The organism is Algoriphagus halophilus (genome assembly GCF_900129785.1).
GTDB lineage: Bacteria > Bacteroidota > Bacteroidia > Cytophagales > Cyclobacteriaceae > Algoriphagus > Algoriphagus halophilus.
On sequence record NZ_FSRC01000001.1, the window covers coordinates 173,015 to 230,685 of the forward strand.

52 protein-coding genes and 1 riboswitch (2 of these 53 running past the window's edge) are annotated in these 57,671 nt (G+C 39.9%); of the genes, 25 read left to right on the top strand and 27 right to left on the bottom strand.

What is annotated here, in order from left to right; all coding sequences use genetic code 11:
* Positions 1-47 carry the beginning of a UxaA family hydrolase gene (locus BUR11_RS00815; protein ID WP_074222953.1) on the bottom strand. It extends 1,597 nt beyond the left edge of the window, so 47 of the gene's 1,644 nt are visible here — the first part of the coding sequence; its start codon is at positions 45-47; its stop codon lies beyond the left edge, outside the window.
* Between the two features lie 285 nt (positions 48-332).
* On the opposite strand from BUR11_RS00815, the gene BUR11_RS00820 reads away from it, so the two are divergent.
* From BUR11_RS00820 to BUR11_RS00830, 3 genes are read left to right on the top strand one after another with little or no spacing between them, the layout of a single operon-like run.
* Positions 333-1,319, top strand: a complete 987-nt coding sequence (locus tag BUR11_RS00820) for a TRAP transporter substrate-binding protein (RefSeq protein ID WP_074222954.1) — start codon at positions 333-335, stop codon at positions 1,317-1,319.
* A 21-nt stretch (positions 1,320-1,340) separates the two neighbouring features.
* Entirely contained in the window at positions 1,341-1,832 is a 492-nt protein-coding gene (locus BUR11_RS00825; RefSeq protein ID WP_074222955.1) for a TRAP transporter small permease, read from the top strand.
* Complete coding sequence (locus BUR11_RS00830) at positions 1,832-3,127, top strand: TRAP transporter large permease (protein ID WP_074222956.1); 1,296 nt, start codon at positions 1,832-1,834, stop codon at positions 3,125-3,127. The genes BUR11_RS00825 and BUR11_RS00830 overlap by 1 nt, the downstream gene beginning before the upstream one ends.
* A gap of 122 nt (positions 3,128-3,249) precedes the next feature.
* Here the strand turns inward: BUR11_RS00830 and BUR11_RS00835 are convergent, their stop codons facing one another.
* Positions 3,250-4,881: an ABC-F family ATP-binding cassette domain-containing protein gene (locus BUR11_RS00835; RefSeq protein ID WP_074222957.1), complete on the bottom strand. Its 1,632-nt coding sequence runs from the start codon at positions 4,879-4,881 to the stop codon at positions 3,250-3,252.
* A gap of 157 nt (positions 4,882-5,038) precedes the next feature.
* Here BUR11_RS00835 and BUR11_RS00840 point away from each other — a divergent pair, with 157 nt between their 5' ends.
* Positions 5,039-7,483, top strand: a complete 2,445-nt coding sequence (locus BUR11_RS00840; RefSeq protein ID WP_074222958.1) for a zinc-dependent metalloprotease — start codon at positions 5,039-5,041, stop codon at positions 7,481-7,483.
* An 81-nt stretch (positions 7,484-7,564) separates the two neighbouring features.
* Here the strand turns inward: BUR11_RS00840 and BUR11_RS00845 are convergent, their stop codons facing one another.
* A complete protein-coding gene (locus BUR11_RS00845) occupies positions 7,565-7,984 on the bottom strand; it encodes a hypothetical protein (RefSeq protein WP_143185786.1) in 420 nt (139 codons plus the stop codon).
* A 177-nt stretch (positions 7,985-8,161) separates the two neighbouring features.
* Positions 8,162-9,043 (bottom strand): succinate--CoA ligase subunit alpha, encoded by an 882-nt coding sequence (gene sucD, locus BUR11_RS00850; protein ID WP_074222960.1) that lies wholly within the window; start codon positions 9,041-9,043, stop codon positions 8,162-8,164.
* Between the two features lie 131 nt (positions 9,044-9,174).
* Between sucD and BUR11_RS00855 the strand changes: the two genes are divergently transcribed.
* Genes BUR11_RS00855 through BUR11_RS00875 form a run of 5 tightly spaced genes read left to right on the top strand, consistent with a single transcriptional unit; the run spans position 9,175 to position 16,179 of the window.
* Positions 9,175-12,609: a sensor histidine kinase gene (locus BUR11_RS00855; RefSeq protein ID WP_074222961.1), complete on the top strand. Its 3,435-nt coding sequence runs from the start codon at positions 9,175-9,177 to the stop codon at positions 12,607-12,609.
* A gap of 51 nt (positions 12,610-12,660) precedes the next feature.
* Positions 12,661-13,836, top strand: a complete 1,176-nt coding sequence (locus BUR11_RS00860) for a hybrid sensor histidine kinase/response regulator (protein ID WP_074222962.1) — start codon at positions 12,661-12,663, stop codon at positions 13,834-13,836.
* 1 nt (position 13,837) lies between these two features.
* The gene (locus BUR11_RS00865) at positions 13,838-14,470 is read left to right on the top strand and encodes an ABC transporter ATP-binding protein (protein ID WP_074222963.1); all 633 of its coding nucleotides are present in this window, start codon (positions 13,838-13,840) and stop codon (positions 14,468-14,470) included.
* Positions 14,467-15,708 carry an ABC transporter permease gene (locus BUR11_RS00870; RefSeq protein WP_074222964.1) on the top strand — a complete coding sequence of 414 codons (1,242 nt, stop codon included), beginning with the start codon at positions 14,467-14,469 and terminating at the stop codon, positions 15,706-15,708. Before BUR11_RS00865 ends, BUR11_RS00870 begins: the two co-directional genes overlap by 4 nt.
* A gap of 33 nt (positions 15,709-15,741) precedes the next feature.
* Positions 15,742-16,179, top strand: coding sequence for a hypothetical protein (locus BUR11_RS00875; protein ID WP_074225040.1), 438 nt, complete (start codon positions 15,742-15,744; stop codon positions 16,177-16,179).
* Positions 16,180-16,192: 13 nt separating this feature from the next.
* Here the strand turns inward: BUR11_RS00875 and BUR11_RS00880 are convergent, their stop codons facing one another.
* Positions 16,193-17,014 carry an aminotransferase class IV gene (locus BUR11_RS00880; protein WP_074222965.1) on the bottom strand — a complete coding sequence of 274 codons (822 nt, stop codon included), beginning with the start codon at positions 17,012-17,014 and terminating at the stop codon, positions 16,193-16,195.
* Between the two features lie 128 nt (positions 17,015-17,142).
* Between BUR11_RS00880 and BUR11_RS00885 the strand changes: the two genes are divergently transcribed.
* Entirely contained in the window at positions 17,143-17,562 is a 420-nt protein-coding gene (locus tag BUR11_RS00885; protein ID WP_074222966.1) for a hypothetical protein, read from the top strand.
* On the opposite strand, the gene BUR11_RS00890 is transcribed toward BUR11_RS00885, so the two are convergent.
* The 3 genes from BUR11_RS00890 to BUR11_RS00900 are packed head-to-tail and all read right to left on the bottom strand — an operon-like array spanning position 17,559 to position 19,199.
* Positions 17,559-18,005 (bottom strand): c-type cytochrome, encoded by a 447-nt coding sequence (locus tag BUR11_RS00890; RefSeq protein WP_074222967.1) that lies wholly within the window; start codon positions 18,003-18,005, stop codon positions 17,559-17,561. The two genes, BUR11_RS00885 and BUR11_RS00890, sit on opposite strands and share 4 nt — an antisense overlap.
* On the bottom strand, positions 18,002-18,655 hold the full coding sequence (locus BUR11_RS00895) for an SCO family protein (protein ID WP_074222968.1): 654 nt from the start codon (positions 18,653-18,655) through the stop codon (positions 18,002-18,004). Before BUR11_RS00895 ends, BUR11_RS00890 begins: the two co-directional genes overlap by 4 nt.
* A 4-nt stretch (positions 18,656-18,659) precedes the next feature.
* A complete protein-coding gene (locus BUR11_RS00900) occupies positions 18,660-19,199 on the bottom strand; it encodes a CopD family protein (protein ID WP_074222969.1) in 540 nt (179 codons plus the stop codon).
* Between the two features lie 54 nt (positions 19,200-19,253).
* Between BUR11_RS00900 and BUR11_RS00905 the strand changes: the two genes are divergently transcribed.
* From BUR11_RS00905 to BUR11_RS00915, 3 genes are read left to right on the top strand one after another with little or no spacing between them, the layout of a single operon-like run.
* Entirely contained in the window at positions 19,254-19,661 is a 408-nt protein-coding gene (locus tag BUR11_RS00905) for a hypothetical protein (RefSeq protein ID WP_074222970.1), read from the top strand.
* On the top strand, positions 19,658-20,644 hold the full coding sequence (gene meaB, locus BUR11_RS00910; protein ID WP_074222971.1) for a methylmalonyl Co-A mutase-associated GTPase MeaB: 987 nt from the start codon (positions 19,658-19,660) through the stop codon (positions 20,642-20,644). The genes BUR11_RS00905 and meaB overlap by 4 nt, the downstream gene beginning before the upstream one ends.
* Before the next feature lie 11 nt (positions 20,645-20,655).
* Entirely contained in the window at positions 20,656-21,393 is a 738-nt protein-coding gene (locus BUR11_RS00915; RefSeq protein ID WP_159439194.1) for a PdaC/SigV domain-containing protein, read from the top strand.
* Between the two features lie 11 nt (positions 21,394-21,404).
* Here the strand turns inward: BUR11_RS00915 and dnaA are convergent, their stop codons facing one another.
* Positions 21,405-22,823 (bottom strand): chromosomal replication initiator protein DnaA, encoded by a 1,419-nt coding sequence (gene dnaA, locus BUR11_RS00920; RefSeq protein WP_074225041.1) that lies wholly within the window; start codon positions 22,821-22,823, stop codon positions 21,405-21,407.
* A gap of 349 nt (positions 22,824-23,172) precedes the next feature.
* Here dnaA and BUR11_RS00925 point away from each other — a divergent pair, with 349 nt between their 5' ends.
* The 3 genes from BUR11_RS00925 to BUR11_RS00935 are packed head-to-tail and all read left to right on the top strand — an operon-like array spanning position 23,173 to position 28,098.
* Positions 23,173-24,579, top strand: a complete 1,407-nt coding sequence (locus BUR11_RS00925; protein ID WP_074222973.1) for a methylmalonyl-CoA mutase family protein — start codon at positions 23,173-23,175, stop codon at positions 24,577-24,579.
* Positions 24,576-26,699, top strand: coding sequence for a methylmalonyl-CoA mutase (gene scpA, locus BUR11_RS00930; protein WP_074222974.1), 2,124 nt, complete (start codon positions 24,576-24,578; stop codon positions 26,697-26,699). The genes BUR11_RS00925 and scpA overlap by 4 nt, the downstream gene beginning before the upstream one ends.
* A 28-nt stretch (positions 26,700-26,727) precedes the next feature.
* Complete coding sequence (locus BUR11_RS00935) at positions 26,728-28,098, top strand: AGE family epimerase/isomerase (protein ID WP_074222975.1); 1,371 nt, start codon at positions 26,728-26,730, stop codon at positions 28,096-28,098.
* Here the strand turns inward: BUR11_RS00935 and BUR11_RS00940 are convergent.
* The 5 genes from BUR11_RS00940 to BUR11_RS00960 all read right to left on the bottom strand — a co-directional run bounded on the left by BUR11_RS00940 (position 28,091) and on the right by BUR11_RS00960 (position 33,688).
* Positions 28,091-28,405 (bottom strand): AtuA-related protein, encoded by a 315-nt coding sequence (locus BUR11_RS00940; RefSeq protein ID WP_074222976.1) that lies wholly within the window; start codon positions 28,403-28,405, stop codon positions 28,091-28,093. The genes BUR11_RS00935 and BUR11_RS00940 overlap by 8 nt on opposite strands.
* A 1-nt stretch (position 28,406) precedes the next feature.
* Positions 28,407-29,735 (bottom strand): acyclic terpene utilization AtuA family protein, encoded by a 1,329-nt coding sequence (locus BUR11_RS00945; protein ID WP_074222977.1) that lies wholly within the window; start codon positions 29,733-29,735, stop codon positions 28,407-28,409.
* 2 nt (positions 29,736-29,737) lie between these two features.
* Positions 29,738-31,021: a CitMHS family transporter gene (locus tag BUR11_RS00950; protein ID WP_074222978.1), complete on the bottom strand. Its 1,284-nt coding sequence runs from the start codon at positions 31,019-31,021 to the stop codon at positions 29,738-29,740.
* Between the two features lie 164 nt (positions 31,022-31,185).
* Complete coding sequence (locus tag BUR11_RS00955; protein WP_074222979.1) at positions 31,186-31,929, bottom strand: Dph6-related ATP pyrophosphatase; 744 nt, start codon at positions 31,927-31,929, stop codon at positions 31,186-31,188.
* 97 nt (positions 31,930-32,026) lie between these two features.
* Entirely contained in the window at positions 32,027-33,688 is a 1,662-nt protein-coding gene (locus BUR11_RS00960; RefSeq protein ID WP_317045200.1) for a M20/M25/M40 family metallo-hydrolase, read from the bottom strand.
* Between the two features lie 88 nt (positions 33,689-33,776).
* Here BUR11_RS00960 and BUR11_RS00965 point away from each other — a divergent pair, with 88 nt between their 5' ends.
* Positions 33,777-35,702, top strand: coding sequence for a TIGR00341 family protein (locus tag BUR11_RS00965; RefSeq protein WP_074222980.1), 1,926 nt, complete (start codon positions 33,777-33,779; stop codon positions 35,700-35,702).
* Here BUR11_RS00965 and BUR11_RS00970 read toward each other — a convergent pair.
* The 9 genes from BUR11_RS00970 to BUR11_RS01010 all read right to left on the bottom strand — a co-directional run bounded on the left by BUR11_RS00970 (position 35,699) and on the right by BUR11_RS01010 (position 42,655).
* Positions 35,699-36,076, bottom strand: a complete 378-nt coding sequence (locus BUR11_RS00970; protein ID WP_074222981.1) for a hypothetical protein — start codon at positions 36,074-36,076, stop codon at positions 35,699-35,701. The two genes, BUR11_RS00965 and BUR11_RS00970, sit on opposite strands and share 4 nt — an antisense overlap.
* Before the next feature lie 59 nt (positions 36,077-36,135).
* Complete coding sequence (locus BUR11_RS00975) at positions 36,136-36,585, bottom strand: YybH family protein (RefSeq protein WP_074222982.1); 450 nt, start codon at positions 36,583-36,585, stop codon at positions 36,136-36,138.
* Positions 36,586-36,727: 142 nt separating this feature from the next.
* On the bottom strand, positions 36,728-37,471 hold the full coding sequence (locus BUR11_RS00980) for a hypothetical protein (protein WP_074222983.1): 744 nt from the start codon (positions 37,469-37,471) through the stop codon (positions 36,728-36,730).
* Positions 37,472-37,534: 63 nt separating this feature from the next.
* A complete protein-coding gene (locus BUR11_RS00985; protein WP_074222984.1) occupies positions 37,535-37,855 on the bottom strand; it encodes a 2Fe-2S iron-sulfur cluster-binding protein in 321 nt (106 codons plus the stop codon).
* A gap of 14 nt (positions 37,856-37,869) precedes the next feature.
* Entirely contained in the window at positions 37,870-38,874 is a 1,005-nt protein-coding gene (locus BUR11_RS00990; RefSeq protein ID WP_074222985.1) for an NAD(P)/FAD-dependent oxidoreductase, read from the bottom strand.
* A 74-nt stretch (positions 38,875-38,948) separates the two neighbouring features.
* On the bottom strand, positions 38,949-39,398 hold the full coding sequence (locus BUR11_RS00995; protein WP_074222986.1) for a MarR family winged helix-turn-helix transcriptional regulator: 450 nt from the start codon (positions 39,396-39,398) through the stop codon (positions 38,949-38,951).
* Positions 39,399-39,520: 122 nt separating this feature from the next.
* On the bottom strand, positions 39,521-40,489 hold the full coding sequence (locus tag BUR11_RS01000; protein WP_074222987.1) for an ABC transporter ATP-binding protein: 969 nt from the start codon (positions 40,487-40,489) through the stop codon (positions 39,521-39,523).
* Positions 40,490-40,491: 2 nt separating this feature from the next.
* On the bottom strand, positions 40,492-41,520 hold the full coding sequence (locus BUR11_RS01005) for an iron ABC transporter permease (protein WP_074222988.1): 1,029 nt from the start codon (positions 41,518-41,520) through the stop codon (positions 40,492-40,494).
* Positions 41,510-42,655 (bottom strand): ABC transporter substrate-binding protein, encoded by a 1,146-nt coding sequence (locus BUR11_RS01010; RefSeq protein WP_074222989.1) that lies wholly within the window; start codon positions 42,653-42,655, stop codon positions 41,510-41,512. Before BUR11_RS01010 ends, BUR11_RS01005 begins: the two co-directional genes overlap by 11 nt.
* 98 nt (positions 42,656-42,753) lie before the next feature.
* Positions 42,754-42,971: riboswitch (cobalamin riboswitch) on the top strand.
* Positions 42,972-42,988: 17 nt separating this feature from the next.
* Here BUR11_RS01010 and BUR11_RS01015 point away from each other — a divergent pair.
* Together BUR11_RS01015 and BUR11_RS01020 are read left to right on the top strand one after the other, a co-directional pair.
* On the top strand, positions 42,989-44,959 hold the full coding sequence (locus BUR11_RS01015) for a TonB-dependent receptor (RefSeq protein ID WP_084560826.1): 1,971 nt from the start codon (positions 42,989-42,991) through the stop codon (positions 44,957-44,959).
* Entirely contained in the window at positions 44,956-46,008 is a 1,053-nt protein-coding gene (locus BUR11_RS01020; RefSeq protein WP_074222990.1) for a YncE family protein, read from the top strand. Before BUR11_RS01015 ends, BUR11_RS01020 begins: the two co-directional genes overlap by 4 nt.
* 54 nt (positions 46,009-46,062) lie before the next feature.
* Here BUR11_RS01020 and BUR11_RS01025 read toward each other — a convergent pair whose 3' ends face one another.
* A complete protein-coding gene (locus BUR11_RS01025) occupies positions 46,063-46,476 on the bottom strand; it encodes a nucleotidyltransferase substrate binding protein (protein ID WP_074222991.1) in 414 nt (137 codons plus the stop codon).
* Between the two features lie 96 nt (positions 46,477-46,572).
* Positions 46,573-48,015 (bottom strand): S1C family serine protease, encoded by a 1,443-nt coding sequence (locus BUR11_RS01030; RefSeq protein ID WP_074222992.1) that lies wholly within the window; start codon positions 48,013-48,015, stop codon positions 46,573-46,575.
* Between the two features lie 226 nt (positions 48,016-48,241).
* Between BUR11_RS01030 and BUR11_RS01035 the strand changes: the two genes are divergently transcribed.
* The 5 genes from BUR11_RS01035 to BUR11_RS01055 all read left to right on the top strand — a co-directional run bounded on the left by BUR11_RS01035 (position 48,242) and on the right by BUR11_RS01055 (position 55,812).
* Positions 48,242-49,408, top strand: a complete 1,167-nt coding sequence (locus BUR11_RS01035; RefSeq protein WP_074222993.1) for a 1-deoxy-D-xylulose-5-phosphate reductoisomerase — start codon at positions 48,242-48,244, stop codon at positions 49,406-49,408.
* On the top strand, positions 49,408-50,727 hold the full coding sequence (rseP, locus tag BUR11_RS01040; RefSeq protein WP_074222994.1) for an RIP metalloprotease RseP: 1,320 nt from the start codon (positions 49,408-49,410) through the stop codon (positions 50,725-50,727). The genes BUR11_RS01035 and rseP overlap by 1 nt, the downstream gene beginning before the upstream one ends.
* Before the next feature lie 343 nt (positions 50,728-51,070).
* The gene (gene lon, locus BUR11_RS01045; RefSeq protein ID WP_407640226.1) at positions 51,071-53,515 is read left to right on the top strand and encodes an endopeptidase La; all 2,445 of its coding nucleotides are present in this window, start codon (positions 51,071-51,073) and stop codon (positions 53,513-53,515) included.
* A gap of 131 nt (positions 53,516-53,646) precedes the next feature.
* Positions 53,647-55,041: an ATP-dependent protease ATPase subunit HslU gene (hslU, locus tag BUR11_RS01050; RefSeq protein WP_074222996.1), complete on the top strand. Its 1,395-nt coding sequence runs from the start codon at positions 53,647-53,649 to the stop codon at positions 55,039-55,041.
* Positions 55,042-55,077: 36 nt separating this feature from the next.
* Positions 55,078-55,812, top strand: a complete 735-nt coding sequence (locus BUR11_RS01055) for an SDR family NAD(P)-dependent oxidoreductase (RefSeq protein WP_074222997.1) — start codon at positions 55,078-55,080, stop codon at positions 55,810-55,812.
* Here the strand turns inward: BUR11_RS01055 and BUR11_RS01060 are convergent.
* Positions 55,805-56,299 (bottom strand): SixA phosphatase family protein, encoded by a 495-nt coding sequence (locus BUR11_RS01060; protein WP_074222998.1) that lies wholly within the window; start codon positions 56,297-56,299, stop codon positions 55,805-55,807. The two genes, BUR11_RS01055 and BUR11_RS01060, sit on opposite strands and share 8 nt — an antisense overlap.
* 88 nt (positions 56,300-56,387) lie before the next feature.
* On the opposite strand from BUR11_RS01060, the gene BUR11_RS01065 reads away from it, so the two are divergent.
* Entirely contained in the window at positions 56,388-56,579 is a 192-nt protein-coding gene (locus tag BUR11_RS01065) for a cold-shock protein (protein ID WP_074222999.1), read from the top strand.
* 61 nt (positions 56,580-56,640) lie between these two features.
* On the opposite strand, the gene BUR11_RS01070 is transcribed toward BUR11_RS01065, so the two are convergent.
* Positions 56,641-57,671, bottom strand: partial view of a mechanosensitive ion channel family protein gene (locus tag BUR11_RS01070; RefSeq protein WP_084560827.1) — the 3' end only. The gene runs 1,495 nt beyond the window's last position; 1,031 of the gene's 2,526 nt are visible here — the last part of the coding sequence; its start codon lies beyond the right edge, outside the window; the stop codon is at positions 56,641-56,643.

Consider the following 57,671-nt stretch of genomic DNA (forward strand, 5'->3'; position numbering starts at 1 on the left):
ACAAGGACATTGTCTTTGGGATGAATTCGTACTATTCGATGGTTCATGGGTTTAATAGCTTATATTGTGCAATCGATTGCGCAAAGATAGGGTTTCTTTGGTAAAAGAAAAGAATGAAAAATTATTGTATTGCTATCTCTGTGGTAGAGTATGCCGGGATTTTGAGAAAAGGGGCTAAAAAGAATAGAATTCAGTTTTCTTTTCAGGATATTTTTAAGCTTAGACAAGAAATTACCCTTGTATACCGGTTTTTAAATCGATTCCGTAAATCATCGGGCAACTGAGTCAGGAAAAAGTTATTATTGTTAAATGCCTATATTTCAAATAAACCCATGAAAAGAACCCTTTCAATTTTAGTGATCACCATTTTTTTAGGAGTTCTTCCGTTTTCTTGTTCCTCTCCGCTCAAATTTAAGATCATCAAACTAGGTCATGCCCAGGTGGTTAGTCATCCCGTACATGAGGCGATGCTGTTTATGGCCAAGCAAATTGAGAAAAAATCAAATGGAAAAATCAAGGTCAAAGTATACCCTAACCAGCAATTAGGCTCCGAAAGGGAATTGCTCGAACTGCTTCAAATTGGAAGTTTGGGTATGACCAAAGTATCTGCGGCTGCTTTGGAAGGCTTTGCTCCGACCATGCAAGTGTTTGGAATGCCCTATTTATTTAGAGATGACGAGCACCAGCGAAAAGTGTTGGAAGGTCCCATTGGTAAACAACTGCTCCTAGATGGAGAAGAGTTTTGGCTTCGGGGATTATGTTATTACGATGCAGGGAAAAGAAGTTTTTATACCAAAGATAAACCTGTAGAAACTCCTGAGGACTTAGCTGGTCTGAAAGTACGGGTAATGGAGAGTGTGACGGCATCCAATATGGTAAAAGCACTTGGTAGCTCACCTACTCCGGTTTCCTATGGAGAATTGTATACTGCTTTGCAACAAGGGATCGTGGATGCAGCGGAGAATAATCCTCCAAGCCTTTATACTTCCAAGCACTATGAAGTTTGTAAATATTATAGTCTGGATGAGCACACAGCATTACCAGATGTGGTCATTATCAGTACCAAGGTCTGGGAAGATTTGACTGAGGAAGAGCAACAATGGGTACAGGAGGCAGCGGACGAATCTGCGACCTATGAATATAAACTTTGGGAAGAATCCTCCGCAGAATCCATGCGTGAATTGGAAGCCGCCGGTGTGACTATTACCTATCCTGATAAAGAGCCTTTCCGAAAAGCGGTGGAAGGTGTTTATGACCAATTGAAAATAGATCAGCCTGAAATTTATGAAATCGTTCAGGCCATTAGAGATGTGAAATAATTAACCCAAGATTCTTTATACATGTTTTCATTAGAAACTAAATCCAAACTTGATAAACTGATCTCGCATCTGTTGGTCATCTTGATGGCCTTGATGGTGATCAATGTGACTTGGCAAGTTACTTCAAGGTATATTTTTAAAGACCCTAGCTCTTTTACAGATGAACTTTCTAGATACATGATGATCTGGGTAGGGATGCTTGGGGCAGCTTATGTGGCAGGTAAAAACGAGCATTTAGCCATCGATATACTTCTGACGAATTTAAAAGAGAAAGCTCAGGATAAATTAATGATCCTGATCAGTGTGTGTATTCTGGTATTTGCCATCGTAGTGATGGTTATTGGCGGATCTAATTTGGTGTACATCACTTTTATTCTTGGTCAAAAGTCCGCTACCCTTCAAATCCCCTTAGCCTATGTATATGGTATTATTCCATTTAGCGGGTTGTTAGTCACGTACTACCAGGTAGTATTTATTATTCAATTGTTCCACTCTATCCAAACAGCTGAATAATGGAAATTCTTAGCGTTTTAGTACTGGTATTATCATTTATTTTCTTTTTAGGAATTGGTGTTCCAGTGGCTTGGAGTCTGGGACTTTCGAGCATGTTTACTTTAATGGTGACGGTAGCTTCTATGCCTGCCATTACCACCGTGGCCCAACGAATGGGGACTGGACTGGATAGTTTCTCCTTGCTGGCGATTCCATTTTTTATTTTGGCAGGAGAGCTCATGAATCGAGGAGGGATTGCCAATCGCTTGATTAATTTTGCCAAAGCCCTTACAGGAAGACTCCCCGGAGGATTACTTCATGTGAATGTCATTGCAGCCATGTTGATGGGAGCCATTGCAGGTTCAGCCGTAGCGGCAGCATCGTCTATGGGAGGTATTTTGGGGAAAAGAATGGAAAAAGAAGGATATCCAAAAGAGTTAGGAGCTGCTGTAAACATCACCTCATCTACAACTGGATTGATTATACCTCCATCCAATGTGTTGATCGTCTATTCTTTGGCCTCAGGAGGGGTGTCCATTGCTGCTCTATTTGTGGCAGGATATCTTCCAGGCTTATTGGTGGGGTTGTTGTTAATGATCACTGCAGCGGTGATGGTTAAAATAAAGAAATTACCTGCAGGAGAGGCCAGTACTTTCAAACATTTATTGAGCACTTTCTGGAAAGCAATTCCAAGTTTATTCTTGTTGGTTGTGGTGATTGGAGGGATTATCGGAGGAGTATTTACAGCAACCGAGGCCTCTGCCATTGCAGTAGTATATAGCTTAGCTCTTTCCATGATTTATAGGGAAATAGGAGTAAAGGATCTACCTGCTGTATTGTTGAAATCCGCAGAAACTACCGCGGTAGTGATGTTGCTTATCGCCACATCCATGGCCATGTCTTGGGTGATGTCCAGTGAGGAAATTCCTCAAAGCATTTCCAATTCCCTGTTATCCTTGAGCGATAATATTTTTGTGATCTTGATCATGATCAATGTGTTGCTTCTATTTGTAGGGATTTTTATGGATATGACTCCTGCAGTACTGATTTTTACACCGATCTTTTTACCGGTTGTTACTTCTTTGGGGATCGATCCTGTTCATTTTGGTATTATGATGGTGCTAAACCTTTGTATTGGTCTTTGTACTCCACCGGTAGGCTCCGTATTATTTATTGGAGTAGGAATAGCCCAAACTACCATTCAGAAGGTAATCAAGCCCCTACTTCCGTTCTTCTTTGCGATGATCTTAGCCTTGGCCTTGATTATGATATTCCCTGAAATATCACTTTGGCTACCCAGGGTGTTTGGGCTTTAAACTTGAATTAGCGGAAAACAAAAAATGCGGAGGGTTTAAACCTCCGCATTTTTATTATAGGGAATAAAACTGATAGACATAGAATCAATTGCGCCTCACTGAAATCTAAAATCTAAGGACTTTTATCTCTCTACTTCTTTCAAGTTCTCCAACTTTTTGTTTCTTAAGAATCCATTGATGTCTTCAAAGTGTTCTTTTACGCGCTTATTTCCGAATTCAAAGACCTTCGTCACCAAACCATCCAAGAAATCACGGTCGTGAGAAACCACAATCAAAGTACCGTCAAATGCTTTTAAGGCATCTTTGATGATGTCCTTGGTTTTCATGTCCAAATGGTTAGTGGGTTCATCGAGAATCAGCAAGTTGACAGGTTCCAGCAATAGCTTCACCATGGCCAAACGTGTTTTTTCTCCTCCGGAAAGTACCTTCACTTTCTTGTTGATGTCATCTCCTTTGAACATGAAAGCACCCAGGATGTCCTTTACTTTCGTTCTGACTTCCCCTACAGCGATTTGATCAATCGTTTCGAAAATGCTAAGCGTTTCATCCAGCAAGGAAGCTTGATTCTGGGCAAAGTAGCCGATCATGGAGTTGTGGCCTAATTCACATTTTCCTTCAAAGTCTATTTCTCCCATGATCGCCTTGATCATGGTGGATTTCCCTTCTCCATTTTTACCGACAAAGGATACTTTTTGACCTCGTTCAATAGTCATAGAAGCATTTTTGAAAACGACATGGTCTCCATAGCTTTTACTCATTTCGTCCACGATTACCGGATAATTTCCAGATCTTGGAGAGGGAGGGAATCGAAGTTTCAAGGCGGAAGTATCCACTTCGTCCACTTCAATGATTTCCATTTTTTCCAGCATTTTTACCCTGGATTGAACCTGTAAAGTTTTGGAATAGGTGCCTTTGAAACGATCTATGAAAGCTTGGATATCGGCAATGGTTCTTTGCTGTTCTTCGTAATGCTTTTGCTGTTGTTCACGACGTTCTTTCCTTAACTCCAGGTAATGGCTGTATTTCGCCTTGTAATCGTAAATACGCCCCATGGTTACCTCAATGGTTCTTGTGGTGATGTTGTCTACAAAAGCCCGGTCGTGGGAAATTACCACTACCGCTTTTGCTTTATTCATCAAGAAATCCTCTAGCCATTGGATGGATTCAATATCCAAATGGTTGGTCGGCTCATCAAGTAGGATTAAGTCCGGGTTTTGTAAAAGGATTTTGGCCAATTCAATTCTCATTCTCCAGCCTCCAGAAAATTCAGAAGTTAGCCTAGTAAAATCTTCCCTAACAAACCCCAGTCCTAAAAGAACTTTCTCTACTTCTGCTTCATAATTGACTTCTTCGATCGCGTAGAATTTCTCACTCAATTCAGAAACTTGCTCGATCAGTTTGTAATATTCCTCAGATTCGTAATCGGTTCTCACTGTCAGTTCTTCATTGATCCGATCGATTTCAGTTTTCATATTCAGATAGCTTGCGAAAGCTTTGGAAGTTTCTTCCATCACCGTACAATCATCGGAAGTCAATAAATGCTGAGGTAAATAAGCCACCACAAAATCTTTTGGAGCTGAAACAGATCCTGATGTAGGTTTGGATTGACCGGCAATAATTTTGAGTAGGGTGGATTTCCCTGCTCCATTCTTCCCCATCAAGGCAATTTTGTCGGTCTCATTGATGGCAAAAGAAATATTACTAAAGAGTGTAGAACCGCTATGTTCAACGGCTACATTATCTACTGAAATCATAATTATCTGAATTGAAGCGGCAAAGGTAAGGAATAGAACAGTTAAAAATTGAGGTTAGCAACAAATGTCTTCAAAAATGGATTTACCGATCATAAAGGTCTCCTTGTTTTCTACTCATGTCTACTCTAATTTCCTCCTTGTTTTTATTTACCATCCCATGAAAAATAGTTCAAGATTATTAATCCTTTTGCTCATGGTCTGTTCGGTGACAGCCTATGGTCAGAAAAAGAACAAAAAGAAGGAGCAAGCGACTTCGGTTAAACAGACACCAGCTCCAAAACCTACCAAAAAGAGTCCATTTAAAAAATACAGTGAATTAGTTACCGAGGAGGCCATTACAGATGAAGGTTTGTTTCAGGTTCATTCTGTTGGGGGGAAGTATTATTATGAAATTCCCTTTGATCTATTGAACGCGGACATGTTGTTGGTCAGTAGGATTTCAAAAATTGCTGCAGGATTAGGTGGGGGTTATATGAATGCTGGCTCCAAAAGCAATGAACAAGTGGTAAGATGGTCCAGAGTTCAAAACAACATTCATTTAAGGTCGATTTCTTTTACAAATGTTGCCAGCGATTCTTTACCGATACAATTGTCTGTTCAGGCTAATAACTATGATCCGATTTTGGCTGCTTTTAAAATTGAAGGGTTTAATCCGGATTCAACTGCTGCCCTGATTGAAGTAAGTGACCTATTCCTTTCTGACAACCCTGCTTTGAGTGGTTTATCAGATAATATGAGGAAAACATATAAAGTTAGAAACCTGGATAGAAGCAGAAGTTTCATTAGCAGGATGGCAAGTTTCCCTCAGAATATTGAGGTAAGACATGATATGACTTATAATGCTACCGCCCCTCCTTCCAATTCCAGGACAGGTACCATCTCGATGGAGATGAGTCAATCCATGTACCTTCTTCCTGAAACTCCGATGCAGCCTAGGCTTTATGATGAGCGAGTGGGTTGGTTTACCATACGTCAAATTGATTATGGTTCTGAGGCGTTAAAGTCAGATGTAAAAAGTTATATCCGAAGATGGAGATTGGAACCAAAAGATCCTGAAGCCTATGCAAGAGGAGAGTTGGTGGAACCGGTAAAACCGATTGTTTATTACCTGGATCCTGCGACTCCAGAAAAGTGGAGACCTTATTTCCGACAAGGTATTGAAGATTGGCAAGTAGCCTTTGAGGCAGCAGGATTCAAAAATGCAATTGTAGCGAAAGATGCTCCCACCAAGGAAGAAGATCCTGATTGGAGTCCAGAGGACGCCAGGTATTCTACGGTCAGGTATGTGGCATCTACCACCAGAAATGCGGTAGGACCTAGTGTTTCTGATCCACGTTCCGGAGAAATCATTGAAAGTGATATTATTTGGTATCACAACCACCTGAGATCCTACCGTAACCGATATATGCTTGAAACAGGTGCGGCAAATCCTTCTGCCAGAACTTTGGATACTCCTGAAGAAGAGATTGGAGAAATGATGAGAAGAGTGATCTCTCACGAAGTGGGACATGCTTTGGGTTTACCACACAATATGAAAGCTTCTTATGCCTATCCTACGGATTCTTTGCGTTCAGCTACTTTTACTCAGAAATGGGGATTGGCAGCTACCATCATGGATTACACCCGGTACAATTATGTGGCTCAGCCTGGGGACGAGGGGGTAAGATGGGTTCGTATGCTAGGCCCTTATGATGAATATGCGATTAATTGGGGCTATAGATATTTACCAGATGCCAATTCAGCGGAAGAGGAAAAAGCAACACTGGATAGTTGGATCAGAGAAAAAGCAGGAGATCCTAAATACCTCTTTGGTGGAGGGAATTCATTTGATCCAAGCTCCCAAACAGAATCCGTAGGAGATGATCCCGTTAAAGCTAGCCGATATGGTTTAGCGAACCTGAAAATAGTAGCGCCAAACTTGGCTAAGTGGACCGCAACTCCCGGAGATAATTATGCAGATTTGGAAGAATTGTACGGGGAATTGATCGGGGTTTGGACTCGATTTGCAGGACATGTGATCACCAATGTAGGCGGAGTCTATGAAGAGCTGAAGACAACCGATCAAGCTGGGGCCACTTATACTCCCATTGCAAAATCAGAGCAGTTGGAATCGATGAAGTTCCTGAATGAAGATGTATTTACGACCCCTGATTGGCTGTTACAAAAGGAAATCCTGGATAACCTGGAGCCTACCAAGGCAATTCAAGCGATTGAAAATATGCAATCCAGATTATTAAGTAGTTTACTTCGCAAAGATCGATTGGAGCGAATGATAGAAAATGAAGCCTTAAATGGAGCGGAAGCTTATTCGATGACAGCGATGTTGAGTGATTTGAGAAAGGGGCTTTGGTCTGAACTTTCAGGAGCAAAGGACATTGATGCGTTTAGGAGAAATTTGCAAAGAGCCCATGTGGAGCGACTTGCTGCATTGATGAAACAGGATGAGAGAAGAAGGTCAGATGTAAGTGCTGCTGCTAGAGCGGAATTAAAGGCAATCCAGGCCTCTTCCAGAGCTGCTAGTTCCAGATACCGGGCAGGAATTGTTCAGTTCCACCTTCGTGATATTGATGCATTGATAGACACCTTGTTGAGTGCGGAATAGAAAAATTTAAATGATTTACTGATTTTACTAAAGCCTTTCCAGACTTCTGGAAAGGCTTTTTTGTTCTAAAGTGACGAGCACTTAAGGAGTAATTGAAACGTGGATTTTAAAGTCGGCAACCTCATTTCTTCTGGCAGCGCTCCGCATCAGATATACTCTGATTTTTTGATCCCCACTTTTTTCCAAAACACCCTCATAGTTGTTTTCTCCCATGGAAGAATTATAAAATGCTACATACTCTTCACCCGGAGCCATTAGGTTAAAGTAATTGGCAGAATTGGAGGTGGTAAGATGGACCGTTATTTTCTGACCCGCTTTGGCATTGAGGATGTAATCAATAATCTGGTCTCCTTTAATGAAATCTTCTATCGTAATTTCCGATTTTCCTTTTTCAAAATTGATTTTTTTGGTTTGGATTTCTGATTGGGAATAAGCCAATAGGGGCATGAAAATAGTAAATACAAAAAAGAGAATGTTCCGAGGCATTAGATGGTCTTTCATCAGTGTATAAAAGTTTGATAGTGGAGTTATTAGACAATAAAATTTAGTGAATTTGAGAATTATATAAAAAATAGATACCCAATTCAATTCTGATCGAGGGGGGCATAAAAAAACCGCTTCGAAATAATCGAAGCGGCTTCCTAAATCATATATCTTAAATCTGATATCTAATGGCATTTAAGCATCCACACCCAAAGCTTTCGCCATGGTAGCACCGATCTCTGCTGGAGACTCTGCTACGTGAATTCCATTTTCTTTCATGATTCTCATTTTTGCAGCAGCAGTATCATCTGCTCCACCGATGATGGCACCAGCGTGTCCCATTCTTCTCCCCGGAGGCGCTGTCTGACCAGCAATAAATCCTACTACAGGTTTTTTGTTTCCAGTTTCACGGATCCACTTTGCTGCTTCTGCTTCGTAGTTCCCACCGATTTCACCGATCATGACGATCGCATCAGTTTCAGGGTCTTCCATTAGTAACTGTACCGCCTGCTTGGTAGAAGTTCCAATGATAGGGTCACCACCGATACCAATAGCGGTAGAAACACCTAATCCTGCTTTGGCAACTTGATCAGCAGCTTCATAAGTTAAAGTACCTGACTTGGATACAATACCGATTCTACCTTTTTTGAATACAAAACCTGGCATGATACCCACTTTAGCTTCTCCTGGAGTAATCACTCCTGGGCAGTTTGGTCCAATTAGGGTAGCTCCTCTTTCTTTGATGTAAGGCTTAGCTTTCATCATATCTGCGACAGGAATGCCTTCCGTGATTGCAATGATTACTTTGATCCCCGCATCAGCAGCTTCCATGATCGCGTCAGCAGCAAAAGCTGGTGGCACGAAAATGATGGATGTATCAGCACCAGTCTTCTGAACGGCTTCTTCTACAGAGTTAAAAACAGGTTTGTCCAAATGGGTAGATCCACCTTTTCCCGGAGTTACACCACCGACTACGTTTGTTCCGTACTCGATCATTTGCTGTGCGTGAAAAGAGCCTTCCGACCCGGTGAACCCTTGTACGATCACCTTGGAATTTTTATTTACTAGTACACTCATGATGCGATTTCTAAAGTTTGGCACAAAAATAAAAGAATCGGCTCGCTGACAAAAGAAATGAAGAACATTATCTAGTGAATTTGACGACGCAATTCTTTTTTTATCTTAGTCTCCCAAATTACGCCTATTAAATGAGATTATTCCTCACTCTTCTTATTTGTTTTGGATTGACTGTTCTGGGAAGAGCTCAGAATTTCAAATACAACTCTCAACCAAAGGGCGTAGAGCTCCCTGTCCAAAATGTTCTGCAGATGGAACAGGACACGTTGGGTAGGATGTGGTTTTCTACTCCAATGGGAATTTATTATTCCGATGGGATTGAGACTTTTCCATTACCCGACTCGATTTTGAAGGAATTCAATTATAGAATTTCGATTCATAAAGACGAAAATGGGATCATATGGCTTTATAATTCCAATGGTTTACCCAAATTAGTAAAAGGAGGGTATGGGAGCTGGGAGTTTGTTGATCTTCCTGTGAAGTTTAATGAGAAATTCAGCTCTGGGATTAGTCTTTTTTCTATGGGGAAGGGGCATGAGACTCAGTATTTCTTAGATACCAAATACCAATTGATCGCATGGGATTCATCCAATAAAGTAATCTTTGAGTTAGATAGGAATTTTGAGAAGGAAGGGCAATTAGGTTCGATCCTGATTTTTAGGGGGGAGATTCTTTTGTTTTTTGAAAAAGGAGTTTTTGCTCTTTCGGGAGATGAGTTGATTTCAAAGGAATTGGAAGGCATTTCTTTACCATCTTCTCCATTTTTGGTCAAATGGAATGAGGCCCAGAAAATGTATTATTTTTTGGGAAGAGAATATTTGGCAGAAGGGAAGAATCCACTTATTCCTGAAAAAATACTGGACAAGAATTTTTCTGAACAAGAATATTCCTCCTTGGACTTTTATGATCTTTTTTTCGACCAAGATGCCATCTTTTATCATTTCAATTCCCAATTATTCAAGTTTTCTGAAAAATACAAATACCCCTTAATGATTGATCTGAGAGGTGAGCTGAGAGTATATGCAATCCATAAAGGCATGATTGATAGGGAAGGGATATTATGGGTAGGGACGAGTAGGGGACTGGTGAATTTCCATAGCCTGGTTTTTCAGAATTATGGAATAGGGCAAGGAGATTTATTGGCAGAGGAAGTAACAGCCATTGGAAATCTAGGAAACGGTGAATATTTGTATGGGTTCAATAATGGGATACAAAAGTATTCTCGGCTTGCCGTGGAAACGATCTATAGGGACCCTTTCCCTGATGGAAATCCGACCCAGCGCATCGTCAATTTTAATAATGATGGTCAGGGAACCGTTTGGTTTTCTTCCAATTGGGGAGGAGTAGGAAAATATAATATTCAGTCAGGCAAAATAAACTTAATACAACCACCTCCTGGGGTAAATATTTCCTTTGTGAAAGTAGAAGGAGATTCACTCATCATCACTGGTCCTGGTAATATTTACATTTCTTCCATCCATAGCCCATCTTCCAAAATTTATGATCATGATATCCGCGAGGAAGTAAGTGCCCTATTGAATAACAGGATTTTTTACATGAGAAAAGCTGGGAAGCTTTCAGATGGAAGAATTGTGGTGATGAAGGCTAGTCAAACTTCCAATGAAAAATCATTTCATGAAAATGATCGGATGTTGGTGAGTGATGGCTATGATTTTTTGGAACTAGAGCCCAATCGAATCCTTTTTGCTACTGAATCAGGTTTAAAGATTCTAGAAGATGGAGAAATGAAACCATTTAGAATTGATGGACAGAGTATTTCAAGGCCAGTATATGCCTTGTTGAAGGATAGCTACGAAAGACTATGGGCGGGGACAGATGATGGAGTGTTCTTAATAGAAAACAATACCCTGAATCATTTCAATGAAAAAAACGGGTTAATTGGAAATGAAATCAACCGAGGTGCTTTGCTGGAAGCTTCTCAAGGAAGAATTATGATAGGGACACTGAAAGGTATTTCATTGTTTTTTTCAGGTGAAAATTATAATTCAAATGGATCACCAAGTGTGATTTACCACTCAATAGTTTTGGATGGGGAACGCCTAAATCCGGATGAAGAGCTTGAGTTTCCCTATGAGAAAAATTCCTTTGAGGTAGATTACTCGGCGATTGGATTTAATCAAACCAAGGATCTATGGGTGTATTATCGTTTAAATCCAGAAAATGATTGGTCAATCATCAAAGATCCTAAATCCACCGCATTATATTTCACAAATTTACCTTATGGGAATTATCAGCTTGAATTGAAAGCATCCTATGAAGGAGAGAATTTTTCCAAAACCGTGACATCTGCTCCTTTTTCAATTCAAAAACCCATATATCTTCAGACTTGGTTTATTTTGCTTTGGGTCCTATTCCTGATTGCTTTAGGGATTTTGATCAGTACATTTTTTAGGCAGTTTCAAAGAGTAGGGGTGTTGAAATCCGCATTCGATCAGAAATCCAAGGAAAAACAAATTGCTGAGGTTCAGTTTAAGAATGTGTGGACAAGCTCTAAAGATGGCTTGATGCTGACGATTGATGGAAGGAAAATCGTGACGGTTAACCCAAGCTTTGCCCAAATTGTAAAAATGGAAGTATCCGAGCTTGAAAACACACAGGTAATTGATCTTTTCAGTTACCCTGAGTATTTCACGAAATACATCAGCTCATTTTTAAAACGTGTACTTAAAAGAAAGTATGAAGGCTTTACGTATGAAAGTACGGTTCCTTGGAAGTCGGGTGATCTGGAGATGGAAGTCTTTTCTATCTTGATTCAAGAGAACTTCGAAGGGAAAAATTTGATTTTGAGTGTATTTAGAGATGTCTCCTCCAAAAAGGCCATTGAGCAAAAATTACGTGATGCTAAAGATAAGGCGGAGCAGGCCAATCGATATAAAACCAGCATGCTCTCCAATATCAGTCATGAAATACGGACACCCCTGAATGGGATTTTGGGAGGGACAGAGCACATTATGATGATGAGAAAAGATGATGCTGAACTCATTTCTCAATTGGATATCATATTGCAGAGTGGTGAAAGGCTTTTGAACACTATTACATCCCTGTTGGACATTGCCAAGATAGAGGCTAATAAGATGAATGTGATGTATACCCAAGTAGATATTAATTCATACTTGGCCACCATCGTGACTCCTCTTAAAAATCTTGCCCTGAGAAAGGGATTGGTTTTGAAGACTTCTTTTCTAAAAAGTCCATTCATAGGTAAAATTGATAAGCGATTTATAGAGATGATTTTGAATAACTTGATCAGTAATGCCATTAAATATACGGATCAGGGAGAAATCAAATTGACGGTAGATAAGCGAAAAAATAATATGATTTTGTCCATTGAGGACTCAGGAGTTGGAATGTCTGAAGAGTTTCTAAGAAAAGCGTTTCAGCCATTTGAGCAGGAAAGTACGGGAAATCAGCGTTTATATGAGGGGACAGGGTTGGGTTTAAATATCACTAAAAACTTAGTAACCTTACTCAATGGTGAAATCTCCATTCAGAGTTCAAAAGACACTGGTACCACCGTCACTTTAGAAATCCCATTGCCAGATTAATAATTTTTGTATTTTCAGACTTGATTAGTTTTACGCCCCCTATTAATTCGAATGTTTAGTTTAAAAATCCTCATCGTTGAAGATGACTCAGTATCTGCTTTATTGCTAAAAAGAGCACTAGAGAAAAATAATCATGATATCATTGGAATTGCTGATTCTGGAGAAAAGGCCTTGGATATTTTAGAAGAAAATATCGCAGATATCGTGATGATGGACATCAATTTGGCTGGTGAGCTGGACGGTATTAAAACCACCGAGATTGTCAATGAAAAGTATGATATCCCGGTTGTTTATTTAAGTGCCAGCTCTGATGCAGAAACACTAAACAAGGTGGTAGGAACGAATCCCAGTGCTTATGTGATTAAGCCTTTTAATATCAGGGAATTGAATATGGTGATCGAACTGGCCATTTTCAAGGACCGAAAAGAAAAGGAACTTCAAAAACTCAACAATGAACTGGAGGAAAAAGTAAGGCAACGAACAGCGGATCTTCATGAGGCTAATAAGGAACTGACCAAAGCTTTAGAAAAAGAACGAGAAATCAATGAATTAAAATCCCGAATTGTGCTCAACGTTTCCCACGGATTCAAAACACCTCTTACCTCCATATTGAGTTCAGCTCAGCTACTTCAGATCTACGCGGAAAAAGATCATCCTTTCAAACTGAAAATAAGTAAGCATGCCTCCAAAATCGAAAACTCAGTAAGGGCATTGAATAATTTGCTGACAAGTGTCTTGTTCTTTGGGAAAGCAGATGCTGATAAGATGAAGTATAAACCAAAGAAGATGTTTTTAGGTGCTTTTGTCAAAGAAGTGCTGGATACCGTAAAAGCAGGGGTTGAAAATGGTGTTACTATTAAAACCACTCTTGGAGAATTGCCCAAAACCATTGTTTCCGATTATGATCTTTTATATCAGGTGTTTGAGAATTTATTGTCGAACTCTGTGAAGTATTCAAAAGATGGGCAAGTAGTGAATTTCTCCCTGAAATTTGAAGACAATCAATTGAAAGCATCCTTTACTGATCATGGTATTGGTATTCCTAAAAAGGAACAAGGTCAATTGTTTGACCGATTTTTCAGAGCACATAATGTAGGAATAATAGAAGGTTCAGGTCTTGGACTGTCCATTGTCAAAAAATGTGTGGAGGTTTTAAAAGGAGAGATTACCTTTGAGAGTGTTGAAAATAAGGGGACGACATTTTATGTGTCCATCCCCGTAGAATAATATGCTGCTAAGTTCAAAGAATTTATCCTTTACTTATTCAGGGCAAAAAACACTCTATTTTGAAGATATTCAGTTAAATGAAAAAGAGAGTTTATTGGTGCTGGGAAAATCGGGTAGTGGGAAGACTACCTTGCTCAATTTATTGGCCGGTTTAGCCAAGCCGGACCAAGGCCAGATTCAGATAGGGAATCAACCTTTTTCTGATTATACAGGCCAGAAACTGGATTTGTTTAGAGGGCAAAATATTGGAATCGTATTTCAAAAACCTCATTTATTAGCACCACTTTCAGTGTTGGATAACCTTCGAATGGCTAATTTTTTTGGAAAGAAAAAGAATGAGAGGCTGGAGCAACTTTTAGAGGATTTAGGGCTTTCGCATAGAAAAAATGCCTCGGTGTTAACACTTAGTGAAGGAGAGGCTCAGCGGGTTTCCATCGCAAGAGCATTGGCGAATGAACCAAAATTGATCCTGGCTGATGAGCCCACCTCCAGTTTGGATGATGAAAACACAGAAAAGGTCATTCAATTACTGAAAGAGCAATCCAGTAAAATTGGAGCTGCCATGATTATCGTGACCCATGATCAGCGGGTGAAAAATCATATTTCGAATTTTATGGAAGTAAAGGCCTCATGAATTTATTCAAGCTGAGTTGGAAATATTTGACTTTTAGACCTTTCTCCACCGGGTTGAATGTATTGTTGTTGGCCTTGGGGCTTGCCATTATTGCAGTTCTTTTACTGATGCAAGATCAGTTGGAAAAGAAAATGAATCAAGATGCTGAAGGGATTGATTTAGTCGTGGGAGCAAAGGGAAGCCCATTGCAGCTTATACTTTCAAGCGTTTATCATATCGACTTTCCTACAGGAAATATTTCTTTAAATGATGCTCAGTCTTTGACCAGAAACAGATTGGTGAAAAGTACCATTCCTTTGGCCCTGGGAGATAATTACCAGGGATTTAGAATTGTAGGGACTAATTTGGATTATCTGGAACTTTATCAAGTGGATTTTGAAAGCGGGACCTCATGGACCCAGCCTTTTGAAGTCGTAATTGGAGCAGAGGCAGCCTTGAAGCTTGGATTGGATACAGGGGATGAGTTTATGGGAAGTCATGGAATTAGCGAAGGAAGCCATGACCATGATGCTAATTATTTCAAAGTTGTAGGCATTTTAAAGCCCAAAGGGAATGTGATTGATCGATTGATCTTGACCAGTATTGAATCAGTTTGGTATACACATGAAGAGGAAGTTGAGGCTGAAGATCATGAACCTATGCTTGATTCAGAGGTTACTTTGCATGGTCTTCCTAAGGCAGCAGGGGATGAAGGGAAAGAAATCACCTCCCTTCTGGTTCAATATCGAAACCCGATGGCAGCCATTCAGCTTCCCAGATTTGTGAATTCACGAACCAAGATGCAGGCAGCTTCTCCTACTTTTGAAATATCCAGGCTTTTTGAATTATTGGGAGTGGGAATCAGCATGCTTAAGGGATTAGCTTTTGTATTAATTGGGATTTCTGGCCTTGGGATTTTCATCGCTTTGTACAATTCCCTCAAAGAAAGAAAGTATGATTTGGCGATCTTAAGGGCCATTGGAGCCACACGTTTACAATTATTGCTTTTGATCTTTCTGGAAGGGTTTATCCTTACTTTTTTAGGAGCGGTGTTGGGGATTTTAATGGGGCATGGCTTCTTGGCTCTCCTGATTTCTCAAAATCAATCAGGCGTAATGGTAAGTATTCAGCCATGGATTTTCTTAAAATCAGAACTTTGGATAGTAGCTTATGCGTTAATGGTGGGTATATTAGCCTCTGTCATTCCTGCAATTGCTGCTTATCAAACAAGTATTGCAAAGCAGCTTACAAAGGCTTAATTAGCATAATAATTATTAATGAAGGGTAAAATGATGAAGAAATTAGGGTTTGTTTTTGTAGGATTATTCTTGTGTTATTCTGCGACTTCTTTTGCGCAGGAGAAAAATGTGTGGCGAAGTCTTTCCGAAGTTTCTTATAAGATAAGCGAAGATCAATTTGGAGAGCTTTATGTCCCTGTCTTTTCAGACGAGTCAAAAAAACTAGAGGGTACTGTAGTAGAAGCAGACGGATATATTATTCCTTTTGAAGGGATGTTTAAGCCGGAGCATATAATTTTATCCAGTCTGCCATTGGCGGAATGTTTTTTCTGTGGCTCAGGAGGCCCTGAAACGGTGATGGAGGTGATGCTAACAGACCCAATTAAATACACTTCTAAACGAGTAAAAGTAAGGGGGAAATTGGTTTTAAATGGGAATGACCCAGAAAAACTAATGTATATCTTGAAGGATGCTAAATTGATTTCGGAATAAAAAATGTCCCTCTTTAAAGGGACATCTCTTTTTCCAATATTCTGAACTTTTTCAATATATCCATTGATACTGGCCCAGGTTTTCCATTTCCAATGGTATGTTGATCAATTTGGGTAACCGGTAATAAAACTTTGGTGGTACTCGTGATAAATGCTTCGTCCGCCTCAAGCGATTCAGCCAGTGTAACAGGTCTGATTTCTACCTTGTCTACTAACTGAAGGACATGTTTTCTGGTAATCCCGAGAAGAATATCCTTATCAGGTGTGATCACTGTGCCATTTTTGACAATGAAAAAATTACTTCTCGAGCTTTCACTCACATAGCCATTGTGATGGTACAAAACATCTTCTGCTCCTTCTTTTTTCCATCGCATACTATCCCAGACTGAAAGGGCATAGTTGGTGGTTTTGATGTCGGCAATAGGCCGGATGTAATTCAGGCTTAATAGTTTGATGCCTTTATTATATTTCTCTTCGCTTGGGAATATTAAGGATTCTGGGAAGATGAACAGTTTTCCTTCTGCCGGAGAGAAATGGTTTTCAGAGATGCCGCCCGTTAGAAGCATTCTGAAACCTCCTTGCTCCATGTCGTTTTTGTCAGTCAGTTCTTTGATGATCTGCTTGAGTTCTTCTCTGGAATAAGAAAGAGGTAAAAATGTTTTTTCTGCCGAGCCGATAAATCGATCAAGGTAATGCTCTAAAAAAAGGGGAGTATAATTTACTGACCTAAAGAAATCAAAAATCCCATAGCCTCTGATTAATCCCAGGTCCATGGGATGAATTTGCGCCTTTGAGGAATCGATGATATTGCCGTCAGCAAAGCAAAATGGTTTCATGTGGATAGATTTTAAGGGTCTTCAAAATTACAGGATACTTTGATATATTTTTAACTTTTTAAAACCTCTTAACTTTTTAGATTTAAAAAAGAATAAATAGTATCTTTGGTGTAGTAATTACCCTAATCATGATTCGATATATTTCAATTTTAACTTTTGTATTATTAATAGTGCTTACTTCCTGTGGACCTAGCATCCAGGAGCAAAATTTGATGATGCGTGAAAAAATTATTGAGATTCATGATGAAGTAATGCCGATGATGGGCAGGTTAAAAAGTCTTGAGAAAAAGGCTAATCAGGAAATTGATCGATTGGAAGAAGAAAATCCAGATACCGCCCGAATTGAAGAATTGAAGGTATTAGCAGTGGACTTGAATGCAGCATACGATGGAATGTTTGATTGGATGCATCAATATGAGGCAACTGATGGAGATAGAACGCCAGAAGAGGTGAAGGTGTTTTTAGATGAACAACTGATCAAGATTTCGGAAGTCAATGCTCAATTTAAAGAGGTGTTGACTAAAGCTGATGAAATGCTTCCCAGTTAAAATTCCGGCTTAGCTTTCAAATATTTTTCTACATCAGATGAAGTGATCTTCCCCTCTTCTAATCCCCAGATATTATAGAGATAGGTGCTGATCTGAGAAATTTCCAATGGGGTCAACCTAGGACTTGCTGGCATCTCTTGATTGTAAATTTTACCATTGACCGTAATTTCTCCTTTTTGTCCGTATTTCATGATCCATACACTTCTATGGATGCTTGCTTTGAAATAATCGGAATCCTTAAGAGGAGGAATTAAATTTCCTAATCCCTCTCCATTACTCTGATGGCAGTTTCCACAATGATTTTCATACAGTGTTTTTCCTGCAATCGCATATTTCATCACTTCTGGATCTGAAATTTTGGCTAGCGTATTTTCTTCATTGGATGATTTTGGAGCACAAGCAAAGAAGAAAACTGGAAGCATCAGGAAAATCAAACCTTTCATTCTCCTAGAATTTTTGGAATATCATTAATTAATTTGGTGACTTGGTCTTCTTTGGTTCCATCGTACACCCCTCTAATCCTACCTTTTTGGTCGATGAGTAAAAACGCACCACTGTGTAAAAAGCCACCTGCTTCATTTTGGTCCTCCATGGCTGTAGTCAAGTAGCTGGTTTGTCCTATTTCAAAGATCTTTTCGGAATCTCCTGTCAAGAAATTCCAAGTGCTTGCATCTGGAATTCCCAATTTGACAGAATAGTCTTTCAAAACTTCCTGAGTATCGTGTCTTGGGTCAATAGAATGACTCAAAATTTTGAAGTTTGAGTGGTCTTTGTATTGGTCATAGACCCTTAACATCTCTTTTTTCATGATAGGGCAAATCGTAGGGCAAGTAGTAAAGAAAAAATCAGCCACATATACTTTGCCGTTGACATCCGAATTGGTAATTGTGTCACCGTCCTGATTTACAAATGCAAAGTCGGCTATGGTATGATATACTGTGTCCTTCAGGATTTTTCCCTCGATTTCGATTTCATTGACATGGAAATTACCAAGGATTGGTAGTGGTCCTTCGTTTTCCACAGGTGCAGGATTGCATTGCCATAAACTGAAGGCAATGATGGTGAATAAAGGGATGCTAACTTTGAATTTCATGGGATCATGAATTTTTATTTCTGTATTTTTTATAAATCCTGATGGCAATCATTAAGGTGATTCCAAGGCCTATCAAACCTAATAAACCCCAAACCATGCTGAGCAGATTTTTAAGAACAATGAGGAATACTATTGCAAATAACAATAGGGTGGAGGCCTCATTCCATATCCTCAACTGAGTTGAGCTCCATCTAGTTCTACCAGCTTGTAATTCTTTGAATAATTTATGACAACCAAAATGATAGCCATAGAGCAGAAGAACAAAAGCTAATTTGGCATGCATGAATCCCATTTCTAAATAACCCACTCGGTAACTTAGAACCCATGTTCCAAAGATTAACGTAAGAATGGCAGATGGCCAGGTAATAATGTACCAAAGTCTGGAAGCCATCAAGTCAAGCTGAGGCTTTAGAATGGCACGTTCCTGTTCCGGTCGCTCCATTGCTTCCGTCTGATAAATAAATAATCGAACGATGTAGAAAAGCCCTGCAAACCAGGTGACTACGAAAATGATGTGTAAAGCCTTTATGTACTCGAATCCCATTGTCAGAATTTTCGGCTAAATTAAGGTCTAAACCTCGTAAACCCTCTTAAGTTCTTGAAAAGCTCAAAATTGATTTTCTATTTATTGACTTTATTGGTCCTTGTCCTTGTTTTTTGGATAGGGATGGAAAGTCTGACTCAACCTGGATTGGAACAGTTTGAAGGAAAATATACTCCAATCTCCAATTATCGAAATGAGAATAATACAGGGCCAGTTGTTCGGATTATTGCTGTGAAAGCCTTGGATACGGACCAGGAATGGATGAGGGCATTTGGGGATTTTCAACCGCACACCAAATATGGAAGGACCCTGGTGTTTTTTTTCTCTGAGGAAGTAAATCAGGAAATTAGTCTTTCTCCAACTCCTCCTTATTTTTCTTCAGGATTTATCCCCTACCTCATTGCCACCTATGAAAAAGGACCCATGGGAGATGTGAAATTTATTGAAGGATATCCGGAATGAAGAAAAGATTAAGCCTAGAAGCATTTAAATCTGGAATTCTAAAAGGAGATAGGGTGGTACTAAGCCGCGCCATCACTTTGGTGGAAAGTAGTCTGGAACAAGATGCAAGATTAGCTTCTCAGTTGGTCCAGGATATTTTACCGGCTACAGGAAAATCAATTCGTATTGGGATTACGGGGGTTCCAGGGGTAGGGAAAAGTACATTTATAGAATCCTTTGGAAATCTTTTATTGGAAAAAGGGAAGAAGCTTGCTGTTCTGGCTATTGACCCAAGTAGTCAAAAGAGTAAGGGAAGTATCCTTGGTGACAAAACCCGAATGAAAAAATTGTCTTTGAATAAAAATGCCTTTATTCGACCCAGCCCTGCTGGAGATACCTTAGGAGGAGTGGCAGCTAAGACTAGGGAAGCCATGCTTTTATGTGAAGCAGCTGGATATGATGTGATTTTGGTGGAAACTGTGGGCGTAGGACAGTCAGAAACTTCCGTCAAAAATATGGTGGATTTCTTCCTATTGCTTGTCCTGGCAGGTGCAGGTGACGAGCTGCAGGGAATCAAAAAAGGAATTATGGAAATGGCTGATGGAATCGTAATCAATAAAGCAGATGGGGATAATTTAGTGTTGGCAAAAAAAGCTAAATCCACGTATCAAAATGCCTTGCATTTATTTCCTCTCAGTGAAAGTGGTTGGACACCTCCTGTTTCTATCGCATCTTCCATTACCAATTTTGGATTGGATAAGATCTGGGACATGATTTCAAGTTATGAAGCGATTACTTTGGAATCTGGGTTTAAGGAGAAAAACAGGTCTGAACAACGGATGAAATGGCTGGAAGAGAACCTTCAGTTTTTATTGATTCACAGATTTCTGGAGAGTCCTCAAATTCAAGCCAAACTTGCCTCGGAAAAAGTGAAAGTGCAATCCGGTGAAGTGAGCCCGCTTTCTTTGGCCAGAGAATTGATGGATTTATTTTTTAAAGATTAATGAAGTTTCTCATGAAGGCGTTTTCAATAATCCTACTTCTCGCTTTGATAGGCTGTCATTCTTCCAAGGAGGAAAGGCAAAGTTTAAGTTTTTCAAAGAAAGAATTTGTCACAGAACCCTGTTCTGCTGAACCCTGTGCAAAAGTAAAAATTGGCTGGGAGGAAGCTGTTGGGGCCGATGCAGGAACTCACATCAATAAGGCTGTCCTTAGCCATTTGTTGGCTTATTTTAGGCAAGACACCGTCTTTGCAGATTTGGCAACAGCTGCTGAGGACTTTGTGACCTCCTATAATAGGTTCAAACAGGATTTTCCTGATTCTCCAGGGGGATGGACGATTGAAATTGACTCAGAGAAAACGTATGAGTCGGATAGTTTGGTCAGTATCAAATTTACTGAATTCAATTTTACAGGAGGAGCACATCCAAATTCCAGTGTCAATTTTTTAAATTTTGATAAGAACTCTGGATCCCTTCTGTCAGAGGAACAATTAATCCTTGATCAAGAAAAGTTTCTAGAATTAGCGGAACAAGCTTTTAGGGAATACCATCAAGTAGAAAAGGGTGTTGCTTTGAAGGATGATGGGCGCTTCTTTTTGCCTGATACTGGGTTCTTTATTCCAAATGCCTTTGGGTATGAAGGAGACAAGCTGAAGCTCATATATATCCCATATGAAATAGGCCCCTATTCCTTAGGGTACACAGAGTTAGAGTTTGGTTTAGATGAATTGGAAGGAATGGTAAAAAAGTGAAATCCTCTTTTTTAATAGGATCTCATTTTGAATTTTTTCTTTAATTCATTCACTGCATTTCGGAAAGAGCTATCCGTTTCCATTAAGTCATTTACTGTTTGTACAGCATGGATTACCGTGGAATGGTCTCTACCTCCAAAATGATATCCAATAGACTTTAAAGAGTGGTTGGTGAATTCTTTAGAAAAATACATGGCTACCTGTCTCGCCACCACAATTTCTTTTTTACGTGTTTTTGCTTTGAGGTCATCAAGCGCAATACCATAATATTCGGAAACTGTTTTTTGGATATAATCAATCCCAACCTCAGTTTCTATGTCTTTGATGATGTTTTTCATCACCGTCTTGGCAAGCTCTAGGCTGATTTCCACCCGACTCAAGGAAGCATGTGCAATCAATGAAATAAGAATACCTTCCAGCTCGCGTACGTTGGTGTCGACTGTATAAGCCAAGTATTCTACCACGTCATCTGGAATAGAAATTCCTTCAGACTGCATTTTTCTTCGAATAATTGCTACCCTGGTTTCAAAATCAGGCATTTGAAGATCTGCCGTCAGCCCCCATTTAAAACGAGAAAGCAATCGTTCCTCCAATCCTTTCAAATCCCTCGGAGGACAATCAGAGGTCATGATGATTTGCTTCTTGTTTTGGTGTAAGTGGTTAAAGATATGGAAGAACATTTCCTGTGTTCTGTCTTTACCTGCTAAGAATTGGATGTCATCAATAATCAGGACATCCACCTGCATGTAAAAGTTTGTGAAACTCTTCACATTTCCGTCCTTGATGGAATCCATGAATTGGTTCACAAATTTCTCAGAGGAAACATATAGCACAAACTTATCTTCAGGGCCATTTTTGATTTCGTTTCCGATAGCCTGTACAAGGTGGGTTTTACCCAGTCCAACTCCACCATATACCATTAAGGGGTTGAAAGAAGTAATGCCAGGTTTGGTAGCTACTGCAAACCCTGCTGATCTAGCTAACCTATTACAATCCCCTTCTATGTAAGCTGAGAAAGTGTAATTCGGATTTAAGTTGCTTTTTGTCAGGGCCTCCGCATCCAGAGATTTCATTTCAAATGGAGTGCGTTGTTCTTCAGGAGGATTTGGAGCACCTTTTTTGCCATTGTTTCCCTGCGGGTAAGAAACCACATAGGGTTGATTGGCAGAATTTCCACGGTCTACCACCACGGCATATTCCAGCCTTCCACCTTGGCCTAAAGTCGTTTTAATGGCAAGCTTTAAAACTTGAACATAATTATCTTCCAGCCACTCGTAAAAAAACTGACTAGGAACCTGAATCGTAAGATTTGTTCCTTCGAGTTTAACTGGGTTTATTGGCTTAAACCAAGTTGAAAAGCTCTGATCATTGACGTGTTGTTCGATAACACGTAAACATTCATTCCAAACGGCGCTAGCTTCTGAACTCATTAGAGAAGATTTCTGAAAATCTGATGGGCCCTGAGATAACAGGGGCATCAAATTTGGAGAAAATTCAGGTAAATAAAAAATTCGATTTGACTTGAAATAATGGATTTTTTATCCATTGAAATATTAATAACAAAATGAAATTTTGCCACTAAAATTGAACCAAACTCAATCTATTTTATAGGCAAAAATGAAATTATTATGAGTTTCTGTAATTTTGAGGGTTTATTTATAGCTGATAGTCAAATAATTAAACTTTTTAAGTAAGAGTTATTTTTTCATTTAAATTACAACTCATGGCTTTCGTCCACATTTGGTTATTTTTGGTAAGAATAAAAAATATAAACCCAATATGATAAAAGAATCTTTTTACAATTTTTTGGATGTTACAAAAGAGCAGTGGGTTGAGCAGGTAAAAAAAGACTTGAAAGGAAAGGATTTTAAACAGACCTTAATCCATAAAGTGTGGAATGAAGTGGAAGTTCTCCCGTTTTATTGTCCCGAGGATATCGCTAAACCTATTTCTGCAATCAGATTTCACGAAGAAGCTAAATTACCTGGCTTTTCTCCAAGAATCTGGAATAACGCCGTTTCTTTTTATCCAACTGATGATAAAGATTGTAATCAAGAAATCCTTTCTGTTTTACAGCAAGGGGCAGATGCTATCATCATTCACCTTCGAGGAACAGAAAACTTACATGAGATTTTGAAAGGGGTAATGACGGAGTTTATTCAACTTTATTTTGTACCTCTTTCTTCACCAAGAATCCTATTTAATCAAATTATGGATTGGATTGAATCCCTTCATGTGAAGCCCGGAATGCTACAAGGTGCAATCCTTTGGTCACCCACTTCGGATTTAATCAAACGGAATGGGGATTTTCAAGAAAATATAAAATTAGGTGCTGAAATGATCGGAAAGCTTTCGGCTTTCCGTGATTTTTACCCCATGACCTTGAATTTCTCCATGTATGAGGATTCCGGAGCAAATGGCATTCAGCAGAGTTTCTTAGGGTTGGCTGAGATGGTAGAAATGATGGACGCATTCATTAAAGAAGCGGTGTCTACAGCCATGCTTTTTGATAATATGGCAGTATACTGTAGTGTTGGAGAGTTGTTTTTTCCAGAAATCGCCAAGCTGAAAGCTATTAGAATTTTATTGCAAGAGCTTGCTTTTAACCTAGGGCAGGAAATATCTCCTGCTTCGCTTCATTTTATCATTTCCAGTAGTACTTGGAGTAAATCTTTGATGGATCAAAATTCAAACTTAATCAGACAAACCTATGAAGCCATGTCTGCCATCTTTGGGGGAGCAGATACTCTTTGGGTTCGTCCAGCATTAGGAGAAAAAGCCTCCGAATTAGAAAAAAGAATGGCCAGAAATGTTTCCAACATTCTGAAAGAAGAAAGCTATTTGGATAAAGTGATGGATCCCGCCGCAGGGTCTTATTATATAGATTCACTGGTAGAAAATCTAAGAAAAAAAATCTTGGAGGAATTAAGGAATCTTGAAGAGAAAGGAGGTTGGCTGAAGAATTTCAAATCTCGGCAAATCCAGGAGATAGTGAGAAAGGAGCGGAGTTTAATTCAAGAATCTTATGTAACCCAGGAGAAAATAAAAGTGGGGGCAAATAAATATGAGGAAAAAGATGATTCAGCTGGGAAAATATCCTTTGAGAAGATAGTTGAGGAATCGCATGAACTGAAGCCTTCTCGAGCTACTTATTTATTAGAAAAGAAAACCCTAAACCAATCATGAGACCTGATTTTAATAATTGGCAGAGAAAACCATCCATTGAGGGTAAAACGCAGGTAAAAGAAGAGGTGTGGGATTCTCCTGAACAAATCAAAGTCCCTTCAGAATTTGATCCTCAAGCGATTCAGAAACTTCCTCATATTCATTTTGCGGCGGGGATTCCTCCTTATTTAAGAGGACCTTATAGTACCATGTATGCGATCAGACCATGGACCATACGTCAATATGCAGGTTTTAGCACAGCAGAGGAATCCAATGCTTTTTACAGAAGAAATTTAGCTGCAGGGCAAAAAGGACTTTCAGTGGCATTTGATCTTGCAACCCATAGGGGATATGACTCAGATCACCCGAGGGTAGTGGGAGATGTGGGAAAAGCTGGAGTAGCGATAGATACTGTGGAGGATATGAAAATTCTTTTTGATCAAATTCCTTTGGATCATATGTCCGTATCCATGACGATGAATGGTGCGGTGATTCCGATTTTGGCATTTTATATCGTAGCTGCCGAGGAGCAAGGGGTGAAACCAGCCCAGTTAAGTGGGACGATCCAAAATGATATTTTAAAGGAGTTTATGGTTCGGAATACCTATATCTATCCTCCTCAACCTTCGATGAAAATCATAGCTGATATTTTTGAATATACAGCGGAAAACATGCCCAAGTTCAATTCCATTTCCATTTCTGGTTATCATATGCAAGAAGCGGGTGCAACCGCAGATTTAGAGTTGGCTTATACCCTGGCAGATGGTTGGGAATATTTGAAAACAGGGGTAAAAGCTGGTTTGGATATAGATGATTTTGCGCCAAGACTCTCATTTTTCTGGGCCATAGGAATGAATTATTTCATGGAGATTGCCAAGATGAGAGCAGGAAGACTATTGTGGGCCAAAATTGTCCAGAAGTTTAATCCAAAGTCTCCAAAATCCTTGGCTTTAAGAACTCATTGTCAAACCTCAGGTTGGTCCTTGACAGAGCAAGATCCTTTTAACAACGTGACCAGAACAGCGGTGGAGGCAATGGGTGCAGTCATGGGGCATACCCAATCTTTGCATACGAATTCTTTGGATGAAGCCATTGCTTTACCGACCGACTTTTCTGCAAGAATTGCACGTAATACCCAACTTGTCTTGCAGGAAGAATTAGGAATTGCGCATGTGGTGGATCCTTGGGGAGGTTCTTATTATGTGGAATATTTGACTGACCAATTGGTAAAGAGAGCTTGGGAATTGATCGAAGAGGTGGAGAAATTGGGGGGGATGGCAAAAGCGATTGAATCTGGACTTCCAAAATTGAGAATTGAAGAAGCTGCGGCAAAAAAGCAAGCAAGAATTGACAGTGGGAAGGACATCATTGTAGGGGTAAACCGGTTTCAAGTGGAGGATGAATCAGAGATTGAAGTGAGGGATGTAGATAACCAAGCAGTAAGAGAATCTCAGGTAGCGAGAATTAAGCGAGTAAAATCAGAAAGAGATCCAGAAGAGGTCGAAAAAAGTCTTCAGGCAATTACTGAATGTGCCAGATCAGGGAATGGAAATCTACTGGAGTTAGCTATTGATGCGGCTAGGAATAGAGCGACTTTGGGAGAAATTTCCATAGCTATGGAAGAGGTATATGGAAGACATCAGGCTCAAAATAAATCGATCACAGGAGTTTATGCAGCAGAAGTGAAAAATCAAGAATCTTTTCAAAAGGCCATTGCCCTCTCAGATAAATTTGCGGAAGAGGAAGGAAGAAGACCAAGAATCATGGTCGCGAAAATGGGACAGGATGGACATGATCGGGGAGCTAAAGTCATTGCCACCGGTTTTGCTGATCTAGGGTTTGATGTGGATATCGGACCTTTGTTCCAAACTCCGGAAGAGGTGGCAGAACAGGCGATAGAGAATGATGTGCATGTGGTAGGAGTGTCTTCCTTGGCTGCCGGACATAAAACCTTGGTTCCTCAGTTAATTCATGCCTTGAAGGAATTGGGAAGACCAGACATTATGGTGGTTGCAGGAGGAGTGATCCCTTCCAAAGATTATCAATTTCTTTTTGATGCGGGTGTAGCAGCGGTTTTTGGGCCTGGGACTGTGTTGTCAGATGCGGCCATCAAAGTATTAACAAAGTTGTCCGAAGAGTGAAAATTCTAATTCATTGACCCAAAACCGTATGAAGCTCTCCTTTTTCTTACTTTTTTCTTCCCTATTGATGCTGTTTTCGTGTAAAGAAAAAGAAAGTGTCAAGAATCCTAAGGAAGTCCTTGCAGACCAAATGGAGCAGCACCTCAAAACAGAGGTTTTGGATCAATGGTATCCCCAAGCAATGGATACCATCGATGGAGGGTTCTTAAGTAATTTTTCCTACGATTTTATTCCTGGAGAAAAACAGGAGAAAATGATTGTGACCCAATCCCGCCATGTTTGGACGAACTCGAAAGCTTCCAAGAAGTATCCAGAGACTTCCTATTATTTGAAGGGAGCCAAACACGGGTATGAATTTTTAAAAGATAAAATGTGGGACCCCGAACATGGAGGGTTTTATTGGTTGGTGGACAAACAGGGGAATCCAATTGGGGACCCGATGAAAACGGCCTATGGAAATGCCTTTGGTATCTTTGCATTAGCTGCCTATTATGATGCTACCAAGGATGAATCCGCTTTAGAATTGGCTCAGGATGCCTTTCAATGGCTGGACTTACATGCCCATGACTCTATCTATGGAGGATATTACCAGCATTTAGCCCCAGATGGAACCCCGATTTCTAGATCAAGTGCTACTCTTTCAACCTCTGATTTGGGATATAAGGACCAAAATAGCTCAATCCATATTTTGGAGGCATTTACGGAATTGTACCAGGTATGGCCAGATCAAATTTTGAAAAAGAGATTGGAGGAGATGTTATTATTGATCCAGGATCAGATAGTGACTGAAAAAGGGTATTTGACCTTATTCTTGTTACGGGATTGGACTCCCGTAACCTTTAGAGATTCTACAGATGAGGTGATTTTGAATCATCATAACCTCGATCATGTTTCTTTTGGTCACGATGTGGAAACGGGCTTTTTAATGATTGAAGCTTCAGAAGAATTGGGCTGGGCTCATGATGAAACCACTCATCGAATTGCCAAGAAGATGATTGATCATGCCCTGGAATTTGGATGGGATTATGAAGTAGGAGGCTTTTATGATGAGGGATATTATTTCAACGATGGATTCCGGATTACTCATGATACCAAAAATTGGTGGGCACAGGCAGAGGGGATGAATGCACTTCTTTTAATGGCAGAATTATATCCGGAAGATCCCCAAGACTATTTTCAGAAATTCTTAACGCTCTGGGGATATACCGATACCTACCTTATAGATCATGAACATGGAGACTGGTACTCAGGTGGATTAGATAAGCAACCTGAATTGAGGACGGTGGGGAAAGGAAATATCTGGAAAGGTATTTATCATCACTATCGATCATTGGATCATTGTATTTCTCGTTTAAGAGAAATGAGTGAACAAGAAGGGGTTGAACTTGATGTCAATTGATTTCTATTTCCATTTCCAACAAGGCATAACTTAGAGATTTTCCGTGGGTGTCCATTGCTATAGAGGTGGTTACTCCAGTCCCCAATGAATCCTGACAAATGAATTGGATAGCCTTTAATTCCGGCAAAACAAATCGTTTGATCTCTCCTTTGAGTTGATGGTGTAAATGACTTTTTACACGTTCTATTGTCACATAATTGACCAGTTTTTCAAAATTGAGAGGATCATAGGGGATCAGTGAAAGCAACAAGGTATTTCCTTTATCTCCGGCTCTTCCATGAGCGATTTTTGAGAGTTTTGTTTTCATGTTAATAGGATTCAATCAGCGTTAGTTTGGGAGTTATTAAAGTCCTTTTCATCAGTACGGAAACAACGCCCATTAATTGATGGGTGTTTTTTCTTGCTCCGCCGCCGCCTGCTGGACCATTGGTATATAATGCTTCTACCTCTTCACCCACTAGGGTGGATAGCGTAGAATCTTGGGTTTTTCCTGCAACCCTCAAGCGTACCTCATAAGGGACAGAATCCTTAGAAAGTGCTGTTCCGTGTAAAGAGGATAATCCTATGTAGTCCACTCGAAATTCATCAAATGCTTCTGAAATTCTTTTTTCGATAATTTCTCCAGCAAGAAATGCCCGTTCTTTTGCATTGGCTCCTGCATAGGAAATTTCACCTTCACTTAAATATCCGGCTTCATACCCTACCGATACCTTTAAGGTTTCGGGTGCAGGATTTCCATCCCCTCCAGAAATTCTGATTTGGTTTGTTCCTATTTCTTCAATTTGAACCTTGGAGAAATCCGCAATTACATCGGGTGTATAATAAGCATATGGATCCAATACTTCATATAGCAATTGTTCCTTTGCAGTTTGGGTAGAAATCAATCCTCCTGTTCCTTGTACCTTGCTGATGATTCCAGTTCCATCTTTTGAAACTTCCAAAATAGGGTGTCCCAAAATATCCATATCTGGAACAGGCTTGGAAACGGGATCGGCAAAGTATCCTCCCGTGATTTGACCTGCACATTCCATCAAATGTCCCAACACAGTCCCTTGGCCAAGTATTGTTGAATCCATCCTATCCCAACCTAATTCTTTGACCATAGGGGCAAGGAATAAAGAAGGGTCAGCAACTCTACCCGTGAGAACAATGTCGGCATCAGTTTCCAAAGCTGGTAGGATGGAGTCAATTCCTAAATAAGCATTTGCGGAAACGATGTTGCGATAGGATGAGAGAGGAGTGCCAGATTCTAAGGTTTTTTCATTTAAATCCAATTGGTTAAATACATCATCCCCATGGACAATGGCCACTTTTACCTTTAGTCCAAGTTGATCAGCGATTTCAATGATTTTTTTACCTCCTTCTAAGGGATTTGCTGCACCCATATTGGTGATCAATCGGACCTTTTTTTTGATTAGAATCGGGAGTAATCGTTGGATTCTTCTTTCCAATAAGGGATCATATCCAAGCAAAGGGTTTTCTTTTTTTCTTTTCTGTGCTAGAGAAATAGTTCGTTCTGCCAGGCATTCCAACACCAGATAATCCAGGTTTCCTTTTTCGGCCAGAATTTCCGAAGGTTCTAATCGGTCACCTGAAAATCCAGCTCCACATCCGATTCTTAGTTTTTCCTTTTCCATTATTAAATACTTATAGCACCTATCAGGACTGAAACGAAAACCATGATCAAGGTGATTAAAAATGCCCAAGGTATTGTTTTTTTCTGATGCTCTCCTAATTCTACTCCTGCCAAACCAATGAGTAAAAAGGTCGATCCTGTAAGCGGGCTGACTGCAAAACCTGTAGTCATCTGACCTAATATGGCGGCTCTTCCCACTTCTAAACCTGATGCTTGAAAATGTTCTGCAGTGGTGGATAATAAAGGTAATATGCCAAAATAAAAGGAGTCTGGATCAAAGAGTAAGCTTGCAGGCATAGCAAAAATCCCTGTGATCAAGGGGATCTCTCTTCCTACTTGAGATGGAATCAGATGTACTATTTCTGAAGCCATTGCTTCGATCATTCCTGTGCCTTTCAAAATTCCTGTAAAACAACCTGCTGCAAATAGGATGCTGGCCATTAGCATGGCTTCTTTTGCATGATTGTCAATTATTTTTCTTTGGTCTGAGACTTTGGGGTAGTTGACCAATAATGTGATTGCAAAAGCAATCATAAATACGATATGTGGAGGTGCAAGGCTAAATATAATGCTTCCAATGGCCACTATTACAGTTAAGATATTGAACCAGAAAAGTATTTGGTTGAGAGACTTTCCTTCTGTTTTTTTCTCAGTTAGGGGATTTTGCGAAGTCAGGCTGATTTTTTTTCGTTCCTGTAAGCCGAATCTATAAGCAATGGCTAAGACGGTGCATAATCCCACTAGAACTGGGATTAAAATCGGATTGAATAGATCTGTAACAGGAATGCTTAATGCGGTAGCAGCTCTTAAAGTGGGACCTCCCCAAGGAAGAATATTCATAGTTCCTGCAGACAATGCCACAATGGAGGCAAGGGTTAATCTGCTCATGTTCATTCGGTCATAAACGGGGGTAAGGGCAGGAACAGCAATTAAAAAAGTTACGGCACCTGAACCATCCAAATGAATGAGCATTGCCAAAATTGCAGTGGCTATGGCAATTTTCACAGGATCATTACCTGCAAAATTTAGAAGTCTATCAATGATGGGGTCAAAAGTTCCGGCATCCATCAAGATTCCGAAAAACAAGATGGCAAAAATAAACATCAGCCCAGTTGGAGCTATGTTGATAAGTCCATCTGCAATTAGGCTTGGCAATTCTTTCCAAAATCCTGCTAAAATACCTGTGGCCACCGGTATTAGGATAAGTGCTATGACCGGAGATACTTTCTTCCCAATTACCAAAAGGAAGAGTAATACGATTGTGATAAGTCCCCAAACTGCTAACATAGATATAAAGTTTTCATCTTTATTTCCTGGTCAGATAGGTCGGAGTCAACTGGTTTTTGAGCAGTGAAAATCATCTGATTGGGTTAATTGCTAGGCCCAATTAACTGATAATATTCATTGTTTCAAAACGATACAATATTAAATCATTTGCATGATTTTAATAATTATATTGGAATCAAATCTGTAAACCAAAATCCATAATCATAGGGATCTTCTTTTTTGTGATCGTCCTGGAAACAATCGTTGGAATTCTCTTTTTTTGGAGCCTCATATTTCCGGTAAACAGTTTCTCCGGTGGAATAAGAAATGGGATTTGAAAATAAGGGTCCATCAAATACGAAGGTGTGAAACTCTCCATTTTCACCACATGGGTCGACATTTTTTGGGAGCTCTTTTAAAAAATCTTCATCGATTACTCTTCCAGCAAAACTTTGATCTAAGTATTTTTCATTGACGCAGGTGGTGACGGTTTTGAACCCTAAATCAATAAATTCTCTGATAAGATCAGGGGTAGGTTGCTTCCAAATCGGAAAGATTCCTTTTAGGCCGATTTCTGCTAATTTATTTTCTCGATAGGATCGTAAGTCCTCTAAAAATATATCTCCAAAAATACTGGCTTCAGCTCCCTGATCTACCAAAGGTTGTAGGGTGTTTCGCATGGCAGTCTCATAACTTTCCATGGTTGGCATTTCAGGAACTTCCATAATGGTTAATGGTAGTCCAATGCTTTTAGCTTGTTGCACCAAGAGCTCTTTTCTGACGCCATGCATGGAAATACGTTGAAATTGCTGGCTGATGCTAGTCAGTAATGTTTGGACTTCAAATTCTTTTTTTTGGAGGATTTTATAAAGTGCAAGAGCGGAGTCTTTTCCTCCGCTCCAGTTGAAAATAGCTTTATTGAGAGACATGGGGTGTTTTTTATACCAAATACGAAGGTATTTTAAATTTTGAATTGCAAAAAAATCAAAGGCCCTGATAGTTCACAGAGCCTTTGATGAGTTTGGGTTACTCTACTTTAGGGAGTTCTTCTCTAGGAAGTTTTTCATCCCTTTGAGCGGTATTATAAACAAAGGAAGCTACAATGACCGCCATTTGCTTCAAGTCATTCAGCTCTAATCGCTCAAAATTATCCATGTTGGTATGATGAGTCCTGGTTCTGTATTCAATAGGATCTTGAATAAACTGAAATCCAGGTAGACCTACTCCATCAAAACTTTGATGGTCTGTACCTCCGGTATCTCGGATGGTGATGGTTCTATTTTCAATCAAATCATCCACTGGTTCAAACCATTGATCGAAAATTGGACCTACTGCTTCATTTCCTTGCAAATAAATTCCTCTGATCTTGCCAGTACCATTGTCAATATTGTAATAAGCAGAAAGTTTTTCATGATCTGGTTTCAATTCCATTGTAGCCCTGTCAGCGAAATGATTTTGAACATAATTTCTTGATCCATGTAGACCCTGTTCTTCCCCTCCCCAAAGTGCGATTCGGATGGTTCTTCTTGGTTGTAATCCTGTGGCTTTCAGAATTCTTACAGCTTCCATCATCACGATACAACCTGCCGCGTTATCTGTTGCACCGTTTGCACCATGCCAAGAGTCCAAATGGCCTCCCAACATCACCAATTCTGATTTCAAGGTTGGGTCGGTGCCAGGGATTTCTGCAATGACATTGTAGCCTTGCAAGTCATCTGTAAGATACCTCGATTTGATTTCTGCTTCTACTTCTACATCCACTCCATTTTCTACCAGCCTTGCCAATAAATTCACATTTTCCGGAGCCGTTTCCAACTCAGGTACACCTACAGGAGTGTCTTTTAAATAACCTCTAGGACTGCTTGTAAAAAGGGTTCCGTGTCGGCCATTAACACCTTTGATGATCAATGCAGCGCCTTCCTGGTTAAGAAATTCGCTTATTCGCAAGGAGAAGGCTCTTGCAGCCCTCAACGCTTGAATTTGTTCTGGAGTATAACGACTTCCACCACCGGAGCTTGCTGGGGCAGCCATGGCATCCAACTGCTCTTCTGTAAATCGCACCGCATCCGCTTCAAAAGTGGGAGACTGGTCTCCAGAGGGTTTGATGGCAATGATTGCTCCTTGGAGTTTTCCTTTGTATGGAGCTAAATCCTCTTCGGTTTTGGCATCAAGGAATACTACTTTACCACTGACTTCTCCATTGGTGCTTTCAGTCCAGGCTTTAGGAATAGCAATGAAAGGCATATAGTAAGGTTTGGTCATGGCTATATAGCTTTTTTCCATTTCCCAGCCTCGTCCGAATTCACCCCATGCTTCAGTTTTGGCATTTTCCAAGCCCCAAGCACTTAACTGGTCCACCGCGTAATCTGTGGCTCTTTTATATCCTTCAGAATTACTAAGTCTAGGCCCCGCCTTGTCTACTAATTCGAATGCAATTTTTTCTACATGTGAATTGTTTAGCCCCTCATTTTTTATTTTTTCTATGGCGTTTAGATCGATTTTTTCTTGGGCAAAACCAAGTGTTGCCACTAAAAATGCCGGGACCAGTAAAAGTGTGTTTTTCATAGGTGTCTGCTTTAGGTAGTTGGAATATAAATATAAATTGAGTGAAATTAATTCTTTCATGTTTTCGATGGATGGCATACTTACTTTGTTTTTGAGGTAGATTGGAAGGATTATGGCAATCATTTTTATGAATAATTTCTAAAACCCATGATATTTTTCAGAACTTAAGCTTTGTAGCCTAGCTTGAAAGTGTGGAAAACCTTTTTTGAAAATGAATAAACTGATTTTTGTATTTGATAATCAATTGGATAAGGAGGAGGTTTCTAAATGTTTGGAACTTTTTGAAACCCAGCCATCTAAAGAAATAAGCTTTCAAGACCTAGAAGTCAAGTCTATTGGTAAAGGAGAGATTTTGGTAGGGTTGATTTCGGACGCGCAACTTAAGGAACTTATTCCCCAGCTAAATCAAACGGATATCGCCTTAGCACTTCTTCCGCATCCTGAATTGATCCATGGGCAAAAAGGTTTTGGGATCAATAAAAACATGCAAGATGCTGTAACCGAAATTCAGGAGGCAGAAAATGTTGGTCCTATAGACCTGATGCAAGTCAATGATGAATTGGTATTGAATTCCTTGGTGATAGGGGAGTCCTTAAGCATTTTATATGGAGATAAATCCAATGGCTTTTTTGAAGGTCTTAGGAATAGGCTGAATCAATTCATTAAGCTTTTCAGAAGGGTGAAGCTTCAAGCAGTTCAAATTAAATTCCCAAATAAAGAGGAAAACAAAACTGTAGATACTGCTGCCATGGGAATCCTGGCAGTAGCAAATTGTCAAAGCAATGTGATTTTTAGGAGGATCGTAAGAGATTCAGGATTGAATGATCAATTGATCCATGTTCTGATTCTGGTTCCCAAAAGTTTGATCACTTTGATTCGCTTTGGACTACAAAATTTATTTTTCCCGATCAAAGGGAATCAGCTTCCAAGGTTTGTTGGGTATGCTGCCGCAGAAGAAGTACAGTTGACCACAGAAGAGGAAATCTCCTATGCGATTGATGGAGAAGAGAAGTCAGGAAAAGAGATCAGTGTCAAAGTCCTGGAAAATCCCGTTCGAATCCTTCTTGGAGCACAAGTGAGGGAGGAAGAAGCAGGGAATGGGCGAGAGGTACAAAATCTAGAAACCTTACCTGTGGGTAGTTTGAGGGATGAGTTGACTCGGGGGTATTTGCCATGGGTACGACATGCTACTTCGGATGAATTTAAAGAATTGTTCAAACTCCTAAGGGAAAACTCTCAAACTACCGGGAATTACCTGGTGTTGATGGTACTCTCCACCATGATTGCCACATTTGGTTTGTTTGGAAATTCATCTCCAGTGGTTATTGGGGCAATGATTTTAGCACCTTTGATGGCCCCCATTATTTCCTTGTCCATGGGGATGCTTCGTCAAGATGGATTGCTGATCAAGAATAGTTTGGTCACTATTTTTTGGGGAGTCTTGTTAGGTTTACTCTTTTCCATGATCATTACTTGGATGACGCCTTTACAAATTTTGAATGATCAAATTTTGGCCAGAATTCGACCCAATTTATTGGATTTAGGAGTTGCAGTAGCATCAGGAATGGCTGGTGCCTATGCCTACAGTAAAGAAGAAATCGCAAAAACATTGGCAGGAGTGGCTATTTCCGTGGCTTTGGTTCCTCCACTGGCTGTAGCAGGAATCGGCTTGGGGTGGGCAGATTGGAACGTGTTTTTTGGGGCCATGTTGCTATTGGGGACTAACTTGGCAGGAATTGTAGTTGCAGCTGCTCTGACATTTTTGACCTTGGGATTCAGCCCATTTCGTTTGGCCAAAAAAGGATTGGTAATTAGTTTGATCTTGTTGGCTGCTATAGCCACTCCATTGGCTTTGAGTTTTACAAAAATGGTCAATGAAAATCGAATCATCCAAGAATTAAGTGGACAGGAAATTCCTCATGGATTACTTCGAAATGTGAAAGTAATCAATATGCAGCCTTTGAGGTTATCTGTAACGATCCTGTCAGACCGGGAGTTGAAAGATGCTGATTTTACGGAAATCCGAGAGGAAATTGAAGATAAAATTGGGACTTCTATCGAATTGGAATTAACACTAGGGATCAGTATGGGGCAGATCAATGAAGGAGATAGAAGCAATACCATTTCAACGGATTAATCATATTGGAAAACCGGTTTTCCATTTTCACAGACCACTCGGGTAGGAGAAATGACATACATGCAATCCGAAGCCATATTGTTTTTTTGATTGTATTCAGCCTGGAGTTTGGTATAACGTTCAACCAGATCTAAAAACTCTTTTTCATTGATATCATTAGGATAGGCAATGTAGCCAGTCGGTCCACCACAAGGCTTACTTCCAATCGCAGTAAATTTCCAATTGGAGGAATTGGAACAAGTCTTTGATTCAGATAACTCCATGATTTTCTCATAAATCTCATCCATATCATTAAAGTCGACTTGTATGGGCTGTTCATCAGCTACCTGACAGCCTCCAAGGAAAATTAGAACAAGGATGATGAATGCTTTCATAGAAACATGATTTTAAAAACAGTAACGAAAATGTGAGGCCAACCGCTACATATTAAGCTTCAATTTCCAGCTGGCAACATATTTCGAATGGCTGCTATTTTCCAGCCTTTTCCAGTGTCGACCACGGTGAAACTACTCCACATTTTCCGGATGGACTCATCTGGGTTTTTGATTTCGTAGCGTGCATCTACAAGGGCAACCTCATCTCCGACAAATCGAATTCTCTCTACATGTAACGTCCTTGTTCCTGGGTTATTGGTCGAACTGGCCATCATTCCTTTAATGGCTTCGTTGATTCCAGTTCTCCATTCCCCCGAAGAAACCAATTGGTCGATTTCTTTGGTCAGGATTTTTTTGAGAAGTACAGTGTCTTTGGTCTCCCTAGATTTGGAGTAGGAATTGATCAGATTTAAAATTTCTTGTGATGTCGCTTTGGATTGAGGGTGGTTTTGTGAGAAAGCGTTGAAACTGAGGAGAATTAAAAAGAATAATAGGCTAATTCGGCACATAGAAATTTCGATTGAATTTAATCTAATCTACATTTTCTTCTGGAAATTAAAGGCTTTAGTGCAGTGAAATAGTTTGGTATAGATAAAAGATGATCATCTATTCAAGTTGGAAGGAGGGCAACAAGACGAAAAATAAATAGGTTTAAAATAACACAGACAAGTGAAATGAGTTGGTAGGTTCCCAAAATTCATTTTCAATCACTAGGAAAAATTTCACAATCGTGGGGATTGGGCGATCGGAGTAATAGCTATCCACTACCCATTTTGACTTTTCAATTGAGGTCAGGATTTTGTGGTCCAAATCATCATTGAATCCATCAATAATTCGAGCATCTGTCCAAAAATTTAATTGGTCTATCTCTATCTCATATATCCCAAAACCGGGTGTGTTTGGGTAAGGTTTTAATAAGCTGAAATTTTTAAAGAATTCATTTTTATAGGTTTCAATAAAGAAGCTAGAAGTGTAATTCAACTGGCTTTCTCTAACCTTTCTTAGGATTTCGATCTCCTTAGGTCTTTCTTTTAATTCGGAAAGCATAAAAGCCCGGGAGCACAAACCAAAAGAAGGGAGTTCGTCCTCAATAGAAGTTAAATACACCAACATCTCCTTTCCCTCTTTCAGGTAAACATGACACATTCCATCTGCTTTTTTAGGGTCTAGAATATAAAATTCAGAAAGACTCGAACCTTTAAAGTTCTCATACACCTGAAATTGAACCTTGAGAAGGGAGGGGTTTTCTTCAAAGGTAGAGATGTCCATTATTTTTCCTGAAACTACATGAGAAGATCTTCTGTATGCTTCATCAAATCTCACATTGGCACAATCGCAAGCAAATGATTTGGCGAGGCTTAAAAATAAGATGCTTGTAACTAACCATTTCATCATGCTCTAAAATAGCAAAAGCCACCCATTTCTGAGTGGCTTTAAGAATATTTAAGGATGGGCTATTTATTGATCCTCACCTCTAAGTTTGATGACAGCTCCTTCTAGGATTTCCCCAATTCTTATTTGACAAGCTAGTCTGGAGGTAGGATAGTATTCCGGTAAGTTTTCCAACTGATCTAATTCGATGTCGGTAGCTTCGCCTAATTCGTCTTTTCCTTCCAGTACTTCAATATGGCAGGTAGCACAAAGTGCCATGCCACCACAGGTTGCCAATACAGGATATTCTGATGCCTTTAGGATTTCCATAAGGCTAAAGCCCATATCGTCTGGAGCTTCTATTTCTTGACGGTTTCCGTCATGATCTTCTACTGTGAAATTAACCATGCTCGAAATTACAATTAAAATGTATTTACACCATTAACTGTGGTGTATTTGAAGCTCAATTTTTGATCTGGATATACATATTTGAAGGCAGAATGCATCATGATTGCTGCCTCGTGGAATCCGCAAAGGATCAATTTTAATTTTCCTGGGTAGGTATTGATATCCCCGATGGCATAGATTCTTTCCACTCCAGTAGAATAATCCCTGGTATCCACTTCGATTGCATTCTTATCAATGCTCAATCCCCAATCTGCTATTGGGCCTAACTTAGGACTCAATCCAAATAAAGGGATTAAATAATCAGCATCAATTTTGATTTCTTCTTTTGCTTTGGATTCAAGGGTCACAGAATTCAATACGCCATTTCCACCTACATTTTTTAAGTTGGCAGAAAGAATCAAATCAATTTTACCTTCATTGGCCAAGTCAAATACCTTCGCAGCGGAATCAGGAGCACCACGGAATGTTTCATTTCTATGTACCAAAGTCACTCTTTCGGCAACATTGGAAAGATAAATGGCCCAATCCAACGCAGAGTCTCCACCACCCGCAAGAACCACCTTTTTATTTCTGAAAGTTTCAGGGTTTTTCACCATGTAGGTAATTCCTTTTCCTTCAAATGTTTCCAAGTTCTCCAATGCTGGCTTTCTTGGTTCAAAACATCCTAAACCTCCTGCAATGATGATCACCTTTGCATGGACATGCGTTTTATCTGAAGTGGTTACTATGAAAGAACCATCTTCTTGCTTATCCAAATGATCTACTCTTTCACCCAAGGTAAAGGTTGGTTTGAAAGGCTTTGCTTGCTCCATCAAGTTATCCACCAATTCCTGAGCCTTTACTTCAGGATATCCTGGAATATCATAAATAGGTTTTTGAGGATAAATTTCAGAAAGCTGCCCGCCTACCTGAGGCAATGCATCGATCAGATGGCAACGCATTTTCAGCAAACCTGCTTCGAAAACTGCAAAAAGGCCAACTGGTCCGGCTCCTATGATACAAAGGTCTGTGTGAATCATGGTATATTGACTTTATGGGTAAACCCTAGATTGAAAGCTTTTGTTCGTATAAATATAATTAGTATAACAACTATTTATTCTTCTATCTCTTGACCGCCCAAGTTTTTATAGATGGTGTTCAATATTCTTTTAAACTCCTCAAAATCCGTTTCATGAAGATTTTCCCATGCTTTTTCTCGGATTTCAAGTATTTGAGGACGTAAAGCAGTGACTTTGGAAGCCCCTGCATCAGTTAAATGCAGCTGGAAACTTCTTCTGTCTTGAGGATGCGGGATTCGCTCCACATATCCTTTTTTACAAAGCAAGTCAATGATCCGAGTTAGAGTTGGGTGGTCTTTAAATACCAGTTGTGCCAACTCGGTTTGACTGAGCAATTGATTTTCAGAAAGATTTTTCAATACCAACCACTGGTCCACCGTCACATCAAAATCCCCTGATTTAAACTGTTGCTGCGCATATTGTTTCACCTTTCGCGCAGTGCGATCGAGGAGAAACGAATACTTTGCAAATTGCTCTTGTGTCATACAAATAATTAGTGTGACAAATATATGAATTTTCTGAATTGTTAAAACAATTCTCTATAAAAATTATAGGGTTTGTGATGTAAATGACAAAAGTATTAAATCTGAGGGATTTAAAAAGTTTTTTATGCCAATAAAAAAGACAAGAAATCTGAAAGGGATGAATACAGAATTCCTTTGTATTGAATTGAGAAAGGGAATTTTTCTACATAAATAGGTTCAGATACAGGAAGAATACCAGATTTGTCCAGCGCTTTTTCTACCCAGAAGCTACTAATTGGATCTCCCACAATCTTCCATTTTCTGGAGCCTATTTTTTTTTCAATTCTTCCTTTTTCTGGATCAAAATGAAATTTATCGCCAGGCAAAAGCTGGTTGATTTCTCCTGATAGCACCAATTCTTCTGGAATTCCTGAAATAAGAGGGAGACCACAGGTTAGCAACCAAAATTGGTCGGCAGTTTCCATGGCAATCTCCAAATCGTGGGTAACCACCAATATAGCTTTCTCCTGTTTTTGGCAGATTTCCCGAAGCAAATGCATGATTTCATACCGGTTGATCAGGTCCAAATGAGCGGTTGGTTCATCCAGGATCATGATTTGGCCATTTTGTGCCAAAGCTCTTGCGATCATGGCTTTCTGTCGCTGACCATCGCTGATTTCTGATAAACGTTCCTGTTCCAAATAACTGATTTTGGTATCTGCCAACGCTTTTTTGACCGCTTCTTGATCTTGCTTGGAAAGCTTTCCAGTCCATCCAGTGTGTGGAATCCTCCCTAAAGCTACCAATTGTCCCACAGTCATATTGCCCGGAGAAACAGGTTCTGTTAGCACTACTGAGAGGGTTCTAGCCAAGTTGGTACTTGAATACTCCTGAACGTTTTCCCCAAAAAGTTGGATGCTTCCCTTCCAGGGTAGAATTTCCCCTAAGATCGCTTTGACCAAAGTGGATTTTCCTACGCCATTGGGGCCTAATAAGCAGGTGAGTTGGCCCGAATAGAGTTCGAAGTTCAATCCTTTCAAAATTTCTTTTCTGAGCTCTCCTCTTTGGTATCCCAAACTAAGATTACTACCGATTACTGCCTTTTTCCTCATGCTCAGAATTCTTTACTGAAGTTTTTTCTCAATACCAAGCTGATGACGATCGGTGCACCGATTAAGGAGGTTACGGCATTGATGGGTAGGGTCTGGGCAGAGCCAGGTAATTGTCCAATCGCATCACAGATCAATAATAAAATACCGCCCATCAATGCAGAAGCAGGAAATAGGATTCGGTGATCTGCCGTTTTCCAAATCATTCTGGCTACATGAGGTACTGCAATGCCTATAAAAGCGATAGGTCCACAAAATGCGGTCACACTCCCAGCCAATAATCCTGTACTTAGAATCATCAACCAGCGAAGTTGGGTGGGGTTGATTCCCATGCTTTTGGCATAACTTTCTCCCAAGAGCATGGCATTAAAGGATTTAATTGAAATAATCATAGGGATCACTCCTAGCAAAATCACCAAGCCTAAGACCAAAATTTGATTCCATACCAACCCGCCCAGGCTACCCATGGACCATACTGTAAAGAGTTTCAAAGCCTCTGCACCTGAAAAGTAGGAAAGGACAGAGATGATCGCTGATACCGCAGAGCCAAACATCAGGCCTACAATCAATAGGGTCATGCTGTCTTTTATTCTCCAAGCAACCAAACTTACGATAACCAATACCAAGGCGGCTCCAAGAGTGCCGGCAACCACTGTTGCCCAAGGGCTGATCGCTGTTCCCAATCCTAATCCGAAAGCGGAACTTGCCAGAATCAAAATAGCAACCCCTAAACCTGCGCCTGAACTGATTCCTAAAACATAGGGGCCTGCCAGTGGGTTCCTAAAAAAAGTTTGCATTTGCAGTCCACTGATACTCAATCCAATTCCAGCTAAAATCGCAAGGATAGCCTTTGGCAACCTGTAGTGGAGAATAATCTGTTCATAAGATGCCTTCTCCCATTCACCGGTAAAAAAACCATGTATAATCTTAGAAACAGGAATGGTCACGGATCCTAAACTGACATTCATCAGAAAGCAGCAAACTAGAAAGGCAAAAGCCCCGAAAATAAATGTAACAGACCGGTTATTTTTCATGGAGTTGTTCATAAAAATACAACTCATAGTCAGGAAGTAACTTAGGATGAAGGATTTTAATCAAATCTTTTAAGATTAAATCAGGTCTCATATAACCCAATTCAAAATATTCCAACCCCCCTGTTTCGCCTCTTTTATGAGTGTAGGAATATACATTTCCTAACTTCCATGCTTCAAATGCCTTGTATCTCGGTTCAGCTTCCCCCATTGCTTGAATGGATGAGAAATCAGCAGAGCCAATCCAATAAGTACATTTCATGGCCTGATCCAATACAAATTCATAGTTAAGTTGTACACTACCAGTACCTTCTTGATCTTCAAAAACATACTTCCCCCCTGCGTTTTCAAGGATTTTTGCGCCCCAACTATCTCTTCCAGGTGCATACCAAATATCTTGGTACATTACTCCACTTAATACGGATGGTTTTGCTGATTCAGGGATGGATGTTGCAAGTTTTTCAGCTTCCAAGTAGGAATGTTCAACTTGCTCGAATTGAGCTTTTGCGGCCTCATATTTTCCGAGGAGGATTCCAGTAAATTTAATCCATTCAGCTCTTCCTAAGGGGTGTTGCTCCACATATTCACCATTGATGACTGCAGGAATACCAGCTGATTTCAGAATCTCCAAATAGCGAAGATCATCCCCAAGCGTGGAGATCATGATCCAATCTGGATCCGTGTCAATGATAAGTTCAGTATTGGCTGAGGCTCCAGCGCCTAAATCTGTGATTTCACCTTCCTTAATCCGGTCTCTTGTAATTGGTGACGAAATCAAGTTCAAGTTGGGGAAACCGATCAATTTTTTGGTTTCATTGAGCAGATCCAAATGTGGGATTTGCGTCGTAGAAGTAAGAATTACTTTTTGGATTGGAAGCTGAATAGTTGCATCAAAATCCCCAATAGGAGGTAACGCATTTTCTTCTAAAACCAGATAGGAAAAAGTTTCTTGAGCACCCGTCCAAGGCTTCAAAACTTTCACGATCCAAAATCCATCTCCTTGCTCCAAAGAGAATCCATTGGCATAAATAGGACTGATTTTTTTAGTTTCAATTTCTTGGATTTGTTCTTTCCTTTTGCAGGAAAAGACATTGAAAATCAGTAGGTTTAAAATGAAAATTTTAAAAATTTTATTCATTGGAGCTTGGTGCTATTCAAGTTCCAAAGTAAGTGTCAGATTTTTCTAGTTCCAAAAAAAAGAATTTCAGACTACTTTTTTTTGAATAGAAACCCCGCTATGTTTGCAGCCGAAATAGGTTCCTGAATTCGATGTCGGATTTTGGATTAAAAGGGAATCCGGTGAAATACCGGAGCTGTCCCCGCAACTGTAAGCCCACGTAGGAATTTTCCTACAAAGGATTTTGTCAACCCTCGCCATTGGTCTCAACTGTAAAGACTGAGAAGGCAGGCAAAATTGGGTAAGCCAGGAGACCTGCCATTTCGATGATTCTGTGCTTTCGGAGGAAAAGCAATGAAGGATGCACCAATTCCCGAAACAGGTATTCTGATTTGGGTAAGATTCATTACTTCTATTTTCTCTTCAAGCCCGAGTCGAAAGACATTCAGTTTATTTCGATCAGGCATGATTTTGTTTTTGTGGGTAGTTTCATTTTTCGGGGTACACCCGATCGTCCAGGATACAGTGGTATTGGCTGAAGTAGAAATCTATGCCCCTGCCATTGATCGATTTGCTCATGGACAAAAATTACAAAATTGGGATAAATCCCAACTTGAAACTTACCAAGGAAGATCCTTGGCCGATTTGCTTCAGGAACAATCACCCGTATTTGTGCGGCAATACGGAGCAGGGATGCTGGCATCTCCTTCTTTCAGGGGGACATCTGCAGGTCATACCGCCTTATTTTGGAATGGTCTACCCATCAATAGTCCATCCTTGGGGCAAAGTGATTTGTCTATTTTACCAGTTGCTGCTTTTGATCAGGTGAATTTGCAGTTTGGGAATGCCGGAGCACTGTTTGGGAATGAGGCCATCGGGGGGAGTTTGCATTTGCAGACTAAGCCCAAATTTTCGGATGGATTTCATGTTGGCTTAACCCAACAAATTGGAAGCTTTGGAACATTCAATTCGTATTTGGAAGGGGAGTATTCCAATTCCACGATCAGTTCGTCTACCCGAATCTATAGGGAGTTTTCAAAAAATAATTTTCCTTACAAAGACTTGGGGCAAATAGGAACTCCTGAGGTAAATCAGGATCATGCACAATTTGAACAAGTAGGATTGGTGCAGGATTTCGCCTGGAATGTCACCGAGAAATCACAACTCAAAGCTGCAGTTTGGTACAATCATACCGACAGGGAAATTCAAGCAGTGATGGGCTCCACGTCCCATGATCTTCAGGAGGATAAAAGTTTCAAAGCAGTTTTGGATTATTACAAGTTTGGCAATCAATCAGTTTGGAATTTTAAAACTGGTCTAGTGAAAGATGATTTGCTATTCAATGGAAGTCTGAGTCAAACCAGTCAATACTTTCTGGGAACAGATTGGGATGGGACATTGTCCGAAGTGTGGACAATTAAAGCAGGCGTTCGATTTACCTACATCCAAGCGGATTTGAGTTCCTACAGCACCAGTGACCAGAGAATAGAAGCCTATCAATCGGCTAATTACCAGTTCAATGACAGATTAAGCTTTTCACTGAACCTCCGTGAATTCGTATATCAAGATCAATTTGCCCCATTTACTCCTAACCTTGGAATGGACTGGGAACTATGGAAAAAGGAAAATCAACAACTCTTACTAAAGTCATCCATTGGTAAAGGCTTCAAGGTCCCTACACTCAATGATCGATTTTGGGAACCTGGCGGGAATCCTGATTTATTGCCCGAAGAAAGTTGGAACGGAGAAGTAGGCTTGGATTGGAGGCGAGAAGGAAATATAGCCTGGCGAAATGGCTTGACTTACTTTAGAATGAGTGTGGACAATTGGATTATCTGGTTACCACAAGGGGCTGTTTGGACACCTGAAAATATCAAGCATGTCAGCAACCAGGGAATAGAGTATTTGGGAGAAGTTTCCGGTGAAATATATGGCTGGAAATGGAAAGGAAGTTGGTCCTATAACTGGAACAGGGCCATTACTACTCAAGGAATTGGAGAGACTGACCCTGCTATCGGGAAGCAACTTCCTTATACACCAAGACACCAAGCGAACGCAAAGTTAACCTTATTGAAAAATGGATTCTCTGCTTTCTTGGGGACTTTTTATGTGGGGGAGAGAGCCATCACTGCGGATAATCCTCGACTGATGTCCTCTTACCAATTGTTCCATGCAGGTCTTGCTTTCCAAAATATCAAATGGAAAGAGATTTCAGTACCTATCAGCTTTCAAATCAATAATTTATTCAATACTGAGTACCAAGTGCTCTATCTCCGTGCCATGCCGGGAAGGTCTTTTCAATTTAATTTATCAATAAACTTATGAAGTTAAAATTCAACCAACTATTTGGAGCTTTTGCGCTCAGTTTGATTCTTTTTGCGTGTAATGATTCAGATCCCGAACAACCATTAGGGGCCTATGAACAAGGTATTTTAATTATGAATGAGGGGAATTTTGGGACAAATGACGGGGAAGTTTATCATTTGGATCCAAGTACAGAAACCTTGACACCTACTATTTTTGAAGCTGAAAATTTTAGGCCATTTGCAGGTTTGTTGGAAGATATGGTTCCTGCAAATGACAATTTGTATTTAGTAGCAAATACAGGGAAAGTAGAAATTGTTGATGCTGGAACTTTTAAAAGTGTCGGGGCAATAACAGGGGATTTAGACCAACCTCGTTCCCTGGCCGTGGTAGGGAGTAAGCTCTTTATTTCTGATTATGGTCCATATGATGCCTCGTATGCCACTCCAGATTCATATGTCGCGGTAGTGGATGGTTTAAATGGAGGAGTCGTTTCCAAAAAAATTGAAGTGTCCAATAAACCTGAGGACCTATTTGCCTATGGGAAGTATGTGTTTGTGGCAGGTTCCGAAGAAGGGAAAGTTGAAATTATTGATGCCGAAAAAGAAGAAGTGATCAAAACTTTGGAAGTGGATGGACATCCTGCACAGTTCTTTGAGGACAATGGCACCCTTTGGCTATATTCTACCGGTTCAGATGAGGTTTATTTCCAATCTTTTCATTTGGATAATTTGACTAAGGCCACCACTAATGCGCTTCCGGTTGCCAATGCCACAGGAAGAATTGCTTTTGGAAATGATCATGTGTTTTACCTGATTACCAGTACTGGATGGCCTGATTATGAGGACGGGGTATCCAGAGTTTCTGTATTGGGACCAGAATTGGATATAGATTGGATAACCGGATCTGGATTTTACGGGATAGGATTTGATCAAGTCAGAAATGAGCTTTATCTCTCCAATTCCAATGGTTTTCAAGGAAATGGTTCGGTAACTGTATACAATGAAGAAGGTACTGAAATCAGGACTTTTGAAGTAGGGAGAGGTCCTTCCGGATTTCTTTTTTATTAATACACTAAGTATATAAAAACAAAGGCAGTGATCAATTCACTGCCTTTGTTTTTTTTAGTTGAGCTTGTCACTCATTACATCCTCAAATTTCTCCAACATATGAATGTATTTATGTTGAATGTTATCCAAGAATTTATCTTGCGTATCAATGGCATATACAGGATTATACTGTATCCTATCTATCACAATATCAAGCCAGGCTTTCCCATCATCTATTAGATCTGCATGGAAGGCTTCGGCCGTCAAGTCTCTGGATCCGGAAAAGGGACCTTTCCCTTGTTTTTCAAAATATTTGGTCATGACTTTAAGGGCAAGTTCATGGGCCACTTCAAAATTAATGATCAACTCACGCGCTTGGAATTCAGTTAATCCGATTTTTCTGGCTCTTTGAATATAGGAGCGAAGGTCTTCCAAAGCTACTTGGTATTCCTCTAAGCATTGCTCGCAAGTTTGAGGTAAGGTCTTCATGGGCGTTACTTTTAATTAAGATACTAAATTTAGGAGATGCTCCCTAAGGCTTAAAGAGAATTTTAAATAATCTTTTTTGCCCTAGGTAATGCCCAATTACCTGATGGTATAGCTCTGCATAAAAGGTTGACCACTGGTAGCTACCCCTTCCAGCAAAAGTTTTCCACTATATTCTTCTAAAAACTTACCTACTATTTTTGGATCTCTGGCAGGTTCACGATTGATCTGAGTAATAATGAAGCCTTCGCGAAGTCCCAAATCCCTTAAGTAGCCCCTGGTCATTCCGGTCAATTTAATGCCATAATCTATTCCCATTTTATCTTTTTCAATGGTATTGACGGCTTCCAATTTAGCGCCTAGTAAGGCAGAGCTATAGTATTCTCTTTTGATAATGCCACTTCCACCTTCCAGGTTTTGGAGTGTTAACTGAACGGTTTCTGGAGATCCATTTCGGAAAAAAGTCACTGGTAATTTCTGCCCTGGGTAATAATAGGAAAGTGCTTCTTCAAAGCTACCCATCCCGGTGATTTCCTGATCTCCTAGTTGCGTAATCACATCGCTTCTTTGTAGTCCAGCTTCTTCTGCTGCTCCGTTTCTTACTACATGCGTGATGATCACACCATCCAAGGTTTTGATATTCATTTCCTCTGCAAGTTCCGGAGTGATTTCCACTGCTTCAATACCTGGAATTGCTTTTTGTACTTCCCCATATTGAATCAGATCATTAGATACTTTCATGGCAATATCTACTGGTACTGCAAAGCCGTATCCGGTATAGGACCCCGTTCTAGAGAGAATGGCTGTATTGATTCCTACGAGCTCGCCATTCACGTTGACCAAAGCTCCCCCTGAGTTACCGGGGTTAATAGGGGCATCAGTTTGTATAAAGCTTTCCAATGGAAAATCACCTCCCAAAATATTGATCTGACGTTCCTTCGCAGATACGATTCCGGCGGTAACGGTGGAGGTCAAATTGAACGGATTTCCTACAGCCAACACCCATTCCCCGATTTTCAGATCTCGGCTTTTTCCTCTTTTAATAGCAGGAAGTCCTTCTGCATCAATTTTTAAAACGGCGATGTCTGTATTTTTATCCGTACCGACCAGTCTGGCTTTATAAGTTTTCTTTTGATGGATCACTTCAATGGTTTCTGCTCGGTCTATGACATGGTTATTGGTAACTATGTATCCATCGTCAGAAATAATCACTCCTGAACCGGAGCTTACCTGTTGGGATGGTCCTGAGCCAAAGAAATAATCAAACATACTGTAACGTCTTGGATCTGTACCAGAGAAATTTTTGATAAAGACGACAGATTGAGTGCTATTTTCGGAAGCCTCTACAAATGATGTAGGAGGGGAGTCTGGTAGCGTCCGATTGGGTGAGTAATCGGAAGCAAAACTCATTTGTTCCATCTTTGGAGATGGGGTAGGTAGTACCTGATCTTTTGAATCTGAAAAACTTAGAGTGGTCCAAATTGCTGCACCAGCTAATCCAGAGAGAAAAGGTAAACCAATTGTTTTAATAAGACTTTTCATAGAATTTCATTTATCAAGTTGACGAGATGAAGAAAAATCAGTTAGCTGCCTTCACATATTTTAAGAAAAGGTGCGATAGTTGTAACGAAATCGAGCAAAAATCAGCCCATCCAATAAAAACTGACGATATGTACAAGGAAAAGTCTAGGCATCTTGTAATTTTGTCAGCTAATTGAGAAAACCTTCGATACGATCAGAAGGTTTATTGCTCAAAATCCCAAATTGAATGACAGAACAAAAGCGCGTAGCCATCTTAGGTAGTACCGGAAGTATCGGAACTCAAACTTTGGAGGTAATTCGCCAACATTCTTCAGACTTCCAAGTCGAAGTCCTTACCGCTCAAAATAATGCAGGTTTGTTGATCCAGCAGGCTTTGGAGTTTAATCCAAATGCCGTGGTGATTGGGAACGAAGCCCATTATGCGCAGGTAAGAGATGCATTAATTCCGAAGGATATTAAAGTATTTGCCGGCCAAAAAGCAATTGCGCAGGTGGTAGAAATGGAAACCATTGATATAGTTTTGACTGCTTTGGTAGGCTATTCTGGTTTGATACCTACGATCCATGCTATCAAGGCGGGGAAACAAATTGCCCTGGCCAATAAGGAAACCATGGTGGTTGCTGGAGAAATTATCACAGCTTTAGCGAAAGAATACCGGGTAAATATCTACCCTGTAGATTCCGAGCATTCTGCAATATTCCAATGTTTGGTAGGAGAGTTTCATAATCCTATTGAGAAAATCATTCTTACCGCTTCTGGAGGACCATTTAGAGGAAAGGACAGAACATTTTTGGAAACAGTGACCAAAGCTCAGGCTTTAAAGCATCCTAATTGGGAGATGGGGGCCAAGATCACCATAGATTCTGCCTCATTGATGAATAAAGGCTTGGAGGTAATCGAAGCAAAATGGCTTTTTGGGCTAACAACTGATCAGATTGAAGTGGTTGTACACCCACAAAGTATCATACATTCTTTGGTACAATTTGAAGACGGATCATTAAAAGCGCAACTCGGCTTGCCGGATATGCGTATTCCCATTCAGTTCGCCCTGAGTTTCCCCGATAGATTGAAAAGTGATTTTGAGCGATTCGATTTTATTAATTATCCTCAATTGACCTTTGAGAAACCGGATATTGAGACTTTTCAAAATCTTCAACTGGCCTACGATGCATTAGCAAAAGGAGGCAATGCTCCTTGTGTCTTGAATGCAGCAAACGAGGTGGCCGTAGATGCATTTCTAAAAGAAGAGGTAGGATTTCTGGAAATGTCTGACCTGATAGGGGAGACACTTTCCAAAACAGAGTTTATCTTACAGCCGAATCTGGAAGATTATGTGGAGACAGATCGTAGGGCTAGAGAAATTACAGAACAATTAATTAAGCGTAAAGTATAATGGATACATTAATAATGGTGGGCCAACTGGTTCTGGGATTATCCATCCTAGTAGGTTTACATGAGTTGGGACACTTACTCACTGCCAAAATGTTTGGTATGAGAGTGGAGAAATTTTCAATAGGATTTCCACCAAAAATTGCTGGATTTCAATGGGGAGAAACCGAATATTCCATCGGGGCTATTCCATTGGGAGGATTTGTGAAAATCTCTGGGATGGTTGATGAGTCCATGGACACAGAACAAATGGCTGCTGAGCCTCAGCCTTGGGAATTTAGGTCCAAGCCCGCTTGGCAACGATTGATCGTAATGCTAGGTGGGATTATCGTCAACGTAATCACCGGAGTGCTCATATTTTTTGTAATGGTGTATAATAATGGAGAAACTTATTTCTCCAGAGATCAAGTGGTGGAAAATGGGATTGTTGCCAGAGAAATTGCACAATCCATTGGATTAAAAACAGGAGATAAAATTCTTGATCTCAGCGGACAGCCATACACCAGCATTAATGATTTAAGTAGTGGTTCAGCCTTGTTGGAAGAGAATGGGTATTATACAGTTGATAGAAATGGTGAAATACTGAAAATCGAGATTCCTCGTGGTTTCATTAATTCATTCAACAAGAAGGAAGCACTTGATGAATTTGTAGACATCCGATATCCATTCCAATTGTCAGTGATTGATAAGGGTGGTGCTGCTGAGAAAGCTGGAATTACCACTGAAGATAAAATATTGGCAATCAATGGAAAGCAAGTGACTTATTTTGATGAGTTACAATCTGCCTTGGCTGATGCGAAAAGTAAAAATGCCGACATTACTTTATTACGTAATGGAGATACTACCCATACTAGTGTTGCGGTAACCGATCGAGGAACCATTGATATTGCGGTAACTGCATTAATAGAGCCAGTAAGAAGAAGTTATGGATTAGGAGAAGCCTTTATGAAAGGGTCAGAGCGTGCATTTACAGTAGTTATTGTCAATGCAAAAGCTTTGGGAAAAATGTTTACGGGTGAAGTGTCTGCCAAAAATGTAAGTGGCCCGATCGGCATGGCAAAGATTTATGGAGACACTTGGGATTGGACTAAATTTTGGACTATCACTGGATTAATTTCTATGTTGTTAGCCTTTATGAACCTATTGCCAATTCCGGCTTTGGATGGTGGACATGTGATGTTTTTATTATATGAAATGATTTCTGGAAGAGCTCCATCTGATAAGTTTTTGGAAAATGCCCAAAAAGTAGGGATGGTTATCCTTTTGGCATTAATGGTATTCGCCATTGGAAATGATGTGCTGAAATTATTTACGGGAGGGTGATTTTCCCCAATTGAAAGAATTATCAAACCGGGTCAATTGGCCCGGTTTTGTTTTATGTTCCTATTGATTTACCACAATTATGATTCTTTAAAAACAAAATCTGAAAGTGGCATTTCTTTGAGGAGTTATGAGTTGTAATACACGATTTTATTTAAACAGAATTATAAATCCATATTTTGGATGTTCCTATAACTTCTGTCTGCCATTTTGACCATTTCAACCTTTGGCATACCCCTTGACCTTTTAGGAAGAACCTTCGCTATTGGAAGGTTCTTCTTTTATTTTAGCTAAATCCTGACAGTCAGTCTGTCATAATGTCTATATGAGTCAATTCGAAAAGTCCATGTTTCAAAATTTAATGGTAGGGGAATTTGCAGGTGAGGGAGATCTTATACAGTTGATCACCGAAGATGAAAATGAGGAGCAGGGAACTGAATCTTATGGGGAGGAACTCCCGATCTTATCCGTTCGAAATACGGTACTCTTTCCCGGCGTGGTAATACCCATTACCGTAGGAAGGCAACGATCTATTCGTTTGGTGAAAAAAGCCCAGAAGGGAGATAAAATGATTGGGGTTTGCGCTCAAATCAATCCAAACAATGATGATCCATCATGGGACGATATTTACCAAGTGGGTACCCTTGCAAAGATCATTAAGATGATAGTACTTCCTGATGGAAATACCACCATTATCATTCAAGGCAAGAAACGATTTAAGATCAAGGAACAGATTACAGATGATCCATACTTCATGGCGAAAGTGGATTACCTGGATGAAAATTTCCCAAAAAGCTCAAAGAAGATCAAAGCATTGGAGGAATCGCTGAAAGATGCGGCAACTCGGATTCTTCATCTCAATCCCGAGATCCCTCGAGAGGCTCAGGTAGCTTTGGATAATATAGACAATACCCCGTTTTTGACTCATTTCCTATCTTCTAATATCAATGCACCTGTTGAATCTAAACAGCGCCTATTGGAAATCAATGATGGGGTAGATAGGGCAACTTTGCTTTTGGAATTTATGATGAAAGACATCCAGATGTTGGAGTTGAAATCAGAAATCCAGAAGAAAGTTCATACAGATATTGATCAGCAGCAGCGGGATTACTTCCTCCGTCAACAGATGAAAGTGCTTCAAACTGAGTTGGGAGAAGAGGGGCCAGAAAAAGAAGTAGAAGATTTACGTGCGAGGGGTGCCTTGAAAAATTGGCCGGAAGAGGTAAAAAAACATTTTGAAAAGGAATTGGATAAAATCCTTAGAATCAACCCTTCTGCAGCAGAATATCCTATTGCACTCAATTATGCTGAGACCATGGTAGAGTTACCTTGGAATGAATTTACCCAAGATAACTTCGACCTCAAACATGCCAAAGCCATTTTGGATAATGATCATTTCGGTCTGGAAAAAGTCAAAGAAAGGATTATTGAATATTTGGCAGTGCTTAAACTGAAGAATGATTTAAAAGGACCCATCTTATGTTTATATGGCCCTCCAGGAGTTGGTAAAACTTCTTTAGGGAAATCCATTGCGGCGGCATTGGGAAGAAAATACGTTAGAATGTCTCTAGGAGGTCTTCATGATGAGGCTGAAATCAGAGGACATAGAAAAACATATGTTGGAGCGATGCCTGGTAAGATCATCCAAAATATGAAGAAGGTGAAAATTTCTAATCCGGTTTATGTGCTGGATGAAATTGACAAACTGTCTTCAGACTTCAGAGGAGACCCTTCTTCAGCATTTCTGGAGGTGTTAGATCCAGAGCAAAATAGTACCTTCTTAGATAACTATCTGGAAGTAGAATATGACTTGAGTAAAGTGTTATTCATAGCTACGGCTAATTCCTTGGAAAGTATTCAACCTGCCTTGAGAGACCGGATGGAGATCATCGAGGTAACCGGTTATACCCAAGAGGAGAAAGTAGAGATAGCGAAACGCCATTTGGTGCCAAAGCAAAGAAAAGAACATGGTTTGAAGTCCAAGCAAGTGACTTTTGAAAAAGCTGCTTTGGTGAAAATCATTGAGGATTATACCCGTGAATCGGGAGTAAGAGGCTTGGAAAGAGCGATTGGTAAAGTGGTAAGAAATGTTGCCAAATCCATCGCAATGGAAGAGGAGTATGATACCAAGATTACCAAGGAAGCCGTTAGAAAGATCTTAGGTTCAGAAATTTTTGATAAAGAAATTTATCAAGACAATTCAGTGGCAGGGGTAGTAACAGGCTTGGCCTGGACCAGTGTTGGAGGAGAAATTCTTTTTATTGAATCCAGCTTGAGTAGAGGAAAGGGTAAATTGACACTATCTGGTCAGTTAGGCGATGTAATGAAAGAGTCAGCGATGACTGCATTGTCTTACTTGAAGTCACAGGCAGAAAATTTAGGGATAGATCATCGGGTTTTTGATCAATATGACCTACATATTCACGTCCCTGCAGGTGCAGTCCCCAAGGATGGACCTTCAGCAGGGATTACCATGTTGACAGCCATGGCGTCAGTCTATACCCAAAGAAAAGTGAAGGCCAAAGTCGCTATGACAGGGGAGATAAGCCTGATTGGTAAAGTGATGCCTGTTGGAGGAATCAAAGAGAAAATCCTGGCCGCTAAAAGAGCTGGAATCAAAGAGATTATTCTTTGTAAAAAGAATAGGAGAGATATTGAAGAAATTGATGCTCAATATGTCAAAGGCATTGAATTTCATTTTGTAGAGCGTGTCGATGAGGTATTGGAAATTGCTTTATTGAAATCAAAAGTGGATAGAGCAATAAAATTCAATTTCGAATCAGATAAATAAATTTAAAGTATGGAAGAGTGGTGCATAGAATTCAATGCATGCTCTTTTAAAACCATATCTAAAATCAACGGCTTGTCAAATCTTGATTTTGTATTAGGCTAAATCAAGGACAAGTTTTTTAACGAAAGAAAATGGAGCACATCATTTCACTTACTCCCAGACAGATAGTCTCTGAGTTGGATAAATATATAATTGGACAACACGATGCGAAAAGGAATGTGGCGATTGCCCTGAGAAACAGAATCCGTCGTTTGATGGTGAAATCTGAAATTCAAAAGGATATCGTGCCTAATAATATTCTCATGATTGGTTCTACCGGTGTTGGTAAAACGGAAATTGCCAGAAGACTTGCAAAAGTGGCCAATGCACCTTTTACTAAAGTAGAGGCCTCTAAATTTACGGAAGTAGGTTATGTAGGTCGAGATGTGGAAAGCATGGTAAGAGACTTAGTGGAACAGTCTGTAGCCTTGGTAAGGGAAGTCAAAAATGAGGAGGTGAAGGTAAAAGCTGCTGAGGCAGTAGAAGAACTTATCTTGGATATATTGATTCCACCTGTAAAAAGCGCTGGATTTACCAGAAATTCGATTCCTGCTGATACGGACTCTGAGCCTAGTAATGATGCTGAATTAAATGAAAGGACCCGTGAGCGTTTTCGTGAGAAACTAAGAAATGGAGAGTTGGACGATCGGAAGATTGAAATCAATGTGAAGGCATCTTCTCCTGTGGGAATAGGAATGATTGGGAATGGAATGATGGATGATGCCAGCATGGCTGGGCTTCAGGACATGATTTCAGGAATGATGCCTAAGAAAACCAAAAAAAGAAAATTGAGTATTTCCGAGGCGAGAAAAGTATTGTTGGAAGAAGAAGCTTCCAAGCTAATCGATTTTGATGAGGTGAAAGAAGAAGCGATTAAGCTGGCCGAAAACAATGGGATCATATTCATTGACGAAATCGATAAGATTGCTTCAAAATCTGGTAAAAACGGTGGAGGGCCAGATGTGAGTAGAGAAGGTGTTCAAAGAGATTTGTTACCAATCGTTGAAGGGTCTTCTGTAAACACCAAATATGGGGTAATCAATACGGATCATATCCTTTTTATAGCTGCTGGAGCATTCCACGTAGCAAAACCTTCAGACCTCATTCCGGAGCTTCAAGGGAGATTCCCAATTAGGGTAGAATTACAAAGTTTGACGCAAGAAGATTTTTCTAGAATTCTTAGAGAACCTAAAAACGCATTGACTAAGCAATACCAAGCTTTGTTTGAGGCGGAAAATGTGTTTTTGGAATTCAATGACGAGTCAATTGAAGAAATTGCGAGGTTAGCGTTTTTGATCAATCAGGAAGTTGAGAATATAGGTGCTAGAAGGCTTCATACGGTAATGAGTCATTTACTAAATGATTTTCTGTTTGATGTGCCTGATACCATTGAGGCCAACTCAAGAATTATGATCACAAAGGAAATGGTTCAGGAACGGCTTACCACGTTGGTGAAAAACAGGGACTTATCCCAATACATCTTATAAATAAAAAAAGGGCATCATTTTAGTGCCCTTTTTTTTATGTCAAAATCACTACTCATAATTACAGGCCATAGTCAGGGTTTAGGTCGTGCCATTCTAGATCATTACTTAGGGGATCAGTCCTTTCAGATCATAGCGATTTCTAGGACAAAGTTAGAGATCGATTCACCCAACCTTCAGCAAATCAGTATGGACCTTTCAGAGCTTGACGTGTTAGAAAGGCAATTGCCAGATATTTTTTCTGAAGTGGAATTTGATAAGATTATTCTTTTGAATAATGCGGGCTGGATTGGTCAAATCAAACCAATAGGCAATCTTGGTCCAAAAGAGATGAGGGTACAAGTAAACCTGAATTTATTAGGGCCAATGTATTTGACAAATGCTTTTATCAAGAGGTATAAGGAGACAGATTCAGAAAAGATTGTTTGCAATATTAGCTCAGGAGCTGCAAGCAGGGCAGTGGAAGGTTGGAGTGGCTATTGCAGTACCAAAGCTGCATTATCCATGTTTACACTAGTTGCAGCGAAGGAAAACAAGTCAGAGAATTTTCATTTTTATAGTTTAGCTCCTGGGATCGTTGATACAGGGATGCAAGGAGAAATCAGAGGGTCAAATGAATCAGATTTTCCTGAAATCGAAAAATTCAAAGCCTTTAAAGAAGAAGGTAAGCTGGTTAGCCCAATGGAAGTAGCAGAAAAAATTGCGTATTTATTTGATCACACAGAGCTGTTTAAAGAGGTGATTCAGGATGTTCGAAAGTTTGAAATCAGTTGACCTTCATTTTAGGATAGTCTACAAACCAAACTTTCGCATTTTTTTTTGAGACTTTTTCCCATTCATCCGTGTCAAAGGTAAAGCCATATTGACCCGATGTAGGAAGGTTGTCAATCCTTCCACCTAGCAAATAGATTAATTCGTTGAGTCCAGGGTTATGCCCGAAAAGAAGGATCGTTTGATGGCTATCCTTTTGATGATGAATAATTTTTAGGATTTTTTCGGGACTTGCGTGATATAGATGTTCATCTGCATGAATATTTTTTTTAGGATACCCAAAAACTTCACCAGTCAGCGCTGCGGTAGCCATGGCTCGAGTCGCTGAGGAGCTTAAAAACAGGTCTGGTTCAATGTTTCGGGCCTTTAATCTTTCCGCCATCATGGGAACATCCCTTAATCCACGCTCTGCTAAGGGTCTGTTGTGATCTGCTAAAAATGGCTTATCCCATGCTGATTTTCCATGTCTTACCAAAATAATTTTCTTCATTTGCTCAAATAAAAAATGATTGTTTTGTTTTTTTTCAGGTAATATTTACATTTAGCGTACTTTCAATTACAATTTATCACAATTTATTATGTTTACCGGAACAGTAAAATTTTACAACGAAGCCAAGGGTTTCGGATTTATCGTTGATGACGAAACTCAAAGCGAAATCTTCGTTCATGCAACCGGGCTTATCGACAAAGTAGCTCAAAACGACAAAGTGACTTACGATGTCAAGGATGGCAAAAAAGGACCAAACGCAATTAATGTAAAAATCGCTTAATTGCTGATTTTGAAATTATAGTGTTATGAAACCCCTGTGAATTCCTCTCAGGGGCTTTTTTTTATACTTCTGGATTTTCCGAATCAGGTTTTTCCAAACCATCTCCAGGTTTAGAAACTTTTTCTTTCCATATCTCCGGGAGACTTTTGATATACAAGTCCCGCTGAGGGAAAGGGATTTCTATATTGTTCTCTGCAAATGATTCAAATATTGCAGACATGACTTCTGCGCGCATTTGAATCCAAATGTCCATGCTTTCCACCCAAAATAAAACTCTGAAATCCACAGAATTGTCATTGAATGTTTGCATCAGCACTTGTGGAGCAGGTACTTTCATGACCTTGTCCCGTTCTAGAACTTTTTCGATCACAGATTTTACCAATTTCATGTCAGAGCCATAGCCTACTCCTATGATCAATTCAATTCTTCTCTTCTTGTCAGATAATGTCCAGTTTATAAGGCTTTGTGATAGTAAATCTCCATTAGGAATCACAATTTCAGACCCATCATAAGCTCGGATTTTACTTGCTCTAATCCCCACATCTTTTACAGTGCCTGCATTAGTACCTACTTCAATTTCATCTCCAATTTGAATAGGTCGTTCAAACGCCAGAATAATCCCTGAAACCAAATTGTTGATGATAGTTTGCAAACCAAAACCAATACCCACAGATAAAGCACCTAATACAATCGCGATGCTGTCTAAGGGGATTTTGGCAGCAGTAGCCCCAATAAAGAAACCCACAAATAACACCCCTAATCTAATGAGGAGTACAGAGCTACCTAACCGCTGTTTTCTTGTCAAGGAAGTTTTTTGGTCTTGCATGGTAGCGAAATAGGCAATGTTATTTGCTAAGAATATGGAGATGTAAATGATGATGATGAAAAGTAAAATACTTCCATATTGGAAATTGGTATCACCCAAAACCCTGTCCTCAAGTAAAAACTTACTTACTATTTGGTAGATATGATCAAAGTAGCCCAAATGCCATATTACTCCATAGATCCAGATGGTGGATGTGAAAAAGATCAAGAAACCTTTCATTCTCTTTTGAAGGTCTTGAAAATCAAAGAATGAAGTGAAACCATTAG

Bases quoted from the DNA above. Each gene is read 5' to 3' on its own strand.
- meaB (WP_074222971.1), top strand. From the start codon at position 19,658: ATGAAGAAAAGATTAAGCCTAGAAGCATTTAAATCTGGAATTCTAAAA.
- BUR11_RS00975 (WP_074222982.1), bottom strand. From the start codon at position 36,585: ATGTGCCGAATTAGCCTATTATTCTTTTTAATTCTCCTCAGTTTCAAC.
- BUR11_RS00865 (WP_074222963.1), top strand. From the start codon at position 13,838: ATGCTGCTAAGTTCAAAGAATTTATCCTTTACTTATTCAGGGCAAAAA.
- scpA (WP_074222974.1), top strand. From the start codon at position 24,576: ATGAGACCTGATTTTAATAATTGGCAGAGAAAACCATCCATTGAGGGT.
- BUR11_RS00880 (WP_074222965.1), bottom strand. From the start codon at position 17,014: ATGAAACCATTTTGCTTTGCTGACGGCAATATCATCGATTCCTCAAAG.
- BUR11_RS00875 (WP_074225040.1), top strand. From the start codon at position 15,742: ATGAAGAAATTAGGGTTTGTTTTTGTAGGATTATTCTTGTGTTATTCT.
- BUR11_RS00860 (WP_074222962.1), top strand. From the start codon at position 12,661: ATGTTTAGTTTAAAAATCCTCATCGTTGAAGATGACTCAGTATCTGCT.
- BUR11_RS00885 (WP_074222966.1), top strand. From the start codon at position 17,143: ATGATTCGATATATTTCAATTTTAACTTTTGTATTATTAATAGTGCTT.
- BUR11_RS00890 (WP_074222967.1), bottom strand. From the start codon at position 18,005: ATGAAAGGTTTGATTTTCCTGATGCTTCCAGTTTTCTTCTTTGCTTGT.
- lon (WP_407640226.1), top strand. From the start codon at position 51,071: ATGTTTCAAAATTTAATGGTAGGGGAATTTGCAGGTGAGGGAGATCTT.
- BUR11_RS00955 (WP_074222979.1), bottom strand. From the start codon at position 31,929: ATGTCTCTCAATAAAGCTATTTTCAACTGGAGCGGAGGAAAAGACTCC.
- BUR11_RS00945 (WP_074222977.1), bottom strand. From the start codon at position 29,735: ATGGAAAAGGAAAAACTAAGAATCGGATGTGGAGCTGGATTTTCAGGT.
- BUR11_RS01005 (WP_074222988.1), bottom strand. From the start codon at position 41,520: ATGAAAAATAACCGGTCTGTTACATTTATTTTCGGGGCTTTTGCCTTT.
- BUR11_RS01015 (WP_084560826.1), top strand. From the start codon at position 42,989: ATGAAGGATGCACCAATTCCCGAAACAGGTATTCTGATTTGGGTAAGA.
- BUR11_RS00990 (WP_074222985.1), bottom strand. From the start codon at position 38,874: ATGATTCACACAGACCTTTGTATCATAGGAGCCGGACCAGTTGGCCTT.
- BUR11_RS01025 (WP_074222991.1), bottom strand. From the start codon at position 46,476: ATGAAGACCTTACCTCAAACTTGCGAGCAATGCTTAGAGGAATACCAA.
- BUR11_RS01065 (WP_074222999.1), top strand. From the start codon at position 56,388: ATGTTTACCGGAACAGTAAAATTTTACAACGAAGCCAAGGGTTTCGGA.
- hslU (WP_074222996.1), top strand. From the start codon at position 53,647: ATGGAGCACATCATTTCACTTACTCCCAGACAGATAGTCTCTGAGTTG.
- BUR11_RS00970 (WP_074222981.1), bottom strand. From the start codon at position 36,076: ATGAAAGCATTCATCATCCTTGTTCTAATTTTCCTTGGAGGCTGTCAG.
- BUR11_RS00830 (WP_074222956.1), top strand. From the start codon at position 1,832: ATGGAAATTCTTAGCGTTTTAGTACTGGTATTATCATTTATTTTCTTT.
- BUR11_RS00835 (WP_074222957.1), bottom strand. From the start codon at position 4,881: ATGATTTCAGTAGATAATGTAGCCGTTGAACATAGCGGTTCTACACTC.
- BUR11_RS00900 (WP_074222969.1), bottom strand. From the start codon at position 19,199: ATGGGATTCGAGTACATAAAGGCTTTACACATCATTTTCGTAGTCACC.
- BUR11_RS00915 (WP_159439194.1), top strand. From the start codon at position 20,656: ATGAAGGCGTTTTCAATAATCCTACTTCTCGCTTTGATAGGCTGTCAT.
- BUR11_RS00995 (WP_074222986.1), bottom strand. From the start codon at position 39,398: ATGACACAAGAGCAATTTGCAAAGTATTCGTTTCTCCTCGATCGCACT.
- BUR11_RS00840 (WP_074222958.1), top strand. From the start codon at position 5,039: ATGAAAAATAGTTCAAGATTATTAATCCTTTTGCTCATGGTCTGTTCG.
- rseP (WP_074222994.1), top strand. From the start codon at position 49,408: ATGGATACATTAATAATGGTGGGCCAACTGGTTCTGGGATTATCCATC.
- BUR11_RS00985 (WP_074222984.1), bottom strand. From the start codon at position 37,855: ATGGTTAATTTCACAGTAGAAGATCATGACGGAAACCGTCAAGAAATA.
- BUR11_RS00855 (WP_074222961.1), top strand. From the start codon at position 9,175: ATGAGATTATTCCTCACTCTTCTTATTTGTTTTGGATTGACTGTTCTG.
- BUR11_RS00960 (WP_317045200.1), bottom strand. From the start codon at position 33,688: ATGATTGCCATAATCCTTCCAATCTACCTCAAAAACAAAGTAAGTATG.
- BUR11_RS00870 (WP_074222964.1), top strand. From the start codon at position 14,467: ATGAATTTATTCAAGCTGAGTTGGAAATATTTGACTTTTAGACCTTTC.
- BUR11_RS01060 (WP_074222998.1), bottom strand. From the start codon at position 56,299: ATGAAGAAAATTATTTTGGTAAGACATGGAAAATCAGCATGGGATAAG.
- BUR11_RS01055 (WP_074222997.1), top strand. From the start codon at position 55,078: ATGTCAAAATCACTACTCATAATTACAGGCCATAGTCAGGGTTTAGGT.
- BUR11_RS01020 (WP_074222990.1), top strand. From the start codon at position 44,956: ATGAAGTTAAAATTCAACCAACTATTTGGAGCTTTTGCGCTCAGTTTG.
- BUR11_RS00950 (WP_074222978.1), bottom strand. From the start codon at position 31,021: ATGTTAGCAGTTTGGGGACTTATCACAATCGTATTACTCTTCCTTTTG.
- BUR11_RS01010 (WP_074222989.1), bottom strand. From the start codon at position 42,655: ATGAATAAAATTTTTAAAATTTTCATTTTAAACCTACTGATTTTCAAT.
- BUR11_RS00825 (WP_074222955.1), top strand. From the start codon at position 1,341: ATGTTTTCATTAGAAACTAAATCCAAACTTGATAAACTGATCTCGCAT.
- BUR11_RS00820 (WP_074222954.1), top strand. From the start codon at position 333: ATGAAAAGAACCCTTTCAATTTTAGTGATCACCATTTTTTTAGGAGTT.
- BUR11_RS01000 (WP_074222987.1), bottom strand. From the start codon at position 40,489: ATGAGGAAAAAGGCAGTAATCGGTAGTAATCTTAGTTTGGGATACCAA.
- BUR11_RS01035 (WP_074222993.1), top strand. From the start codon at position 48,242: ATGACAGAACAAAAGCGCGTAGCCATCTTAGGTAGTACCGGAAGTATC.
- BUR11_RS00935 (WP_074222975.1), top strand. From the start codon at position 26,728: ATGAAGCTCTCCTTTTTCTTACTTTTTTCTTCCCTATTGATGCTGTTT.
- dnaA (WP_074225041.1), bottom strand. From the start codon at position 22,823: ATGAGTTCAGAAGCTAGCGCCGTTTGGAATGAATGTTTACGTGTTATC.
- BUR11_RS00980 (WP_074222983.1), bottom strand. From the start codon at position 37,471: ATGATGAAATGGTTAGTTACAAGCATCTTATTTTTAAGCCTCGCCAAA.
- BUR11_RS00925 (WP_074222973.1), top strand. From the start codon at position 23,173: ATGATAAAAGAATCTTTTTACAATTTTTTGGATGTTACAAAAGAGCAG.
- BUR11_RS00940 (WP_074222976.1), bottom strand. From the start codon at position 28,405: ATGAAAACAAAACTCTCAAAAATCGCTCATGGAAGAGCCGGAGATAAA.
- BUR11_RS00845 (WP_143185786.1), bottom strand. From the start codon at position 7,984: ATGAAAGACCATCTAATGCCTCGGAACATTCTCTTTTTTGTATTTACT.
- sucD (WP_074222960.1), bottom strand. From the start codon at position 9,043: ATGAGTGTACTAGTAAATAAAAATTCCAAGGTGATCGTACAAGGGTTC.
- BUR11_RS00965 (WP_074222980.1), top strand. From the start codon at position 33,777: ATGAATAAACTGATTTTTGTATTTGATAATCAATTGGATAAGGAGGAG.
- BUR11_RS01030 (WP_074222992.1), bottom strand. From the start codon at position 48,015: ATGAAAAGTCTTATTAAAACAATTGGTTTACCTTTTCTCTCTGGATTA.
- BUR11_RS00895 (WP_074222968.1), bottom strand. From the start codon at position 18,655: ATGAAATTCAAAGTTAGCATCCCTTTATTCACCATCATTGCCTTCAGT.